We start from the raw sequence: 57671 nt of genomic DNA on the forward strand, positions 1-57671 counted from the left end.
CTAAAACAATTGCCGTTTCCTCCAAAGCAACATCAGAATCCTTACAAAATTCGGCAACAACCGTATGCGCGTACTTTGCTTGTCCAACCTCTGAAGTAAGTGCCACAAATTCAACCTTGGTCTTATTATCATTGATATTTCTGTAGCTCACTGCTGTTTTGGGAGAGGGAAAACGTTTGATGTTTTCCCGCATAAACAAACCCGCCTCATGATACGGATTAAGAAGATAAATTTCATCGTAATCCCAATAAAAATCTGCCTTATCCTTATTTTTTAAAGCTGTAAACAAATCAATTTCGCATCGATTCAAAGCATTAAACCCTATAAAAATAATCCGTTCTGCCTCAATTACTTTTTCTCCTGTTTCCAGTTGATCTACGAGTTTGCGCGAAGCCATCCCTTCGTAAGCCAATGATTCAGACTCCAATTCTTTCTTAAATTCGGTGTAAATAGAAAATAAATTATCCCAAAGTCTAACGAATTCCTTCTGATGATCAGAATATTTCTCCGGACGAAAAGCACTCCAAAAGGATTGAATTGCTTCGATCTGTTCCTCACTCAAATAATCAAACAGATCATCGATTTCCTTTTCCTCTGCCAAATTTCGGAATAGATGCTCGGCATGAACACGATATTTATCCAGATCATCGAAATCGCCAAGCAACATTTCTCCCCAATAGTAAAAATCATCGAAGCTTTCGGCCACCTTCATGTTTCTAATATAAATCTTGTACAAACGAAATAGCAAGCCCAGATTATCTTCGATTTGCAAATCAGACAAAGACCTGAAAAACTCATTAATGGTGAAAATTTTAGGAGACCACATTTCTTTTTCAACGATCTCATTCAAATATTTTGAGAAGAAAAGTCCCGCTCTCCGATTAGGAAATACTAGAATACAATTGGATAAATTGCTTTGATATTTCTGGTAGAGTTCTTTAGTGATTTGACGTAAAAAGGAATTCATATGCGATATACAGCAGTTCTGGTTCGTAATAAAATTAGATTATTCTTTATCGTATCGATAGACAATATCAATATGGGAAGATTGAAACATCCCATTAGGATTTAAACCAGGCATTCCTTCTGGTATCTCCACTCCTAAATTTTGATAGTATTTTTTCCAAAATGGAAGATAATCTCCCGTTTTTGAATCCTTAAATGTCATCGGGTGCAATTGGAATATTTTTGTGGTATCCTTCGTATGATCAAAAATCTCATAGATCAATTCAGAGCAATAATAATTCGAATCTCCCATGACATAAACATTATCGTATGGCTTGTCAAGCAATAATTTTCCGTAATTTAATGCATCATTAATCCGATCCCTATATTTAGGCTTAAGTCTCGCTACCACAACTTTTGACTTACCGGATGCATTGGCACTTCTTTGCAAAAAAACCTTCAATGGAGTCAAAGAAACGCCCTTTGAGATAGCCTCCAGTACCATTGGATTTCCATCTTTATCGTAATCTAAAATTCCGATATGTGAGAAACTAAGTTTTTCCGTTCCTCCCGTTACCGTTTCTATGGCATTGCTAATAGAATCAGCATCCAAATCCTGAAAAAGCAGATCTCCTTTCAGTAGTTGGGGTGCTTGTTTCTTTTGTAAATTGACACAAGAAAAGAATACAAAAAGACTAATTAAAATAATTACACTCCGATAAGAATACATACTTGTTTCGTTTATTTGAAAATCTAAATTAGTTGGATTTGTATTCAGATAAAAAGAATACACTTTCTTTTTTTTTAAAATGTTAAGCAAGATAGATATAGAAAAAGTCTATGAGCATATTTGTAAAAAAAATGATCTTTTTATCTTTTATTCATCTCTGGGTATTCTCATCCGTTTCAAAATTAATACATTTGTTTTAGTAAGAACAAAATCAGACTAAGCACAACAAGCAACTCTATGGATAAATTTAGCTTTCTAGGAAACAGCGAAATTGAATACATCGATGAACTATATCAATCCTACAAAAATGATCCGGAATCTGTTGAAGAGAGCTGGAGAAAGTTTTTTCAGGGATTCGACTTCGCATCAACAAAATTTCCGATAAAACAAACCATCAATAAAGATCAAATTCCTGCCTCTGAATCTATGGGTAAGGAATTTAATGTCATGAATTTAATTCAGGCATTCCGACAACGCGGACATTTATTTACAAAAACAAATCCTGTTCGCTCCCGAAGAAAATACTTTCCCACTTTAGATATTGAAAATTTCGACCTTTCAGAATCCGATTTGGAAACTACTTTTCATGCAGGAACAGAATTAGGACTCGGGAATGCCAAATTAAAAGATATTGTAGCTCACTTACAAGAAACTTATTGCAAGTCGATAGGAGCAGAATATGTTTTCGTGCGTCATCCACAGATGCTAAGATGGCTTCAGAAAAAAATGGAGGGAAGCAGAAACACTCCAAACTTTACAGATGAACAGCGCAAACATATCTACTACCACCTAAAACTTGCTGTCGGGTTTGAGAATTATATACACAAGAAATTTGTTGGTCAGAAGAGATTCTCACTCGAAGGTACAGAAACTTTAATTCCTGCTCTGGATGCAATGATAGAACGCGGAGCAGAATTAGGTGTGGAGGAATTTATTTTCGGAATGGCTCACCGAGGTAGACTCAATGTTCTGGCTAACATTTTAGAAAAACCCTACGAGAACATTTTCGAAGAATTTGTAGGAGAAGAATTTGAAGAGGACATTGCCTTGGGAGATGTGAAATATCATCTTGGTTATGGCAATACCGTTAAAACAGATGAAGGAAATCAAATTAAGCTTCATTTAGCTCCCAATCCTTCTCATCTGGAAACGGTAGGTGCTGTGGTGCAAGGAATTTCCCGTTCTAAAATAGACAATGATTATCAAGGGAATCAGGACAAACTGGTACCTGTTGTTATCCATGGTGATGCTGCAATTGCAGGTCAGGGGATTGTGTACGAAACCATTCAGATGTCACAACTGAAGGGATACAAAACAGGAGGAACGATTCATTTGGTGATCAACAACCAGATTGGTTTTACAACCAATTATTTGGATGCACGCTCCAGCACCTATTGTACCGATGTAGCAAAAGTAACCCGTTGTCCGGTCTTTCATGTAAATGGTGATGATGTGGAAGCACTGATATTCACTATTCGAATGGCAATGGAATACCGTCAGGAATTCAATACCGATGTTTTCATTGATATTCTTTCCTATCGGAAATATGGACACAACGAAGGCGATGAACCTCGTTTCACCCAGCCAATTTTATACAAAAACATAGCAGCTCACAAAAACCCAAGAGATCTTTACGCCGACATCCTATTGGAAAAAGGGATTTATTCCAAAGAGAAAGTAAAAACGTTGAATGCCGATTTTAACAAGCTTTTGGACGAAAAATTTGAGTTATCTAAAACATTCGAGAAGGTTATCATACAGCCGTTTTTAGAAAATTATTATAAAAACATTAGATTTTCGGAGCCTGTAGACTTTATATCTTCTCCCGAAACAGGAGTAAATCAGAAAGTATTAACCGAATTAGCCGATAAGATTACAAATCTTCCGGGCGATTTACACTTCTTTAAGAAGATTGGCAAATTAATGTCCGATCGAAAAAAGATGATTGAGAATAATCAATTCGATTGGGCAATGGGAGAACTGCTAGCCTATTCCAGTCTGTTGACAGAAGGTAATTCAGTTCGGTTAAGCGGTCAGGATTCTGAGAGAGGAACCTTCTCTCACCGACATGCTGCCTTAGTAATTGAGGATACCAATAAAAAATATTTCCCACTCAAAAATATAAGTGAAGATCAGGCTCCTTTTCATGTTTACAATTCGTCTTTAAGTGAATACGGAGTACTAGCTTATGAGTACGGATATGCCCTTGCACATCCTCGGGGACTAACTATTTGGGAGGCTCAGTTTGGAGATTTTCATAATGTAGCACAAGCGGTAATCGATCAGTATATCAGTGCGGCGGAAGATAAATGGGGAATTAAAAATGGTTTGGTAATGTACCTACCACATGGTTACGAAGGTCAGGGGGCAGAGCATTCCAGTGCCAGAATGGAGAGATTCCTTACCCTTTGCGCCAACAACAATATGCAGATAACCAATCCAAGCACACCCGCGAACTTGTTTCACATGCTCCGCAGACAAGTAAAACGTGATATTCGAGTGCCTTTGATTTCCTTTACCCCCAAAAGTCTGTTGCGTCATCCAGCATGCGTATCCAGCATCGAAGAAATGGCAAAAGGAAGATTTCAGGAGGTGATTGATGATAAAAATGTGATTTCGGAAGAAGTCCGTCGTGTTGTATTTTGTTCCGGTAAAATCTATTACGATTTGCTGGCGCAGAAAGAAAAGCTAAATGCTCAGGATATTGCCTTGGTGCGAATAGAACAATTATATCCTTTCCCTCATCAGCAGGTGGACGGAGTTTTAAATCGATATCCGAATGCACTACTTCATTTGTGGGTACAGGAAGAACCGGAAAATATGGGCGCATGGCAATTCATCAATTATAACTTTAAGGATAAAGATATAAAAATAATTCCTGTTGCCCGTTTGGCAAGTGGTAGTCCCGCAACCGGACTCTCAAAAATACATGCCATAGGACAAAATGAAATTATCCGCAAAGTATTTCGAAAATGTACCTGTGAGCGGAAGCTTAAATATTGCGGATTACAATGTGTTGAGGGTAGTTCACATGATGAAATCCTGCGTCAGCACGAATATTTTGAGGAAAAAAAGAGCAAGCTATTGATGTAAGCGTATCAATAAACTTTGAATCAGAAATAACAAGAAACACAATCAAGAAAACAAATTCGAAATGATTGAAATAAAAATACCTAGTCCCGGAGAATCCATATCAGAAGTAGAAATAGCCAGCTGGTTTGTTGCTGATGGCGATATAGTGGAGAGAGATCAGGAGATAGCAGAATTAGAATCCGACAAAGCAACCCTTACGCTGGTTGCCGAAGAGGGTGGAAAAATACAAATTCAAGCTCAGGAAGGCGATACCGTAGCCGTTGGCTCAATTGCCTGTACAATCGACACCAGTTTTGCCGGATCGGCTCCCAAAACAGCAGCTGCACCCGCAAGCAAAGCGGAAGAAAAAACCACCACAAAACCTACTGAAGCCAAAGCGCCGGTTGAAGCATCGGAAAATTACCAGGATGTAAAAATTTCGCCCATTGGCAAAAAGCTGATGGAAGAAAATAACCTATCCGTAGATGATGTAATGGCCGGATTACAACGATTAACTAAAAAAGATATTCAGGCGGTGGTAGATGTAAAAGATCAACCAGCCCCTATCACGGCAAAAACAAGCACCATATCGCGGGAAGCGAAACGAACCAAAATGACCAACTTGCGCAAGAAATTGAGCGCACGTTTGGTATCGGTGAAAAATGAAACAGCCATGCTAACCACCTTTAACGAGGTTGACATGAGTGCGGTGATGGAATTAAGGAAGAAGTATCAGAAAAAATTCGTAGAAACCCATGATATCAAACTAGGTTTCATGTCCTTTTTCACCAAAGCCGCCACCGAAGCGTTAAAGGCTCACCCGATGGTGAACTCAATGATGGATGGAGAAGAAATTGTTACACCCGATTATGCCGACATTGCTATTGCCGTGCAAACGCCAAAAGGATTGATGGTTCCGGTAATTCGAAATACCGAAAGCCTGGGTCTTGCTGATATTGAAAAGAAATTAATGGAACTGGCCAACAAGGCCCGTACAGGTAAAATCAGTCTGGATGAGATGACTGGCGGAACCTTTACTATTACCAATGGTGGAGTATTTGGATCGCTGCTTAGCACACCAATAATCAATCCTCCGCAATCGGGAATCTTGGGAATGCATAATATTGTGGAACGACCGGTTGCTGTAAATGGTAAGGTGGAAATTCGCCCGATGATGTACATTGCCCTATCCTACGATCATCGTGTGATTGATGGAAAAGATTCGGTTGGATTCCTGGTGAAAATTAAGGAAATGATTGAAAATCCACACCACATGCTATTCGATGGAAAAGATCCGGACAGCATGTTGCTAGGAATATAGGATAGATTAGACAATATTATAAGGACACGTCATGGCATGTCCTTTTTCTTTTGTGAGCAATACCGTAGGAATGTATCAGCCCTTCAGGCTGATGACTTACGGCTTGGATATACTAGGGGCGATGCCCCTAGTTTTAATATCTGAGCCTTTCAGGCTCTGGAATTGCTACATCAAGTTATATTAGCCTGAAGGGCTAGTACTCCAAAGCTAGGGGCATCGCCCCTAGGATATAAACCATGAATTTACACCATGGTAATATACCATGATGATATACCATGATAATATTCCATGATTATGCCCCACCAGTATTATACACCACGAATAATTCCAGCCGGAAGGCCTGACATATCCTCAAACTCGGAAATCCAAGCATCGTGTAACCCTATAGCCTGAAGGGCTAATACGCCATAGCTAGGGGCGATGCCCCTAGAATATAAACCATGAATTTACACCATGGGTAATTCAGGCTGAAGGCCTGAGACTAATCATGACCAAAAATAAGTAGTATCGTATTCAATCACATCATACTTACTCATGAAACTTTCCAGTTCATTTTTATAATCAACCGTATTATGATGTTCTTTTTGTCTCTCAATATATTTCGCCACATTTTGCAGCACAGAACTACTCACCGAAAATGCACCATAACCAATTTGCCAGGTAAACTCCAGAATTCCCTTATCCTTCATCCACTTAGAACTTGACTTTTTCACCTCTTCAACTACTTTAGCCAAGGCATAATTTTTTGATAGGCGAAATAGTATATGGATATGATCGGGAACCGAATTGATTTTTATGGATGGACTTTCCATATTTTTTAATATTCCCGCAATATATCCATGCATTTCTTTTTCTAACTCACTTGTTATATGCGGCTCTCTCCCTTTTGTCCCAAAGATTAGATGCACATAAAGTTGTGATAGTGATTGTCCCATTTCATTTAGGTATTAAATGTCTTATTTATTTGTATCAGCCCTTCAGGCTGATGACTTACTGCTTCGGTATACTAGGGGCGATGCCCCTAGTTTTAATATCTGAGCCTTTCAGTCTCTAAAAATCCCTGCATCGTGTAACAACCCTAGCCTGAAGGGCTAGTACGCCATAGCTAGGCATCGCCCCTGGAATATAAACCATGAATTTACACCATGGTAATATTCCATGATTATGCCCCACCAGTATTATACACCACGAATAATTCCAGCCGGAAGGACTGGAATTAAATATCACAAAAAAAACCACCTCTCGCGAGGTGGTTTCCCTTTTAGATATTTATTCTTCAGTGGTACTCACTTGCTCCGCATCTCTAGTGGTGCGGGCATCAACCACGAAGTTGTACTTTTCAATAAGGCTGTTAGATCGCTTAATAATATCGGAATAAGTTGGCACTTCGCTGATAATAGAAAATGCATAAATACGACTGGAGAGGTTTCGATACACTTGAGTAATTTTCTTGCGAAGATCTACAATTTTAATTTCCGGCGATGCTGCATCCTCCTTGATACGCTCCAAATAATGAGCATCAAATTGCATATTCGAAGTCTCCAGTTCATTCACCCAGTCGGTCAATAATAATTTACTAAGCGCATCTACCAAAACAATCTCCCGCTTCCACTCCTGAATAATTGCAGTAATGGTTGCTGTTTCTCCCTGATAGTTCTGCTTGGTAATTTGGGAGCCATACTTTTTCAACGAATTAAGTAAGATGTCAGCAGCCTCCTTTTTACCTGCATCATAATGATAAGCGTATGCATTAATCATGGACTGAATTCCAACAAACGCTTTATCGCGACGATTATCATCCTCTTGTAGTGTTTTTGTAAACTGACTACTTTGTTTAGGCATATACAATGCCACCATTGTTGCAAACAAAGCCTGAAGCTCATCATACTCAGGCTTTAATTTAAGTGTTTCGAGTTCATTTTCATTTAAAACGCTTAAAAAATTCTTTACAAACTGAATAAACTCGTTGTTTCGCAAATGCGATAAATAAATTGGTTCAAACATTAGGTTAGTTTTACATTTAACAAATTTCACATGAAGATATAAAATATTCCAAGAACATAAAAATAAATTATTCATTTTTATGTCATCTACTTTAAACCGAGCTGATCCAAAGCAACCTATGTGCAGAATAAAATATATTGTAAGTAGGAAAGCTCCGCGCTTACGCGGAAATCTGCCACTGATGGCAGCACGTATTCGCAAGCTTGCGGAAGTCTCCCGCCCGGCGCGGCAAGCTTTCGCGGCTCTGCGGAACGTTGCTGCCTTGGGCTGCTAACTTTCGCGGCTCCGCGGAAGGCTCCCGCTGACGGCAGGAAGCTTTCGCGCAGCTTTATTCCACTCCCGACCAAAAGCCAGATATAACTAAAGATGGCACAGCTTCCCTACCGGCTGAAGGCCTGAAATTCCAAACCCGGGATATTGGCTCACATGAATCCAGGATAATTTCAATGGCAGAAAAAGTCCATTATACTCCTACTATTAATTCAGATCAAGGGTTGAATAGGTAGCTTAGAACGAATGTATTCGGATTATCCCCCTGCGGGGAATCTTGATTTGCTTCATCAACTCCGTGGGTTGGCACCCACGGTTATTCAAATAAAACCACTTCGCGGCTGTAAAACTTCCCCGAAAAAATGACAAGACTTGATTTGCATCACCATTTATTTGCAGGCTGAAGGCCTGCGATTCCATAGCTTGGGGCATCGCCAGAAGACACCTACGCTTAATCAATTTAAACTACTTCGTGACTTCAAAACTTCCCCGAAAAGATAACAAGACTTGATTTGCATCACCATTTATTTGCAGACTGAAGGCCTGCGATTCCATAACTTGGGGCATCGCCCCAAGAAACACAACCAAATGATGGCACCCATGGGTTAAGGATTGCAGTGGAAACCCCACAGGATTGCCTGAGGTACGAAGGTAAGCCGAGGAGTTGCAGCGGAAAGCCTGACCCGATAGGGGAACCCCCTAATGAGAATTCGAGTTTTAGACGATAGTCAATAAAAAAACCTGACCAGATCAATCGTATTTTTATGGAATGACCCGGCAGGTTTGAGAAATGTCTTTAATGAAAAAGACCTGACAAGTTTTGGAAACCTGTCAGGTCTAGGTATGATGCTTATAATATTAGATTTTAGCGTTTACCATAGCCACAATCTCGTTTTCGAGAGCGATGGCTTTATCGGCAATCGCTTGTCCTTTGGCGATGATGTCGGCAGACCAAGCTTTGTCCTCCAAATCGGCGGCGTTGATTTTCACATTCATGAAAGCCCCCAAAACGCCCGAACGAGCGGCTAATGCGCCAACTCCGGCATCGGTAATAGAATTTGGATTTCCTATTTCGGCCATTGCTTTAGCAACATCCATACAGCCCAAACACAATTCCATGGTTTGGAAAGGCACCATAGTAGCAAATTTGGTAGCCTCCTCCATTGCGGCCTTGCGGGCAGCCTTTTCGGCATCCGATTTTTTAGGCATGCGAATGGCATCCATAATTTTATTGAAGGCATTGGTATCCTCATCCACCAATTTCACCAATTGGGTATGATAATGCTTGCCTTTCTCTGCCCAATCCGAGAACTCTTCCCAACGATCGTCCCATCCTGGTTTGTGTGCCGAAAGGTTGGCAACCATGGAACCAAGGGCAGCACCCATAGCACCCATATATGCCGAGATAGAACCTCCACCCGGAGCCATAGATTCCGAAGCTGTTTCCTCTACAAAAGCGGTAAGATCCATGTCCACCAATTTCTTTTGCGACTTATCTTCGAGGATATACTCGATGATTTTCTTATCGGCATCGAATGGATACAGCTCGTCGAGACCTAGAGATTTAACGGCTATTTTAATAATTTCGCGATCGGCAATACCGGTAGAACGACCTTGCTTGCGCAGATAATGTTTTCCTGCATCAATCATGGCTTTCAGCGGCACCACACCTACCAGTTCCGAACCGGTTACCCGGATACCACGAGCCTGGGCTTTGGCACAAACCTCATCAAAAGCCTGATGAATAGAGGTCACCGATATGTCGGTCATGTTCATAGAAATCTGCGCCACGCCAAACTCTTCGATAAACCATCCGATTGCCTTGGTAGCCTTCAATGTACCTGGAATCATCACTGGTTTGCCATTCTCATCTTTCACGATTTTACCCGTTGATGGGTTTCCTTCGCGCTTGGTACGACCACGTTCGCGAACATCAAAAGCGATAGCATTGGCACGACGGGTAGAAGTAGTATTAAGATTGAAGTTATAGGCCACTAAAAAGTTACGAGCACCCACGGCAGTAACACCACTCTTGGCCACAGCAGCAGTAAATTCTGCTGGTCCGAAATCTGGTTTCCACTGCTCGGTTCCTATTCTCTCCTTTACTGCTTCGTATTCACCGGCACGACAAACAGCAAGGTTTTTACGCTCGGCAGTACGAGCAGCAAACTCGTAACAATAAACAGGAACGCCAGCCTCCTGGCCAATACGCTGTGCCAATTTATGCGCATAAGTTATCGTTTCTTCCATGGTGATATTGGCAACCGGTACCAAAGGACAAACATCGGTAGCACCGAAACGAGGGTGTGCCCCTTTGTGCTTGCTCATATCGATTAATTCGGCTGCTTTTTTCACAGCACGGAAAGCTGCTTCGCAAACCTCATCGGGTGTACCTACCATGGTTACCACGGTACGGTTGGTGGCTTTTCCAGGATCAACATCAATCAGGCGAACACCTTCTACCGATTCAATCTCGTCGGTAATCTGTTTAATGATATTCATGTCGTTCCCTTCACTGAAGTTCGGAACGCATTCGATTAGCTTTTTCATTTTAGTGTATGTTATTTATTTTATTCTTATTTGAATTGTTTGTTTCTAAGTGCTTACTACACTCCTCTGTCCTGTCAGACATCTCCCCTGAAAAGGGAGAGAGTGCAACAATCATGTGAATTATCAACCTGTTATCCCCCAGACCTGACAGGTTTTAAAAACCTGTCAGGTCTAAATCCTCTTCTACAATCGCTGTCCGCGCAATATCACCACATCAATCAGATTGCTTCCGTAGGCATAAGGCATATATTCAATGGATGGAATCTCTTTCGTTATAAATACATTGGCAATTTTTCCTTTGGCGATACTTCCCAATTCCTCCTGTAAACCCATGGCATAAGCCGAGTTGATGGTTGTTGCATTAATGGCTTCCTGTGGCAACATCTTATAGTTGATACAAGCCAGCGACAAAATAAATTTCATATTTCCCGATGGCGACGATCCCGGATTAAAATCGGATGCCAAAGCCACTGGCAATCCCGCATCCATCATCTTGCGTACCGGTGAACAAACCATATTCAGAAAGAAGGCTGCTCCAGGCAATACTGTAGGCATGGTTTCCGATCCTTTCAGGGCGGCAATCTCTGCATCCCCAACATATTCGAGATGATCTACCGATAAGGCATTGTATTTCACGCCCACCTGAATTCCGCCAGAGTAATCTAACTCGTTGGCATGAATCTTAGCACGCAAGCCATACTTCATTCCGGCATTCAGAATCCTGTCGGTTTCCTCCACGGTAAAAAATCCTTTATCGCAGAACACATCGATATAATCGGCCAACTCTTCGGCAGCTACCTGCGGAATCATTTCATTGATCACCAAATCGACATACTCTCCTTGTCTTCCTTTATAATCGGAAGGAACGGCGTGCGCTCCCAAAAAATTTGCTTTAATCGTTAAGGGAGTATTCTCTTTCAGTCGCTTAATCACGCGCAGCATTTTCAATTCATCTTCCACGCTCAATCCATAACCGCTCTTAATCTCCACAGCTCCGGTTCCCATGCTTATAATCTCATGCAAACGCTCCATTGCAGCCTCGTACAATTCCTCCTCGCTGGCATCGTGCATCCGCTTGGCCGAGTTTAAAATTCCACCGCCCCTTTTCGCGATTTCCTCATACGACAAGCCTTTAATCTTATCGGTATATTCAATTTCGCGACTTCCGGCGTATACCAAATGGGTATGCGAATCGCAAAAACTAGGGAAAACCATTCGCCCGGTAGCATCAATTTCCTCTACCAAATCAAACCCTTCCATTTCGTCGTAATTCGGCATATCTTCCATCTTGCCAAAATCGGCGATCTTATCATCTTCAATCAGCAAGTAGGCATTATCCAGACAATTCAGCTTTGCCATATCGGCTCCGGCAACCCACATTCGCGGTGTTTCTTCCACCTGCACCAGGCTTTTTATATTGCTTATCAACAATTTCATTCCAAATAATATTAGATATTATACAAGTATTCTTTCTTTTCTAAAAACTTTGGGCGTTTCCCCTTTCGGTTCTTCAATGGAACCGAAAGCGGTCAGGCTTTCCGCTATTACTCCTCGCCCCTCCCCGCAAAAGCCATTACTACTGCGGGGTAACCACTTCAATCCTTAACGCATGCAAACCTTAAAGTATCTACATCGAAGGATCATTTACACCTAACTTTTCCTTACAAAAAGCAGGAAAATAATATTGCAAATATTAGGGAAAAAAGAGCAAATTGCAAACCTTTTCGGTATGCCTTTAAATATAAGTCGAAAGCTTATATTTTCTTCTTCTTTTAAACGATTGTTTCTATTTTTAGGCTGCATTAAAAATGTAAGCCTAGGAGACTCCACATGGAGGAGAATCATAGGCAAACATCCAATGCATCAGACAATAGATATTCTACCTAAATCAGAACTCATGTTTAAAAAAGTACCACATACCTATGTCATTGTATTTGCCATTGTCGTTTTATCTGCCATCCTAACCTGGGTAATTCCCGGAGGAGAATACCAGCGCACAACGGTAAATGTGAATGGCACCAATCGCGAAGTTATCGTTCAGGATTCCTACCATCAAATCGAAAGTCAGGGACAAAGCTGGGAGGTATTCTCCTCTTTCTTCAATGGCTTCGTGGATAAGGCCGACATCATCATGTTTATCCTGGTAATTGGCGGTGCTTTCTGGATCATGAATGCCAGCAAATCTATCGATGTGGGCATCTACTCCTTTCTAAAATTCACTCAGAAACTGGAGAAGAATAAATTCATTCGAAAGATAGGCGTCAATAATATCATTCTAAGTTTAATCATGCTGGTGTTTAGCATCTTTGGTGCCACCTTTGGGATGAGTGAGGAAACCATTGCTTTCACCATTATATTTGTGCCGATGGCTATCAAGATGGGCTACGATTCTATTGTCGGTGTAAGCATCTGCTTTGTAGCCGCCGGACTTGGTTTTGCCGGTGCTTTACTGAATCCTTTCACCATTGGTATTGCACAGGGTTTATCCAATCTTCCGCTGTTCTCGGGTATCGAATATCGCTTATTTTGTTGGGTGGTAATCAATATTGTCGGCTTTACATTTATCCTTAGGTACGCAGCTAAAGTTCGTAAGAATCCGGAAAAATCATTGGTCTATACCGATGATGATTACTGGAGAAAGCATCACAATACCGATATGGAGACGATTAAATACTATACTCCTGTCTCGGCATGGGTATGTTATATTATCTTATTGCTTAGCATGATTGCATTCTCCTTTTACTATCCCGAAAGCACACTTAAAATTGGTAATGCAAAAGACACCTTTCCGGTTATTCCTATCGTTACTGCTTTATTTGCCGTTATGGGAGCCTTATCACTACGCAAATCGGTTCATTTCTTTATTCTGAATCTACTATTTTTCACCATCATTTACCTGATTGTTGGCGTAATGGGCTACGACTGGTACATTATGGAGATTGCAACCCTTTTCTTTGCAATGGGTATATTTTCGGGAATTGCTTTCAACAAGACTGCCAATGAAATTACGCTTTTATTCTTAGATGGAGCCCGGGATATTATGTCGGCGGCTATGATTGTTGGTCTTGCGGGTGGAATCTTAATCGTTCTAAAAGATGGTCATATTATTGATTCCATTCTCTATTACATTTCTCAATCGATGAACGATTTTGGCAAAATGGCATCCATCAGTATCATGTACCTCATCCAAAACATCATTAATATCATCATCCCATCTGGCTCGGCTAAGGCTGCACTAACCATGCCTATGATGTCACAGTTTTCTGATTTAATAGGTGTATCGCGACAAGCTACAGTTATGGCATTTCAATTCGGCGATGGATTCACCAATATGATTACCCCAACATCCGGTGTGCTGATTGGTGTTCTGGGAGTTGCGAAAATACCTTACGACAAATGGGTGAAATGGATCGGTGGCTTTATGGTTGTTCTTATCTTATTAGGACTCCTTCTATTGATTCCAACCGTTACTATGGAGTTGAATGGGTTTTAGGAGAAAAGATATCACTATTCTAAGATTAAAGAAACCGTCTCAAAATGAATTGAGACGGTTCAGTAAAATTAATATCAAATATTTTTAAATCTATTTTGACTAATTTCTTGTAAAAAGAAAATTATAGGTTCCAAAGGATCCTTCGTCAACAGTAATTTTAAATTGCATCTCAAAAGAACCATCACAAGATTTATATAATCCTCCTCCCGGGCCATAATAATAATTGGTATAAGACCCCCAAGGCGCACTTGATCCGAGAACGGATTTAACTACGTTTACCTTAAAGGAATTTGGATCAATATTTAATTCCAATAAATTGTTATTAGGTGCCCCACCTTCCATTTCAAAGATACCTGCCACAAAAATCTTAAATGGATCTGAAGGATCAGCAGTAAATGTAACATCACCAGCCACTTCCCAGTCATCAGATACAACATGATAACTACCTACCGACAAAGCAGGATCAAACTCACAAGTCACAAAAACATTCAATGCCGCAGTGGATCTTGAAGAAATTCCATTGGCAGTTGTAACCACATGAAATAAAAATGAATCATTTACTTTGACATCATTTTCAGAAATTCCTAATGCCTGTATCACATCCAAAGCTTGTAAGGTAATAGTTACCGGGAAAGAAGAAATTTCCTGTACAACAGCATTCTTTCCCTTATAAGTTACTTGTACTTCTGCAGCATCTACACTTTCCCCTTCAGGTAAATCAACGACAAATTCAACATATGAATTTGCCAGATCAGAGGTGTAAAAGGCAGGATTTACATCAGTTACAACAGGAATAATAGCTAAACCTCTCGATCCAACCAAATTCTCATTTGTATCATCGCAAGCACCAAAAAAAAGTCCAAGAATGATGATAACACTTAATATTTTATATTTTTTCATAGTATTCATTTTTCATTATAAATATAAGACTATCGTGAACCACCTGCCCACCATACATTCTCAGTATATACATAACTTCCATCACCATAAGCTTCGCGAACATTAACGTTAGTAGTTACATCTTCGGAACCATAAGAAAAGCGCAATGGAAATTTAGAGGTATTTAACGGATTATCCAATTGTATAAAATCCTCGCCCATTGCTTTAAGTCTTCTAATATCATCAAAAGTTTCAATCGATTCTTCCTCAAAAAAAGCAATATACTTTTGTACCATAATCTCTTTTAAGGTTGCATTTTGATCTGTCAAGCCTGGCGCAATTTCAGTATTATAATAGGTTTCAGCATCAGTGGCAGAAATTCCAATATTCACTTTACCACAAGCTGCTACAATTGCATTCTCTAAAGCTATTTTAGCATTTACCAGATCATTTTTTCTTGCATAAGCTTCCGCTTTTAAAAACTCGATCTCATGATAACTCATTAAATAGGTTGGTGCGGTTATAGAACTAATTGCAGAAATTCCATATAAACCTTGTGTTTGGTTTGGAGCACCATTAGGAGCAAAAGTTAGGTCGCCACCATCTGTATATGGTTTGAAAAATACTGCATCTCGTGGGTCATTCCTGGAAACTAATTTATTATGAAAACTTGTACTTGCTCCGAAATAATCCCTATCCAAAAAGAACTGCTCAAACGGGCTCTTTGATGATGTTCCATTATATTCAAACTGACATTGTTCATCAGCACTAGTAAAGGAATTATTTGCAAACGTAATTACATCATCATAATTTGGAGATCTCAAAGATAATCTCATTGTGTATCTCGCTTTTAAACCATAAGCAAATTTTATCCATTTAGCAATACTGGCTTCATCTCCTCCATATATAAAGTCCTGAGTTCCCAAAGCTGGGAAATTGGATTCCTTCGACAAATTAGCTATTGCATCATCTAAAAATTGAAAAATAACAGTATAAATAGATTCTTGCGTATCTAATTTAGGAGTAAATATAACCCCTGGCTGCAAAGCTTCAGTCCACGGTACATCCCCCATCATATCAGTTAAAATCGCCAAATTATAAGCTGATAATATTTGAGCAATTCCAAGTGTATGATAATTACCATCCTCATCACCTCCTTCACTAGTTTTAGTTATAATGTCATTAAGATTCAAGAGATTTTGGTACAATGAATTCCAAGAATTATTATACGTAGTACTACTAGTTGGTTCGTTAGATCTAATTTCAGCATTATACATTTGATTAAACACACCCACGTTATGCTCTACATAACATGATGAATAAAACGCTAAATCACTACCAGTAACACTAAATGCAGAACTAGTCATCACATCTGTGATAATTAAGTTAGATGCCATATTTGCAGGGTCATTCACATCCTCATTGATATTATCCATCAAATCTTCAGAACACGAGCTAACTAAAATAGCAAAAAGGGCAATCGTAATACTATAAATATATTTTTTCATATTATTCATCCTTTTAAAATTAGAATTTAACATCTATACTAAATCCATAACTTGTTGCCTGTGGTAATGAAAATCTCTCAAACCCACCAGCCATGTTATTATTTCCTTGTGATGATTCAGGATCAAAATTATCAAGTTCTGTCCATAATAAAATATTTCTAGCAAAGGTCGAGATTGATAAATCAACTTTAGGAATCATACCTTTAGGAAAATTATATTTCAGTGTTATCTCTCGAAGTTTAATAAATGAATTTCCATGTATATAGTATTCATCAATATTAGTTAGCACATCTGAATAAAGTGTTTGATAAGCACCTGAATCATCAGCACCTCCACGAGCGATATCATTTCTAGATCCATCTGACTTATATCCATCAAAAATGAAAGTAGACTCACGATCTTCAGTTCTCTTTGACATACCATACAAGTCTAACAAACCATTCGATCCAGAATACATTTGTCCACCACTCTTCCATTCGAAAGTAGCACCTAATGACCAATTCTTATAAATGAAATTACTAGAACCTCCAATAATGAAGTCTGGAGAAACAGAACCAATTACTCCTGGCTCACCTGCCATTGGCATACCGTAATCAGAAGCATTAGGATCCTCATTAACTAAAATATGTCCACTTTCATCTTTTTTATATTGCGAACCATATATAACAGGATATGTATCCCCAATACCAGCCCTAACCTGTGGTGTCGTAAATCCTCCTAAGAAAATACTTTCAACACCTGGAGATAACTTATCTACAACATTCTCAATTTTGGAATAGTTCACACTCACATCCCAGGTAAAATCCTTAGTTTTAATAGGAGTAACGTACAATACAACCTCATGTCCATTTGTGTGAACTTCACCACCATTCATTACTAAACTACTTGCTCCTGTTGATCCAGCCAAAGGAACTGAGAAAATTTGATCCACTACATTTTGTCTGGAATACGTATAATCAACACCAATGCGGTTATGTGCAAATTTCAAATTAACCCCAACCTCATACGATTTTGTATTCTGAGGTTTTAATGCAGGATCATATAATACATTATTTGGGATATAGGAATTTACTCCTTCAAGAGGATAGGTAATCGGCTCATCTGTCCAGAAACCACCACCATAATTCGGTTTTGTATAAAAATTCTCCAAAAATGTTCCAGCTTGTCCAACTTCCGCATAAGATCCTCTAATTTTTGCAAATGTTATCCAATTAACATTTTTTACAAAATCCAACTCTGAAGCTACAAACCCTAATGACACAGAAGGATAAAAGAAAGAACGATTATTTCTAGGCATAGATGATGCAACATCGTTACGACCGGTCATGTTTAGATATAACATACTTTTCCATGATAATGAAAGGCTAGCAAAAACCCCAACCGTACGATCCTTAAACTGTGCTTCGGTAGCAGTTACTGTGTTTGCATTATCAATATGATTCCATCCTCCAAAATTAAATTCCTGTCCGAATTCATCATATGTTTTAGTTCTGGTATGATTCAATTCATTACCAAGAATAAGATTTAAATGAAGATCATCGTTAATATTCCAATCAAAGTTGGCCGTCAATAATGAATTATAAGTCATATCAGTGACTCCATAATTATCAATAGATCCTTTTTTTCCTTTACTACCAAATCCGAAAATATCCTGATAATGGGTAGTATAAGTATCAATACCCAATTGATATTTAACGGTTAAATCCATATTTGCAGTTAAAGGGGTTGCAAACTCAACATAACCATTACCAAAAAAACGATTTGTTTCCTCGTTAAACACATTATTATCTTGAATCCAATAAGGATTATCAAAAGTTAATGACCTGTAATATATTTGAGTATATGGATCACCTGGAATATAATTCGGATATCCTTTTAAATTATAGCTACTAGGTGCTGACAATACTCCCGCCAAAGAAGCATCATTTGCTCCAGATAGCTTATCAATTACTGTTTTGGCGTAATTCGTAGAAAATCCAACTTTAAAATGTTCATTTAATTTACGTTCTGCAGCGGCTTTCGCATTCCACCGTTTCATTCCCGTATTTAATGCTATCCCATCCTGATCAGTATAACCAATTCCAACTGAAAAATTGCCATGTTCAGTACCTTGGCTTAAATTGATACCTGTTGTAGATGTATATCCTGTTTGATAATAATCATCCCAGTTATTATACACCTGAGGCTTCACCCATGGATCTAATCCCGCATCTTCAAGTTGTGGAACATTGTACATTCCTTCATGTCCATTTGCATTACCACCATATGTAGGATCATCAGGTAAATCAGAAATTTTTGCACCCCATGATAAAGATGTCCTGGGATTATATACACCTGAATTTCCCTGCGACCAAATTGTTTGATAATCCGGAGTTCTGGAAACAACATCAAAACTTGTAGTTTGATTAATAGATACAATTGGTTTTCCATTAACCCCTCCTTTTCCACTTTTAGTCGTTATAATTACAACTCCATTGGAGGCCCGCAATCCATATAGAGCTGCTGCTGCTTGACCTTTTAATACATTAATACTTTCAATATCATTTGGATTTAAGTCTAATGCTCTATTAGAAATATCAGCACCTGTAACACTATTACCTGTACTAAAGGCAGCAGTACTCGCAATTGGCATACCATCTACAACATACAAAGGCGTATTATTTCCAGTAAAAGACCTCGACCCTCTAATTATAATTTGCGAAGAAGCCCCAGGCATACCACTTGACATTTTAATATCAACACCAGCAACTTTCCCCTGAAGAGCTTTAGCCAAATCTGGAGTACCTGTTTTCTTTAAATCTTCAGATTTCACCTCTTGCACAGAATAACCTAAAGCTTTTTTCTCCCTCTTTATTCCCAGTGCAGTTACAACAACCTCATCCATCCCAATGGATTCCGTTTTCAGAACAACATTGATTTGATTATTATTTCCAACCACAATTTCTTGTGTTACCATCCCAACAAAACTATACACTAGAATGTCTTTTGGATTGGCATTAATAACATATTTACCATTTAAATCAGAACTTGTTCCAGAAGTTGTCCCCTTAACAACAATGGAAACTCCAGGAATGCCTAAGCCATCATCAGCACTAGTAACTGTTCCTGTAATTTCTCTTGTTTGTGCAGTAACCATTTGAAAAGTCAACATTAAAACACAAACAATAAATGTCAGTTTTTTCATAGATAAAATTTTTAGTTAGTAAAAATTACTGTGGTTAATGTTAAGCAAATTAACAATTTTTAACTTTTTACAAAAATTTTTTATTCTATTCAATAAATTAAACACTACACACTTACTTGCATTTTAACGATTCGCTAGCCACCTATAATAATTTTCACAAAAAAAACATTACTATTTCACTCTCAAAACTATACTACAACTTATTGTACAATTACCAGTAATTCTGGTATGTTCACTACTAATCCACATTAATTTAGCATTAGAGATAGAAATGTTTGTTTAATAAAATTCAAACAGAATTAATTTCGAGTTTTTATACTCCTAAAATTTTTAAATTTATTGATGGTTACTATTTTTGATCAGTTTTAGAGTACAAAAAAGAGGATGTTCTTCAAAAAACATCCTCTTATAAAAGTTAAATGATACCTATTCCTCCTCAGAAATTGCCTCAACCGGACAAACTTCTGCACAAGCACCACAATCAATACAAGTATCTGCATCAATTACATATATATCCCCTTCGGATATTGCATCCACTGGACATTCATTCATGCAAGAACCACATGCAGTACAATTATCAGAAATAACATGAGCCATGATTTTCAATTTTAATTAATACTAGAATAAAATATTTTAATAGCTTGATATTAAAAATACAACACAGTAATTTTGAATACAAGATACAAATATCGTAAAATGTTATTTAGAATTATTCCAAATTAATGTTTATATTTATCAAATAATTAAAAGAGTGTTTATAATCACAAAAAATAACTACACCTAACTATATGGAATTTGAGACTAATACGATATTAATAGCATTTGGAATGACTTTATTTGCTGGACTTGCTACTGGTATTGGAAGTGCCATCGCATTCTTTGCCAAGCGTACTAACACTAAATTTTTAGCATTATCACTTGGTTTCTCGGCAGGAGTTATGATATACGTCTCTTTAGTTGAGATTTTTCAGAAAGCCAAAGAAGCCTTAATAACGGATCATGGAAATATAGCAGGTACCTGGTACACTGTCCTCTCTTTTTTTGGTGGAATCCTACTTATCGCGATTATTGACAAGTTGATCCCTTCCTTTGAAAACCCACACGAAATAAGAAAAATTGAAGACTTAAAAGAATCCAAGCCCGTAGATAAAAAATTAATGCGAATGGGAATTTTTTCGGCACTGGCAATCGCAATTCACAATTTCCCGGAAGGTTTAGCTACTTTTGCCGCAGCCCTTGCCGATCCAACAATAGCCATCCCAATTGCTGTTGCAATAGCTATTCACAATATCCCCGAAGGCATTGCCGTATCAGTTCCTATTTATTATGCCACGGGAAACAAAAAGAAAGCCTTTTTCCTCTCTTTTTTATCTGGTTTAGCAGAACCAGTTGGAGCTTTAATCGGTTTTATTCTAATTTATACGGTATTGGGATTAAACAATACTGTTTTTGGCGTATTGTTTGGTGGTGTAGCAGGAATTATGGTTTTTATCTCGCTTGACGAACTTTTACCAACTGCTGAAGAATACGGTGAACATCATATCGCTATTTACGGCTTAATCGGAGGAATGGCTGTAATGGCTGTAAGTCTACTTCTCTTTTTATAAAAGTTAAAGAGCCTCAGATCGAGGCTTCCTCTCCCTTCTTTGCTTTGCGAGAAAAGTATTTACATAATTCCTTTAATCCACAATCAGCACATTTAGGTTTTCTTGCAATACAAACATACCTTCCATGCAAAATCAACCAATGATGCGCTGTGGCAATTAATTCACGAGGTATATATTTCACCAATTGCTTTTCAGTTTCAAGCGGAGTTTTTGAATTCGTGGTAAGTCCTAAACGATCCGAAACTCTAAAAACATGCGTATCTACTGCCATTGCCGGCTTATTATAAACCACAGATGCAATTACATTTGCTGTTTTTCTACCCACTCCTGGTAATTTTTGCAATTCTTTTACATCGTCAGGAACAATTTCTTTAAATTCATTAACAAGCATAATAGCCATACCCAATAAATGCTTGGCCTTATTATTTGGATAGGAACAGGAACTAATCAATTCAAATATCTCCTCCTGTGTTGCATGAGAAAGTTCAAAAGCCGACGGATATTTTTCAAATAGATAAGGCGTTATTTGATTTACTCTTTTATCGGTACATTGAGCGGATAATATAACCGCCACAAGTAATTCATATGGATTGTCATATTTTAACTCCGTTTCCGCAATGGGCATATTCTCCTGAAACCATGCTACTACTTTTTCAAATCTTTCCTTCTTTCGCATCATAATGAACTAATCAGTTTTTGATTACTTTTTCACACGAAAATAGATATTCTTCTTAAAGAACACAATTTGTCATTTTAATGTTTTGAATCAATTTAAATCCATACAGTTAACAAATGAATTTCAGGATGAATTAATAATGGATGTCTCATCTATAAAAAAACACTTCAATCCATAAAAATAATTCTATTTGAAATCCCCCATTCCTATTGCCTTTCAATGTAACAACTACATAATAGTCATTTTTTTTAAATAAAATATTTGATATTTCTGATAAAATTAAATTATATTTACAACTGACTAGAAATTGAAAACAGATTATTTCAACACTTAGTAGTTGCATTTTCAGTTTTAAAAACTACAACACCCATTCTTATTTTACTTGAAAAATTTACTTATGAAAAAAAATCTATTTAAATTCTCATTGCTAACCCTATTAGCAACAAGTTTAACAATTAGTTTTCCATCTTGTGATAATAGTGAAGATTCTATTACTAAACAAGAACAAATTCAGGATGATAACATTACTATAAATTCTGGTTATCTACCACTCCCTACAGAACAGTACGAAAAAATCCCCCTAGCCAAAAAGATAAGTCTCACTAAATCTTATCCATCGACTACAATTTTATCTTGCCCTCCAATTCTTAATCAAGGAGGTGAAGGATCATGTGTATCCTGGGGAGTTGGTTATGCTGCCAGAAGTATCAGTTGGCATAATTTGTACGGTGGTAGTTATAACTACAGTTCAAATATTTTCAGTCCTGAATACATTTATAATCAAATTAAAGTTAGTGATTGCCAAAGTGGATCCTACGTAACAGATGGCCTAGACCTTATTACAAATCAAGGAGTTTGTACTTGGAACGACATGCCATACACGGACGTATCTTGTGATCTATATCCAAATGATTATCAAGCACAACAAGCTGTAAATTATAAAACTAACAACTATACCAGACTCTCTATTAATCTTGATGCATTTAAAGATCAATTAGCTGCAGGAAAACCTATTGTTGTGGCAGGTTCTGTTTACCGAGACTTTTATAATCTATCTTATGGAGATATTCAAACCAGAGCCCGCGGTAAATCTTATGGTGGTCACTGTTATTGTTGTGTTGGTTACGACGACAGCAAACAAGCTTTTCTCATAATGAATTCATGGGGAACCAATTGGGGAACCGACGGTTTTGGTTGGATTTCATATGACATCATGGGACGAGTTTGGCAAGAGGCATATGTTTTAAATGAATATTAAAATTTAGTTAATGTAGATTTTGAAACTGATCAAATTTCTGTTTTATCCTGCCATTAAAAAATGGCAGGATTTTTTATTATAGTAATTATTTTTTCTATTTCAAAAACATCCATCCAACCTTCTTTTGTTGGCAATCAGAACCATTTCCTGCAAATACAATTCAAGATGCCTTAGTATCGCTATATATTCTTAAATTTGCGAACTAATTCTTAAGAATCGATTGGATGATATCATACCTACAAGTTGAAGGCCTAAGTAAAAGTTATGGAGATCTTACTCTTTTTGAAGAGATAAGTTTTGGAGTTGGACAAGGGCAAAAAATTGCATTAATCGCTAAAAATGGAACAGGAAAAACATCCTTACTAAATATTATCGCTGGAATCGATTCTCAGGATAAGGGAAATATTGTTTTCCGAAATGATCTCAAAGTAGCTTATTTAGAACAAAACCCAGAGCTAGTGAATAGCAATACTGTTCTAAATGAAGTTTTCAACTCGAACGATCCAGTTCTTTCTGTTATTAGGGATTACGAGAAGGCTATCAGTAAAAATGACCAGAAATTAATGAATGAAATCATTGATAAAATGGATCAATTCAAAGCCTGGGACTACGAAAACAAAGTGAAGCAAGTATTATCAAAATTAAAGATCACTAATTTTGATCAGCTGATTGGTGAACTATCTGGTGGACAGAAAAAACGAATTGGCTTAGCTAAAGTTCTTATTACTGATCCTGATTTTTTAATACTAGACGAGCCTACTAACCATCTTGATTTGGAAATGATAGAATGGTTGGAAGAATATTTGAACAAATCGAAAGGCACACTCTTAATGGTTACTCATGATCGCTATTTTTTGGATCGTGTTTGTAATGAAATTATTGAAATGGATGCGAATTCCATTTACACTTATAAAGGCAACTATTCCTATTATTTAGAAAAAAGGGCTGAGAGAATCGCAAATGTAACAGCAGAAGTTGGTAAAGCACAAAAATTACTAAAAACAGAACAGGAGTGGATGCGAAGAATGCCACAAGCAAGAGGCACAAAAGCAAAATATCGAGTTGATGCTTTCCATGATTTAAAAAAGAAAGCAGAGTCGGGACTTAAGGCTGATAGTATGGAATTAGATATTAAATCCGCCCGACTTGGCAAAAAAATATTAGATATCTACAAACTATCTAAAAGTTATGGCAATTTAAAAATATTGGAAGATTTCAGCTACAAATTTCAACGTGGAGAGAAAATAGGTATTGTAGGGAAAAATGGTACTGGGAAATCTACTTTTCTAAATCTAATTACCCAAAATACTGATGTCGACTCAGGCTCTATTGAAATCGGAGAAACAGTTGTTTATGGTTATTACAAGCAAGATGGCATCACTATCAATGAAAATGAAAAAATTATTGATGTGATAAAAGAAATTGCTGATTCCATAGACTTAGGTAATGGAAAAGTAATGTCAGCATCCCAGTTTTTAGAATATTTTCTTTTCCCACCTAAAACGCAATACAATCACGTTTCGAAGTTAAGTGGTGGAGAAAAGCGCCGTTTATATTTAATGACTGTACTAATGAAAAATCCAAATTTCCTGATTCTCGATGAGCCAACCAATGATTTGGATATAATGACCTTAAATGTTTTAGAAGATTATCTTCTTAATTTCAAAGGTTGTTTGATTATTGTTTCACACGATAGATATTTCATGGATAAGGTTGTTGACCAGCTATTTATTTTTGAAGGAAAGGGAAAAATGAGAAACTTTCCAGGAAGCTACACCACTTATCGATTTACGAAAGAAGAGGAGGAAAAGGAACTCAAAAAAATAGACAAGCAAATAAAACCGAAAAAGGAAAAAGTAAAACCAAAACAAATCGCTCAAAAACTATCGTTTAACGAAAAACGAGAATTTGAACAGCTGGAAAACGAATTGGAAAGTTTAAATGCTGAAAAGAAAGAAATTGAAAAAAATATGAGTTCCGGAACACTATCTAATGATGATTTGTTGGAGCAGGCGAATCGATTTGAAAAAATAGTAGAGATAATTGACGAAAAGGAACTAAGATGGCTTGAATTAAGTGAAAGAGCATAAGCTGGAAGATAATTAAGAAAAATGAGTTCTTATTAATAGTATTGAATGAAAGATTTTACAACTGGAAATGAAACCAAATTAATATTACAATTTACATTACCGATGTTATTAGGTAATGTATTTCAACAACTTTATAATGTGGTTGACAGTATTATTGTAGGAAAGGTTTTGGGGAAAGAGGCACTTGCATCAGTTGGAGCTTCCTTTCCTATTATTTTCACTTTAATTGCATTACTAATTGGAATTGGATCAGGTTTCTCTATTGTGATATCGCAGTTCTATGGAGCTAAGGACATGGGACGTGTTAAGCGTGCCATTGATACAATGTATTTATTTTTATTTGCAGCAGGAATTTTAGTTTCTCTTTTGGGTATGTATTTTAGCGAAGATCTCTTTCGTTTACTTCAACTTCCAAAAGAATTAATTCCACAGGCCACAACCTATCTAGATGTTTACATGGCAGGTATGGTTCTCTTTTTTGGATTTAATGGAACAATTTCTATCCTACGTGGACTTGGGGATTCAAAAACTCCATTATATTTTCTTATTCTCTCCTCTGTCTTCAATATTATTTTCGACCTCCTTTTTGTGATGGTATTTAAATGGGGTATTGCAGGAGCTGCCTGGGCTACAGTACTGGCACAAGGAGGCGCATTTATAAGCGGAATTCTCTATCTAAACAAAAACCATAAGATCATGAAGTTTTCTTTATGGAAACTTGGGTTTGACAAAGAATTATTCCTGAAAAGTTTAAAGATAGGTTTGCCTTCAGGATTACAGCACACTTTTGTTGCACTTGGTATGATGGCTCTTTTGGGTATTGTAAATACATTTGGAACTGATGTTATTGCAGCCTATACAGCTGCCGGTCGCATCGATTCACTAGCAATGATGCCAGCAATGAACTTTTCTCAAGCCGTAGCTGCATTTGTTGGTCAAAACTTAGGTGCGAATAAAATAGATCGAGTGCGAAAAGGATTCAAGGTCACCTTCCTAATGTCCAATGTATTTTGTTTGATAATGACCGCGATAATCATCCTCTTTGGTAGTCAATTCATGAAGCTATTTACCTCTGATGCTAATGTAATAGCGATAGGGGAAAAATATTTGATTATTGTAAGTTCCTTTTATTTACTTTTTGCAACGATGTTTACAACAAATGGAGTTTTACGAGGTGCAGGAGACACAATTGTACCAATGTTTATTACATTATTCTCTCTCTGGATAATTCGTATTCCCGGAGCCTATTTTTTATCCTCAAAAATGGGAGAAACAGGTATTTGGTGGTCTATTCCATTGGGGTGGTCTATGGGTATGATTTTTTCTTATTTATATTATAGAACCGGAAAATGGAAAAGCAAATCCGTGGTAGGTTAAATTTATTAGCAAATAAAAATCCTTCCCTGCACAACATACAAGGAATCAATCCCATAAATTTATCTAGCAATCAATATTCTTCCGACAATAATTAAATCTGTTATTTTGTACGGAAACTCCCACAATATCTTATTTGTAAATCAACTGTAAACTCTTAACTTTACGGAAATAAATATCTCGAATATGTTAATATCGATGACTGGCTTTGGTAAAGCCACTTTAGAATTAGAAAATAAAAAGGTTTCAATCGAAATCAAATCCCTTAATAGCAAACAGCTAGATATCAATACCAGAATACCCAACCTTTACAAAGAAAAAGATTTAGTTCTCCGCAATGAGATTAAGAATAAATTGGAAAGAGGAAAAGTCGAACTTTCCATTTTTATTGAAAGTATTGGTTCGGATAAAGAAGCAAAAATTAACAAACCAATTGTTGAAGGATATTATCAGCAGTTGCTTGAATTATCAACGGAATTAGGCATTCCAATGGATAGGGAGCCAATTTTACAAACCATTGTAAAATTACCCGATGCTCTAAAAGTTGAATATCAGGAATTAGATGAAGAAGAATGGAATAAAATTTTTAAAGGATCCCAAGCTGCAGTAAATGATCTAATTTCCTTTCGGAAGCAAGAAGGAGCTGCCTTACAGACTGATATTTTCAGTAGGATTTCAAATATTGAAAACCTCCAAGCCGAAGTTACTCAATATGAAAGCAAAAGAATCGAAACTGTTAAAACTCGCATAAACGATAATCTTAATGATTTTATAGAAAAGCAAAATGTCGATAAAAATCGATTTGAGCAGGAAATCATTTATTATCTTGAAAAACTAGATATTACTGAGGAAAAAGTTCGCTTAGCTAATCATTGTAAGTATTTTATTGAAACAGCAAATAGCAATAATGCCATTGGTAAAAAACTTGGTTTTATAGCACAAGAGATTGGTCGTGAAATCAACACTTTGGGTTCTAAAGCAAATGATTCTGATATACAGAAAATTGTGATTCAAATGAAAGACGAATTAGAAAAAATCAAAGAACAAATACTAAACGTCTTATAATAAAATACTTTTTCAATAGAAGCGCAGGGTGTATAACTCTGCGCTTTTTTATAAATTTAAAACTACAAATCTTTAAATATGTCTGGTAAACTTATCATATTTTCAGCACCTAGTGGATCTGGCAAGACAACAATTGTTCGACATTTACTGCAACAAAACTTCAATTTAGAGTTCTCTGTATCTGCAACTAGCAGACCCAAAAGAGGAAATGAAATTGATGGGAAAGACTATTATTTTTTAAGCGCAGAAACTTTCCGGGGGAAAATTAATAGCAATGAATTTTTGGAATGGGAAGAAGTTTATCCTGACTGTTTTTATGGTACACTAAAAGAAGAAGTTGAAAGAATCAGAAATAAAGGAACCAATGTTATATTTGATGTAGATGTAGTAGGAGGAATCAACATTAAAAAATTCTATAAGGACGAAGCCATTGCGATATTTATTCAACCACCTTCTACTCAGGAATTGGAAAACAGATTAAGAAACAGGAATACTGATAGTGAAGCTGTCATTGCCAAAAGAATCGAAAAATTCAGATTCGAATTGGCATATGCGAATCAGTTTGATACTATCATAGTAAATGATAAACTGAAAGATGCATTTAAAGATGCAGAATCCACTTTGAACAAATTTCTTGCTCACAATTAATTTGTCATTTCAAATTAGTGGACAATGTAGCTGTTATCTGAAAATATACTTACACACTTTTGTCTATGAAAATAGGATTATATTTTGGATCATTCAATCCGGTTCACATCGGACACTTGGCAATAGCCAATTATATGGCTGAATTCTCTGATTTGGATCAAATTTGGTTTGTTATTAGCCCTCAAAATCCTTTTAAAAAGAAAGAAAGTCTTCTCCCCGATTACCATAGATTAGAATTGGTAAACAGGTCAATTGAAAATTACCCTAAAATTAAAGCTTCCAATATTGAATTTGGATTACCTAAGCCTTCCTACACAATTGATACATTGACCTATTTGAAAGAAAAATTTCCAATTTACGAATTTTCCTTAATACTTGGTTCAGATAATTTAAAGAACTTTCACAAGTGGAAGAATAATGATCTTATTCTTTTAAATCACGAATTATACGTATATCCTCGCCCCGGATACAATGATCAAGAAATAAAATTAAATGGAAGAGTTCATTTGATAAATGCACCGCTAATGGAAATCTCCTCCAGTTTTATAAGAGAAGCAATTAAAAATCATAAAGAAATTCCGTTTTTCCTTCCGGAACTAGCATATCAATATCTTAAAGAGATGCATTTCTACGAAAAGTAGGAAAAACAAAAAGGCTGGTCCCCACCAGCCTTTTCCTAACCCAAAATGATTTCCAATACGAAATTTTAACCCTAAAACCTTATACAGTTCATATTGAAATTTCGATTCGATCAACATGCCTAACCACTACACTCCTGAATCGAAGTGCAAAGTTAAAACATATTATAAAATTGCAAAACAATTTTAGATCTAATTTATCTTTTTTTAGTCATCCATTAATTCACACTAAAATAAAGAGATAGTACCTTACTATCTCTTCATCCTAAATTTAAATCAAATTTTTAGTTAAAAACAGAATCCTCAACGCCCTTATTTACTTTTAATTCTGTGATGGTTAAAGGCATTTCCTGTGGTCCCATTGATGTAACAGTTGTAAAGGGAAATTTAATTCCTTCTACTTCCTCATAATCCTTATATCGAATGATTACACTCTTTCCACTTTGTTGAGCAATTGTTTTCACTTTCAATCCAGACTTTGAACTATAAAAATCAAATTGTGTAACTCCTGAAGGGTCAATTACTTCAAGTTTATAAGCCTTTTCACCATCTATCAGCTCCGATCCTACTATTTTAGCAGTGAATCCAAGTGCATCAAAATTTAATTCAGAACACATCTGTGCTTCCAACTTAAAATTCTTTAATTGTTCTTCTGTAGCTTGTGTTTCTTTCCCCATTGCCATGATTTTTGCTTTATCTCCGTCAAAAAGTACAGATTGCATCACTTGACCATTCATCATCACTTTCATACAATATTTCGTATTCCCTTTAAAAATAGTTTCAATATTCATAATCATTGGACCCATTTTCATGTCTCCCTTCAAGCTCAAATCTTTCATAGCTTCAACTTTCTCTCTTCCACCAATCGCATTAATGTAATTTTCCAAAATAGCTTTGGAGGTTAGGCCTACAGGAATTGCATTGGGATCTTCAACGACCTTTTCCCCTTCATTATCGAACTCTTCCACCTCATGAGTAGCACTAATGTTTTTTAAAGAATTTTTAAGTTTGCGATCACCAACAACCAAATAAACTGCATTTTCAGGATCAACATATTTTTGAGCCATTGCCAGAACATCATCTAAGCTAACTTTTGCCAACTTCTCTAAATAAGTAGCATAATAGTCCTTAGAGAGATTGTATTTCTCAATAGACATAGCAAAATTTGCTATTGTAGAAGGTTTCTCTAATGATCTAGCAAAATCTCCCGCCAATGTGGCCTTTGTCATATCCAAATGATCCTGAGTCAGCTTCTCATTTCTTATCCGGTTCATTTCATATTCTATCTGAATCAATGCACTATCCGTAACATTTGATCTTACATTAGAACTTGCACTAAACTCTCCCACCAATTGATCAGATGAAAGACGAGAATAAGCTCCGTAAGTATATGCCTTATCTTCCCTTAGATTTTTCATAAGAAGACCTGAAAAACCTCTTCCCAGCATAGCATTCATAACACTAGCAGAAATAACATCAGAAGCTCCTTTTTTCAGATTAATTAGATTAATTACCTGAACTAATGATTGAGGAGATGCATCTTTATTGGAGAAGATCACCCTTTTCCCTTTTGGCATAGCAGGAATAGCATATTTATGTGCTGGTACTTCTGATGGCTGCCAATTCTGAAAATATTCTTTCACCAATTTTTTTGCTTCCTTAGTAGTAATGTCACCAACTATTGCAAGAATTGCTACATTAGGCTTAAAATAGGTATTGTAATAATTCTCGCAATCGGCAAGTTCTATATTCGCAATCGTAGATTCTGTAGTCACATCACCATACGGATGTAATTTTCCGTAAAGAACTCTATCCTTGACATTAGAAGCAATATACCTAGCTGATGTTTTATTAGCTTGTAATCCTGTCAAATTTTGCTTCACTAACTTGTCAAATTCCGATTTTGGAAATGATGGATGTAAACAGACATCTGCCATTAATTGTAATATCTGATCTTTAAATTTAGAAAGGCCTGCAGCATACACCCCTTTTGAATAAGAATTTAGATCTGCGCCTATAAAATCAACTTCTTCTGCAATTTGTTGAGCAGTCTTGGTCATAGTTCCCATTTCAAGCAAACTACCTGCAATGGAAATATATCCAGATTTATCACCTTCTACAATAGGATCTATATTTAAAGAAAGTGAAAAAGATACTTTTGGTATTTTATGGTTCTCTACAACTAATACTTTTAATCCATTCTTTAAGGAAAAAGTATCGTAATTCCCAAGTTGAATTTTGGGAGCCGGTCCTGCAACAGGTGCTTTCGTACGATCAACTTGTGCTTGCAAAGATAACGCAAAACAAAGCGTTAAGGACAATATAACTAATCTATATAATCGTTTCATATTTTTAAATTTTTCAGTACAAATGACTTCGTATTTAAATCTTAAATTCGAGTTTAATTTTTCGCTTTAGGAAGATAATAGAGTACTACTCTGTTTTTAGGAACAAAATATTTTTTTGCAACATTTTGAATATCTTCTCTGGTTACTGATAAATATTTATCCAACTCCTGATTTATCTTTTTAGTATCCTTAAAATAGGTGTAAGCTGTGGCTAAATTCTCTGCTCTGCGTTCAATTGTAGCATTAGAACTAACAAGGTCATTTTCCATTTTATTACGGAGTTTCTGAAATTCTCTCTCTGTAATTAAACTATCTCTAACCATTGCTATTTGCTCTTCCATAGCCTTCTCAAGTTTTGGTAATTCAACTCCAACATTAGGAATACCAAAAGTTAATGTAAGACCAGGATCTTCATATGGCATTGGGAATGCCATCATTTGTAAAGCTAATTGCTTCTCATCCACCATCGATTTGTACATTCTAGAGCTTTTCCCATCTGTCAATAATGTTGCAAGCATATCGACAGCATAAAAATCATGAGTACCCATTGCTGGAATATGATACGCTTCAATTATAGCAGGAAGTTGTATATTATCGAAAACGGTATCTCTGACTTCGGCTGTTTTTTCAGGTTCAATAATATGAGGACGATAAATCTTCATTGTACCTTTAGGTATTTCAGCAAAATAATCCTTTACCAACTTTCTTGCTTCTTCGGTTTTAAAATCACCACAAATTGTTAGTACAGCATTATTAGGAACGTAAAATTCCTTATAAAAATTCACGAAGTCTTCATCTTTTGCATTTCTGATATGCTCCTCATTACCAATTGTAATCCATCGATATGGATGTTTTGTAAAAGCATGCTTCATTGATTCAGGTAAAATCTGACCATATGGACGATTATCATAGCTTTGTTTTTTCTCCTGAATAACTACATCCTTTTGAGTTTTTATCCCAATAGAATCCACTCTTGCATGAAGCATACGCTCAGATTCTAACCATAGTCCCAAGGCTAGTTGATTGGAAGGAAGTAACTCGAAGTAATAAGTTCTGTCTACCGAAGTATTAGCATTTAATTCTCCTCCAGCTCGAGAAACATATTTGTCATATTCGTGCCGAGGGATGTTAGCAGTTCCTTCGAACATAAGATGTTCAAAAAAATGAGCAAACCCAGTCATTTCAGGATTTTCATTTTTAGAACCCACGTGATACATTACTGATATTACGATATTAGGAGTGGTTTGATCCTGCTGTAGAATAACATGCAGACCATTGTCTAAATCGAATTCATCAAACTTTATTTCCCCATTCTGGGAAAAACAGGTAGCTAGCCCGGTAATTACTAGCAAGAAAAGTAATAGAAGCCTTTTAATCATCATCAATATAGTTTTATATTATACAATATGTCGGATTACTTCCGAATTCTGTAAAACAATATTACATGATAATTAGCATAAAGTCAATTTTTTTGGATAAACACAAATTACACACGATGAATTAGCAAAAAAACCTGTCGAACTGATTTATCTGAACAAAAAACTTAACTCGGTGTTAAATAAATTCCTATTTTAAAGACTTTATCTAATATTCCTTCATAAAATCTTTAAAAGCATTATATGTTCCGTTATTTTGTCGGGTTTCAACCTGCTTTTGCATTCCTACTAACTGTTTCCCATGTAGGCTTTCCGGTTTGACTTGTTCTGAAATGATCATGAATATATTGAGGTCCATCTAAAGATATATCTACCAACCAATTGTAGGCTTTCAAAAAATCAGCCCATTCCTCATTAAGAAGCATACCATTGGTTTGCAAACCATTTCCTATAGTCTTACCAGTACCATACTTCTGCTGTAACTCTACTGCTTTTTTAAAAAAAGGTAGTCCCATTAAAGTAGGTTCTCCTCCTTGCCAAGTAAAAGAAAACAGATTCTGATTGTCCCAATACCTGTTTTATAAGCACATCAAGCGTCTCCTCCCTCATTCTGTGATTAACTTTCTGCTTGTACAAATCAGCCTTTTCTAAATAAAAACAATAATTACAATGCAAATTTCAATCTGCTCCAGCTGGCTTAATTAATACGGAATTCAATTTTTTACGCTTCATGTTTTAACATTAAATCTCACGGCTCACATCACAGATGAATACATCCTTGTAATCAAGGAAAAACAAAAAAAGGAGGAACTCTATACGAATTCCTCCTAAATTATTTAAAATTATTGTATATCTAAATGGAGTTCACTGATTCTACATTAACCATTCCTTTCTGAATTGCTTCAATATTCAAAGGAATTAGTTTATGGTGGCGCTCAGGTAAAGATTTCTCCAGACCTTTTTTTACATTCTCAATGGCAACAATTGGTTTAACTTTCAAAAATGCACCTAAAACAATCATATTGAAAGTTTTTGGATTACCCATTTCTGCAGCAAGAGCAGCTCCCGGAATTTTAAAGATATTAATATCTTTTCTTTCAGGATGACTAGTAATACCGTTTGGATCATAAAGTAATGTTCCACCAGGTTTCACATCAGATTCAAATTTATCCATTGACTGTTGATTGAGAATGATAGCAGTATCAAACTTTTTCAACACTGGAGAACTAATTCTATTATCACTTATTATTACAGTAACATTTGCTGTTCCTCCACGCATTTCAGGACCATAAGATGGCATCCATGATACTTCCTGGTCTTGCATGATTCCAGAATATGCAAGAATTTTACCCATTGAAAGTACGCCTTGTCCACCAAATCCTGCAATTATTATTTCTTCTGTCATTTTTTTACAGTATTAATTGATTAAAATGGAGTTCTATTCATCTTTTAATGTACCCAACTGGTAAAATGGAAACATATTTTCTTTCATCCATTCATTCGATTGAGTTGGAGTCAATTTCCATCCAGAACTACAAGTACCAACAATTTCGATAAAAGAAAGTCCTTTTTTCTCTGTGGTATTCTCAAATGCCTTACGCACAGCCTTCTTAAGTTTCCTAACAGCAGCAGGAGTTTCAGCAGATTGACGAGTTACATAACGAGTACCTGGAAGCAAAGCTATCATTTCTGTAATCTTCATGGTATGACCATTTAGAGCCGTATTTCTTCCATATGGAGTTGTGGCTGTAACTTGTCCTTCTAAGGTAGTAGGAGCCATTTGTCCTCCTGTCATGCCATAAATGGCATTATTCACAAAGAACACCACAATATTTTCACCTCGATTACAAGCATGAATAATTTCCGCACAACCAATTGATGCCAAATCACCATCGCCTTGATATGTAAACACATATTTCTCTGGCATTAAGCGTGACGTAGCAGTAGCTAATGCAGGAGCACGGCCATGAGCAGCTTCTTGCCAATCAATATCAATATAGTTGTAAGCCAATACAGAACAACCTACAGGAGAAACTCCAATCGTTTCATTCTGAATATCCATCTCATCGATAACTTCAGCAATTACTTTATGGATTACCCCATGAGTACATCCAGGACAGTAGTGCATTTCATTATCCAGAAGAAGATTGGTTTTTTTGTAAACCAAATTATCTTCATTAATTATTTTGTTGATTTCAGTCGTTGCTGTCATAACTTATTTTCCTATAATTTTTTGTTCTAATGCTTCCAAAACCTCTTCAGGAGTTGGGATAATTCCTCCATATCGTCCAAAATGTTCAACAGGAACTTTACCATTAACAGCGAGTCGAACATCTTCAACCATCTGACCAGCACTCATCTCAACAGAGAGAATCCCTTTCACTTGGCCTAACATTTCTTGAATTGCCTTAGTAGGATATGGGAATAAAGTAATTGGACGTATCAAACCTATTTTAATTCCTTTTTCACGTCCAAGTTCCACTGCTTTTTGAGATATACGTGCACTTGAACCATATGCAATAAATAAGTATTCCGCATCATCGCAGTTAATTTTCTCAAAACGAACTTCATTTTCTTCCATTGCACGATATTTCGCTTGCAATTTATGGTTGAATTGTTCTTGTCTTGCAGAATCTAGATCAAGTGAGGTAGAAATATTTCTTTCTCGATCTGATTTTTTTCCTGTAGTAGCCCAAGAACCAGAAATTTCTTGAATTTCTTCGTCAGTCCATCTAGGTTTATAATCAGAAAGTTCAACTTTTTCCATCATTTGTCCAATAGCACCATCAGACAATATCAAGGCTGGATTTCTATATTTAAATGCAAGTTCAAAACCTAAACCCACAAAATCATTCATTTCCTGCACAGATGCAGGAGCCAGTACGATTAATTTATAGTCGCCATGACCACCACCTTTTACAGATTGAAAATAGTCTGATTGAGCAGGTTGAATAGTACCTAAACCCGGACCGGCTCTAACAACGTTAACAACTAAAGCAGGTAATTCCGCTCCAGCCAAATATGTAATTCCTTCTTGCTTCAAGCTTATTCCAGGGCTTGAAGAGGAAGTCATAATTTTTTTACCACATGAGGCACCACCATATACCATATTTATAGCAGCAACTTCACTTTCTGCCTGGAGAACTACCATACCGGTTTGTTCCCAAGGTTGACGAGCCATAAGGGTCTCCATAACTTCAGACTGAGGTGTAATTGGATATCCAAAGTATCCATCGCATCCACAACGAATAGCTGCTTCTGCAATTACCTCATTACCTTTCATTAAACGAACATCTCCCATTACAAATATTTTAATAAATTTTTCAGATTTAGTACTTACTACCAGATATTCTAGCTTGCCTTAGTTCTATACACTGTAATTACAGTATCTGGACACACTAATCCACAGCTTGAACACCCAATACATGCATCAGGATTAGCCATGTAGGCATAATGATAGCCTTTTGCATTTACATCTCTTGCAAGTTCAATAACCCCGGTAGGACAAGCTACAACGCAAAGGCTACAGCCTTTACATTTTTCGGTTTCAACTACAATAGCACCTTTAAATTTTGCCATAGCATTTATAATTAAAAATTAATTGTTATTCACACAATAAAGGTAACAATTCAAAAGCAATTTTCCTGTTTTTGCTTTCAATTTATCACACATCTAAAATAACTGAACACCAACTCTTTACAAAGTCAAAATTAAATTTACACTCAATCTAAATAGAACAATCCATTTAGGATTAAGTTCTTAGATAATCTAATCATGATTTTGAAGTAATTGATGATGTTTTGCAAACTGTTTCAACCTGAATTCTAATTCAGGTAATTGATCTCGGGAAATTTGAGAAACACAAGCTCTTAATCCTTCCTTTAAACTACCTGTCTCATTCAAACAGATTGCTGATATTCCATAGTATAGCAATTTCTTATTTAATTCAGAACCAGAAATACCAGGATAAGAAACAGTAAAATAAAATCCATCTGCTAATGGTTTATTTACATCAGTATCATAAACCAAATCAAAGCCATTATCAAGAAACATTTGCTTCATAATCTTAGCTCTTTCACCATATTCCTTCACATCTTTAATAAAATCGAAACTGCCTTCATTTACTGCTTTTAACATTGCATACAATGCATATTGAGCAGAATGCGAAGTTCCTGAAGAAAGTGCGTAAATAATACGATAAATTATGGTGTACCCGAACTCCTCCGAACCAAATCGCTCTTTTAGATTTTCAAATCTCCTTTTGTACAATGCATCTGAAATGCAGAGTAAACCAATACGCTGACCAGCATAACTAAACACTTTAGAACTTGATATCATTAATACATAGTTCTTGGTATAATTTGCAACTGTTGGTTGATAGGGAGCAATTCCGGGTTTGCTCAAATCTGAACGGAAATCCATAGCAAAATAAGCCAAATCCTCAATAACAATTGTATCGTATTGATTAGCTAATTCTCCAATAATCTGTAATTCATCTTCATTCAAACAAATCCATGCTGGGTTATTAGGATTAGAATATATGATTCCAGCAATATTATCCACTGCTAAGAATTCATTCAATTTCTCTCTTAATTTCGATCCTCTGTAATTATAAACGTCAAAAGAAATATATTTTTGTCCCAAAACATCGAGCTGTGTTTTTTGAACGGGGAAACCAGGATCAATAAATAATATAGTATCCTTCTTTTTAGTACAGGCTGCAATTGCCATAAAAGCAGCATATCCACCTTGCATAGAACCGACAGTTGGAACAACACCTTCTGACTTAAGATCTATATTCATGAAATTTTTAATGAACTTAGAAGCTTCATTTTTCAAAGGCTTTATTCCTTCCAACATAGGATAAGCCGAAGCAACACCATTTTCAAGTGCTTCTTTTTCTGCTTCAATTCCAACTCTTGCAGGTTTTAGTCCAGGAACCCCCATTTCCATTCTAATGAATTTCTCACCACTTTCCTCTTCGATAAGATTAACTACTCGTACTACATCTCGAATGGTAGCATTAGCCATATCATCAATTTCACAATAGTTCAATTTCTGATCTACTATTTTAGCATTTATTGGTGTACTTTCCATTATAATTTCATTTGATTACAGCTTTTAACCAGAAAATAAAGATATCAAGTTTTAATTCTAATAGCATCTTTTCCATCTGACTTACTAATTCTATGCAATTTTACGAAATTTGATAACAATTTGAAACAGTTATAGCTTATTTTGTTGCAATCTAAACAAAGTAATCGTTTTAAAGATATCAAATCATTACACAGCAGGCGAAATCACACAAAAAAAAGGCTAACCTAAAACGGTCAGCCTTAAAATATTTCAAAACTCATATCATTTTTCAAACTCTGGAAGTATAATCTCTAACCATTTGCTTACTCTTTTATCAGTAAGATCGGATTCAAAATCCTCATCTAATGGTAATCCAACAAATTCTCCATCATCAAAAGCACGAGATTCATTAAACTCATAACCATCACCGCTTACTTTTCCAATTAAATTACCGCCTGTTTGCTCTATAATCTGAGCTAAATCTCCCATAGAATCAACAAAGAAATCTGCGTAAGCTATATGATCTCCTAATCCAAATATCGCTATTTTTTTCCCTTTAAGATCCAGACCTTTTAGTTTCGGCAAGAAATTATCCCAATCATTACCTGAATTATCTGACGACCAGTTATGCTTACCAAGTGTAGACAATCCCAATATAATGCAGGAATAACTCGATAAAAGCTCAGCATCGGCATCTTTCACTTTATGCAATGTAAAAAGAGAACTATCAATTTTTGAAGCGATAACTTTAGCAACATTTTCCACATTCCCACCTTCAGGTCCATAAAACAATCCAATTTTACTCATAGCAAAGGATATTAATTATTAGTGAATTATTTAAGTTCTATTATTTTCAAAACTATTCAAACATTCGATCCTTTCAGATTAACAAAGGACTCGACACAATGAAATTAGCTTCTACAAAGTTAAAATTATTTAGAACTTTTCAAACTTGCGATAGCAAGTAAAACACCTAAAACAATACCTAATAATGCTGCAAATAGAACTTGAAAATCTGGAGGTAATAAAAACGTAATAGTGTGGGCAGGGATCCAGAAAATCGGAATCGTCTTCTTAAAAACAAAATTCCATTGAACTCCCCAATCCAGTTTCTGAAAAATCTCCGAAAACTTAATAGGTTTTAAAAAACCAGCAAGAGTTCCGCCATTATCAATAATATGAATATCGGTAATTTTATGCAAGGTCATCATTACTGGAGCATAAATTATATTCATACATGCACTGATGGAAAAAGCAACAAGTAGCTTATTTAATGAAAATGGATTTTTCATTACCATGGCAGCATTATGCAATCCCATATAGGACAAAAACATTGGCGTTCCTGTTGCGAAAATTACAAATGCCAGCTTTATGCTTAAACCTAAAAAACCCCATACTATAGCTCTTGGCATAATGCCAAATCCTTTCTGATAATAATTTCCCGTTCTGATTCGCAATCCAATCACCTCCCCAAGGGTAGCTAAAATCGCAAATTTAATAAAGCTGGTTATCATACCATGAGCTTTATTAAAATCAATATAATAATCGAAAACTGATTGAGAAATAAAAAAAGGGAGAAACAATACAATTACTCCCAATAAAAATAATAGATCCTTTTTTTTCATAAAATTACGTTTACATCATTCCAATATAACTGGAAGCAAATGATATTAGACAAATAGCATGAGCTGTTACTCATGCTATTATTTCTATTTTTCTACTTGTTCTGTATAGTTTTGAAAACCTTTAAAAAATCCTTTCTTCACCTCTTTCCATTTTATAGCAATTCCAATTAATAGAATTACCACAAAACTGATCATCAACTTCTCATTTAAACTCAGATCTTTTAATTTTCTCATGACAATTTATTTTTCAATTCGGATTCTAGCATCTACAGCAACCACAGCATCTTTATTTCCAAGTAATGGATTCAAATCCATTTCAAAGATCTCTGGTGCAACTTTCATAAGTGCCGCAACTCTAGTGATAGCATCAGCAAATTTATCTTCATTTACTGGATCTTGCCCACGCACACCCTTAATTATTCCATAAGATTTTAAACTATGAATCATTTCTACAGCTTCTTCGTTAGCAATTGGAGCCAAAGCCGCTTGCACATCTTTCAAAACTTCTATAAAAATCCCTCCCAGACCACACAATACCATATGGCCAAATTTATCTTCTCTTTTAGCACCTATAAACACCTCTGTACCACTATGCTGCGAACACATCAAAACTGCGTATGTATCCTTGATTTTCATTAAACGATCAAATTCTGAAATTACTGTTTCTTCATTCATCACATTTAATACAACTCCACCTACATCCGACTTATGAATTGGACCAACCACTTTCATAACTAACGGATAACCAATTTCTTTTGCAAGAACCTTAGCTGCTCCTAATGTATCAACGATACCTTCTTTTGATCTATCTATTCCTGCCGAATCTAAAAGCATATGAATCTTTTCAGGCGCCAAATAACCATTTTCTGATTCATCGATTACTCTTCGGATGGTTTTCATATCCATTTCAGGCAAATCTATCTTTTCTGATTGAGGTTTAGGAGTATTATACACTTTAGAAAGTGCGTTTCCAAAAACCACTTCATCTGGAAAATTAATTCGCCCTTTTGCCAAAAAATGTTCTATTTCATCTTTCACATTCACCACAGAAGGTAAAATAGGATAGATTGGTTTCCTGCAAACTTTCATTTTTTCGTCAAGCAAATCATAAACATCGTAAACAGGGAATAATCCAGGACTTCCAAAGATTACTGCCATAGCATCTATATCCTCGAAATCGTTCTCACATGCATCAATAATATCACCAAGTTGCTCTGCTGTTCCAGTAGCTAAAAAATCAATTGGATTCGCCACCGATGAGCCATCATATAATTTAGCCAATAAGGAATTTGCCTTTTCCCCATCGATATGAGGAACATCCAGACCATTATTTGAAAGTGCATCAGTAAGCATAACAGCAGGACCACCTGCATGTGTAATCACAGCAATATTTTTCCCTTTAAGTTCGGGATGCATAAACACAGAAGCGACTGTAGCCAACTCATCTCGTCCATAACATCTTACAATGCCAGCCTTTTTAAACAAAGCATCTACAGCAACATCAGAACTTGCCAGTGCACCGGTATGGGAAGATGCAGCGCGACTTCCAGCTTCTGACCCACCAGATTTGACCGCAGCAATTTTACAGCCTTTACGTATTAAAGAAGCGGCATGTTTTAATAACATTTCCGGTTTATCAATATTTTCGATATACAAAAGCTTTACCTTGCTACTGGTTTTCGGATCGAAACTTTCATCTAAATATTTCAATATTTCCTCTACCCCCATTTGAGCAGAGTTGCCAACCGAATATACACTTGAAAATGATAGTCCTTTTGGCACTCCTGATTCCATAATAAAAACAGCAGTAGCCCCTGATCCTGAAATAAAATCACATCCTTTTGGATCCAAACTTGGAATTGGAGTGGTGAATACTCCATTATAATTTGAATTTAAAACACCTATACAATTTGGTCCTATTAAAGAACCTCCAACAGAATTAACAATATTAATAATTTCCTTTTCCAACTTGGCTCCTTCCTCATTTTCTTCGCTGAAACCAGCTGAAAGGATGATAAACGCTCGTGTATTTTTTTCCTCTGCCAATAATTGAATAGTAGAAGGACAATATTTGGCCGCAATAGCTAATATTGCCAAATCTACCTGAGGTAATTCTTTGGGATTCTTAAAAGATGCTATTCCTTGCACCTGATCCATTTTAGGATTAGCTACATATAATTTACCTTTAAAATCTCCATCAATAAGATTTTTTAGAACTTTACCTCCTGGTTTTTGAACGTCGTCGGAACCTCCAACTACAACGATACTCTTTGGATTTAGTAACTGGGTGTTTATCATGTTTGTTGTTTTAATTTTGCTATTTTCCGACAAATATAGTAATAATCTAAACTCACCAATTCCATTTTTAAATCAAACTGTAAGTAAAATTAATTTTATCACCTATAATTGGCAATTTAGATTTTTTCTAAGCAAATTTCATTTCAATCGATTGCAAACAATTAATTTCAGATTTTAAAGTGCAATTATCCAATTTAGATTTACTCAAGACAAAAGCTAAATTTTTATCAGTAATTTTAAGCCGAATTAAAGCGACTATTCAAAATGACTAAAAGTATTGGACAAATACTAAAACAGGAACATTTTACCCAAAAGGACATTGTTCAATTGTTAAAATCATCGAAAGAGGATGAAAAGATTTTATTCACAAAATCATCCGAAATAAAACTAAAATATATTGGCAAATATGTTTATTTCAGAGGCTTAATAGAATTCTCGAACCTCTGTAAGAAGGATTGTTTGTATTGTGGAATTCGTGCTGGAAACCAAAATGTAAACCGTTACGACATAGCTAATGAACAAATTTTAAAAGCTGCAAAATTTGCTTACGACAATAAATATGGTTCTCTTGTTTTGCAATCAGGAGAGAGATCAGACAAAATTTTTGTAGATAGAATTTCGGAATTACTTAAAGAGATAAAATCCCTTAGTAATAATGAATTAGGTATTACTATCTCCCTAGGAGAACAATCAGAAGAGACCTATCAAAAATGGTTTGATTGTGGTGCCCATCGATATTTACTTAGAATTGAGTCAAGTAACAAAGAACTATACCAAAAGATACATCCTAATAACAAGGATCACTCTTTTGAGAAGAGAATGAGTTGTCTGAAGAATCTTCAGAAAATAGGCTACCAAACCGGAACAGGTGTGATGATAGGTCTGCCTTTTCAAACATACGAGGATTTAGCTAATGATCTTTTATTCATGAAGGAATTTGATATTGATATGGTAGGAATGGGTCCATTTATTGAACACAGCGAAACACCTTTATATCAATACAAGGATCAATTAATGAATTTGAATGATCGTTTCCGGCTAACATTACGAATGATTGCTGTGTTAAGAATCATGATGAAAGATATTAATATTGCATCCGCAACAGCATTACAGGCAATCGATCCTTTAGGAAGAGAAAAAGCACTTCGAATTGGCGCAAATATAATAATGCCCAACATAACACCTACTGCAGAAAGAGCAAACTATCTTTTATATCAGAATAAACCCTGTATTGATGAAGGAGCTGATGATTGCACCAATTGTATGGAGGCAAGAATCAATATGGCAGATGGCGAAATAGGTTATAGACAATGGGGAGATTCGCTACACTTTGGTAAACGACAACAAAAGTAACTTTGATGCCCTTTATAAATCCGTCTATTCATAAAACAATGCTAACATAACACAAATTGACAAACTCCATTAACAAAGAGATTTAGCATCTACATTTACCTTTTAAATCCTCTAAAAAAATTGTACCTTAAAAACAATTTGTAAGGTGAATTTAGAAAAAAATGGTTTATGAGTAAATTGGGGTATGTGTGGTTCTGTGTTTCTTTAATTATTCTGTCCAATTTTAGTTCCATTGCTCAACAATATAGTTTCAAAAATTATTCGCTTGAAGAGGGGCTTCCTCAGTCAGAAGTTTTCTCTCTTATTCAGGATAAGAAAGGAAATTTATGGCTTGGCACAAATGGTGGTGGGATTTCCAGATTTAACGGACAGACTTTTGTTAATTATAACAAAAGAAATGGCTTAGCGGATAATAATATCAGGGCGCTACTTCAGGATAGTAAGGAAAATTTATGGATAGGAACCAGTATTGGAATTTCCAGTTTTAATGGGGTTTCATTTCGAAATTACAATCGGAATGATAGTCTGCCTAATGCTATCTATTTCCAAATTGCAGAGGATCAGGAAGGAAGAATTTGGACTTTTGGTGTTAATCAAAAGTCCAGATACCTCATGTATCAAAAAAGAGGGAGATTTGTAAATTTTCTTACAGAACATTCGGAAATAGAGGAAAACAATCAAGTCTTTGGCATTTTTATGACACATGAAGGCGAACTCTTTATTATAACTCAAAATACACTTTACTCCTTCTTCAAAAATAAACTCACCAAATCAAATTATAATAATATACCTGAATTTCAAGGGCAAATAATTGCCCCAGCACTTCAAGATACCACAAATCAATTGTGGTTTAGGAACTTTGTGCCTGGGTTTGGAACTCAAATATTCAAAATGCAAAATGGGAAACCATCCAGAATAAATTTACCAAGCTCTATTTCACCACTTAATCTGGGAAATATCACGCTAGACTCCGATCAGAGATTATGGATCAGTATATTGGGAGCGGGTGTACTGGTAATTAACGGCAAGAAATCCGTGCTTATTGATGAAGGTAAAGGTCTCGTTAACCCTTATGTGAATTCAATAATTGAGGATCGGGAGGGTAATATTTGGTTAACAACCAATGGAAATGGACTCATTAAATATGGCAACAACAAATTTCTTTCACTTGATTTTACAAAAACTATAGGTGGTGATATTGTTCGTGCGATCATCCAGGATTCTAAGGGAAATTATTGGTTTGCCATTGGCGGCAAAGGAGTGATTCGATACAATAAGAAAAAGCAAGATGTCTTTACCGCTCAAAATCACAGAGGATTAATCAATGTAAGAGACTTTTTGGAATTGCCAAACGGTAATATTTTAATGGCAAGCTTTAATGGATTGCTAGAATTTAATGGCATTAACTTTAAAGATGTTTCTCAAAAATATGGCTTACCAACTGGTTCAGGAGTTTTTGACATGGAATTAAAGCATGGTGAGTTATGGATTGCTACGCAGGCAAATGGAGTAATCCATTACGATAAGAAAAATAGGAGAACCGTGATTAATACTCAAAATAATGCACTAAAAGTTAATCGGATTACAAAGATTTTTATTGATTCCAAAAAACGAGCATGGTTTGCAAATTTCCAAGGTGTATCTATGTATGATGGTACAAAAGTTGTTAATTATGATGAAACTAATGGACTCAACAATAAATGGGTAATGCAGGTTAGTGAAGATACCTTAGGTAGAATATGGGTTGCAACTTTTAGTGGCGGTATTAATATATGGGATGGAAGAAAATGGACATATCTAACCTCCGAAAATGGGTTAAGTTCTGATATTGCTTATTCAATACTTACTGATAAAGATGGAGCTATTTGGGTGGGTGCTCAAAATGGTGTAGATCATATTAATTATAGCTCATCGGGGCAAATTACTTCAATTAAAAATTACAATAAATTTGATGGTTTTATTGGTATTGAGAACAACGGAGCATGTAATTATATAGATTCCAAACAAAATTTATGGTTCGGAACCATCAAAGGTGCCATGATGTTTAATCCATCTAAAGATCAAATTAATCCAAATCCACCCATTATTCAATTAACAGATATTAAACTTTTCTTTAAAAAAGTAAATTGGAGAGATGAAAAATATAGTCAGTGTTTGTGTGGCGTAAATCCATGGTTTCCACTTCCACAGGATCTACAGCTAACTCACGACATGCATCATTTAACTTTTAAATTTGAGGCTTTAAGCTACAAAGCTCCGGAAAAAGTTAAATATCAATGGAAATTGGAAGGTTTGGATCAGAATTGGTCTCCTGTTAGCTCTAAGAAAGAAGCAACCTATTCCAGAATTCCTCCGGGAGAATACACTTTTAAGATTAAAGCCTCAAACAGCGATGGTGTATGGACTCCCAATGCATACGAATATCACTTTCTGATACTTCCGCCTTGGTATAATACTTGGTGGGCTATAAGTTTGGGTATTGTATTTGTATTCTTATCTGTCTATTTGATGGTACAAATTCGCATACGAAACATTCAGCAGAAAAAAATAGAATTAGAAGATTTGGTTGAATTGAAGACCCATAAAATCAGTTCGCAGAAATCTGAAATTGAATCACAAAACGGCGAATTGGAGAGACAGAAAGGTGAAATAGTTCGACAATCAAAACGCCTGCAAAAATCATATATGAACCTTATTCATTTAAATGATATTGGAAAAATGATAACTGCAAATTTATCTGTTGAAAAAATAATCGATGCGGTTTATGAATCGGTTAATGAATTAATGGATGCTTCTATTTTCGGAATTGGAATTTATCAGAAAGAAAAAAAATCTCTATTATTCCCACGCATAAAAGAAGAAGGAGCAAATCTAGATTCCGTTGAATTTAAATTAGAAGACGAATCACGACTTGCAGTGTATTGCTATAATAGCAAAAAAGAGGTTTTCATTACTGATTTGGAAAACGAATACCACAAGTATATCACCAAACTCATCCCTGTGGAGAAGACAAGAACTCCTAAATCTGTAATTTACCTGCCTCTACGTGTAAAAAATAAAATTATTGGTGTAATTACAGTTCAAAGCTTTGTAAAACATGCATATCAGGAATATCATTTATCCTTACTGCAAAATATAGGTGTATATGCCAGCATCGCTATTGAAAATGCTCAGTCTTTCCAGAAAATTGAGTTTCAAAGCAAACGGCTGCAAAAAGCAAATAAAAATATAAGAACTCAAAAAGAAGAAATTGAACAAAAAAACACAGAACTGACGGATCTCAATCAGGAAAAAAATCATTTAATTGGCATCATTGCTCATGATTTAAAAAATCCGCTTACATCTACAATTTCCATCACAGAGTATTTAAAAGATAAGTTGAAGCATAATAATCATTCGGAGGATTTTGAGAATGTGAGCTTCATGCTTAACTCTCTTCATCGAATGAATAACATGATCAGTAATATTTTGGATATAGGAATGATTGAATCAAATGCGATTCATTTACAATTAGAGAAAACAAATCTAAAGAAATTAATGGAAGTAGTAAACTTAAATTTTAAGGATCACTTAAAGAAAAAACAACTAAGCCTAAAAATTGATGCACATGATACTTATGCCTTAGTTGATCCAAATTACATGACTCAAGTGTACGAAAACTTAATTTCAAATGCTATAAAATACTCCCCTAGCAATAAAAAAATACAGGTGAAAATATGGGAAGAAGGTGAAATAATCAGATCAGTTGTCAGTGATCAAGGGCCAGGTATCTCTAAAGAAGAACAGAAAAAACTTTTCGGAAAATTCCAGGTTTTGAGTACAAAACCAACGGGAGGAGAAAAATCAACAGGTTTGGGTTTATCCATTGTTAAAAAATATGTAGATGCTATGAATGGTAAAGTTTGGTGTGAAAGCGAACCTGGAAATGGTGCGAACTTCTTTATAGATATTAAGAAAGCAGTATAAACTATCACTAAAAATTTCAAAAGAAAAGCCCGATTTTAAATCGGGCTTTTTTTTCAGCTATGATTGAAAAAACATATGTTGAATTTCAACACCTTCAATCATGTAAATTTCTTTCTCAAACCGGTTCATATCCTCTTCATTTCCTACCACCTGAATAAATATCAATCCATAAGGATAATTTTGCCGGTCTTCCACATCGTAAATTCCTAGTCTAGTCTTGATGGAATTCACATAACGAGCAAGGATTTTCTGAATACATCCATCTTCTTTTTCCTTGTCCCTAATCAGAATACCAAAGATTCGAATTGTTGAGGAAATCATAGTAAAGAATTTTGAGTAACATTACAGATTTGCAATAAGTTACAAAAAATGTGTATCCTTAGTCAATATACAACATCAATAATTTAAAAATAAAGATCCCTCTCTCCTGCTTTCACTAATTTTAAGCGATCCAATAAATCATCAATCTTCTGAATATCCTTTAATTCTTTTATTTTCACATCAATTAACTGATATCCTTTTTCCTTAACCTCACTTGTAGCATAATCTTCAAGATACTCTGCCAAGGTTAATATTGCATTTTGAGCACAATATCGTTTGATAAAACCAGGTACCGAAAATTCCATAAAATGTTCACCGGTTCTTCCTTTACGATAGCATGCAGTACAAAATGATGGTAGATATTGCTTTTCAATTAACTCGTCGATAACTTCTGCTAAACTTCGGGTATCCCCAATTTCAAATTGTTCCATCTCCAAATCCTGCTTCTTTGCAGAATCCTCAGAATAACCACCTAGCTGAATATTTGTGCCTGCATCAATCTGAGAAACTCCTAATCGGATAACTTCCTCCCGAAGTTCCTGTGGTTCTCTTGCCGTAAGAATCAAACCTGTATATGGTACTGCAAGTCTTAAAATAGCAACCAAACGGACAAAATCCTCATCACTTACTTCATACTTTTCATCAATATTAGAATCGGAAGCGGCCTTTACTCTCGGAAATGATATTGTATGCGGGCCAACATTATAGCATGCCTCGAAATGATTCACATGACGTAAAAGACCAAGAACTTCGTACTTCCAATCATACAAACCAAAAAGTGCGCCAATACCCACATCATCTATTAAAGCTTCCTGTGCCCTATCCAAACCTGTCAAACGCCAATTAAAATCTTTCTTTTTACCACTTATATGATATTTCGCATATGCTTCCCGATGATAAGTCTCCTGAAATATCTGGTAAGTACCAATTCCAGCTTCTTTTACTTTTTTATAACCTTCGACATCAAGTGGAGCTGCATTAATATTTACTCTTCTAATCTCCCCATTAGCTGATTTCACCTTATATACAGAACGAACAGAGTCTGCAATAAAATCGGCATCATACATAGGGTGCTCACCATAAACCAAAATGAGTCTTTTTTGCCCGGTATCCTCCAATGCCTTCACCTCCATCTTAATTTGCTCATCAGACAAGGTAATACGATGCTGTTTTTTATTGGAAGCCCTAAACCCACAATAAGTGCAATTATTTACACATTTATTACCAATGTAGAGCGGAGCAAAAATAACGATTCTATCTCCATAAACTTTTTCCTTTAAAGTTCTGGCTCCCGCTTTAATCTCCTCGATTAATTCAGGATCTTCGGCTTTTAATAAAACTGCAGTTTCTTGAAGACTTAATCGATTTTTCGCCAATGACTTTTTAATAATTGCACGAACATTATCGGCACTTACCTGGGTATTATTTAAAATCTCCCAAATTTCCGATTCATCTATGAAAGGTTTCATTCTTTCATCCTTAATCCGATACTCCTGAGGTTTGTAAATCATTTTCATCCTATACGCTGTATATGTCTCGGGAAAAACCAATTGCCTCAATTTCACCCGTGTAGTTTGTTAATTTTCACTTCAAAATTAATCAATATTCTTTTCAATCCTCAAAAAAATAGAGTTTAAGATCTAATATTTTCCATTTAAGAATGAATCAAAAAAAAGTCCAAAACAAATATTGCTTTGGACTCTTAATATCATTAGAAATTATCAGATCTTTTATTGATATTTTCGTTTTACAAACCATCTTTCGAACAAGCTTAACTCCAGAGTAAACTTTCCGTAATCTTCGCGAATATTGTCATTTGAAGTTGTTCCCATCTGTCCAAATTCAAAAGCAATATTTATCATTCCTTTTTGTTTTGCCATTGGAATACCTAGTCCAAAACTTAAACCTCTGGTTTTAATTCTATCATTCTGTACTGATATATAACCTGTATCATAAAAAGCACCTAATCGATAGGTGAGTTTTTTCAAGAACTTGGTAGCGTAGCCATCATTAGCAATATAATTCATTCCAAAACTATATCTATTTCTATCTACGAAATTATTTGAATTGGTAAAAATTTTGGTATCACTCCATTGCTCATGAGAATAATCTGCTCCTAACCACAATTGTTTATTTTTAGTCATTCCAACACCAAAACCATACGACAACGGCACATCGAATGTACCACGATCCAACGTGTTTTTATAAACCGTATCACCTAGATTAGATTGATAATTGGTAACGTATAATTTACGTTTGGAACTAATGCCTTGTTTAGGTTGAAAATTAGCACCCACAGTTAATTCCCAATCCTTCAATAACTGATGCCCATACTGTAATCCAAAACTAGCATAAACACCTCGAGAAATCAATTGCTGCTGGCTGGAATACACATAAGAGCTTCTCTCCAAAGTCAAATTCTCATTAGAAGTATTATTCCCGAATAAAAAAATCCCATTAACACCCAAAGACAAATTTTTAAAAAGGGACACTCCAGTACTCCAGACAAACTTATTTAAACCACCAGTTCCTGACAAAGAACGTTGGTAGAACTCATTTGTGCCACCAGCAACCTGTTCCTTAGTGGCAATATCATATCCAACATTAGTATATGGAACCAAAGCTATTGCGGTTGCTACAGAAGGAGAAATTCTAAAACCAAATGATAGTTCTGAAAAGTTATTATCGTGAAATGTATCAGATTTTCCTTTCTGATTCATGATAGACGTTTTGGATGTCAATCCTACATTAAAGACAAATTTCATGCTATCAAGACTTGTCAATGATGCCGGGTTATTAATATTTAAATTACTTCCTCCTCGATATGCCAAATTTGTACCTCCTAGTGCAGCTGCTTTACCATTTACAGGTTGACTAATTTCACCCAAGCCATAGTAGGAATAAGGAGAGGATGTATTATTCTGTGCAAAGGCTGAGCTACTACCCAGCAAAACAAGCACAAAAATAAAAGCAGAAATGAAATTCTTGTTATTTCTGTACCACATATGTCGCTCTTAATTTAAATTCGAAATCTGATTTATGATCATTTGTCAATACAATTCTATCTGTAGAAGAACTCAAAGATTCCGTAGGTAATGAAATCAATAAACCTTCATCTTCATCCAATCCAGCAGACAATCTGCTATTGACATAGTTGGTAACATCAAAACTATAATAAGACCCTTCCTGATATTCATTATCCAAACGAAATTGCGAAGTTAATGGTACATTATTAGTTGGATTAGATAGCAATAGTAATAAATGATTTTCTTCGTCTGTTACATATAGATTAAAACTAGCCGGCAAGGGATATAGTTCATCGCTGTAAGTTCCCGGCTCAGGATAAAATACAAGTTCTGCACTTAAAAGTGAGCCTGACTTTCCAATCTTAGATAATTCATTCAAATGAGGAATTCTTATTTTTGTCATCAAACCTATCCCTCCTTGCATGAAAGTGAGATTATTTGTCTGTTCTGATGGTAAATCAAATTCACGGTCAACTAAATCCTCCAATAAAGTTCCGGTTCTATCCGACTTATAGTTTGAAAAAATGAACGGACTAGCACCTGCTGGGAAATCATGATGTAAATCTTTCCCGGAATTTTCTCCGCTAATTTCGTGATAATACAATCGAATATTAAACAGAGTATCTGAAGTTTTAAAATTTAGAATAGCTGCATCATCATTATCCCCTGGCCGCAATGATATACCTTCTAAGAAGTTTTCCCACTCATTAACACTTTTCATGATATCATCATGATCTTCTGCCATCTCAATCAATTTCTTGCCGAAATCATCAGATAATTTAATTCGCAAATTATACTTTTTCCCATTCTTCGTTCTTAATGGGCGAGCTTCAAAGGTCTTTTCTCCCAATGGTTCAGAATCAATAGCAAAATCATCGACATTATAAAGTTTGCCATTATCATTCAGCTTTATTTCCTCTGTTACACGATGGACTGAAATCGTCTGAGTCTTGAGGGTGTCACCATAAAACTTCTTATCAAAATAAGTAATCAAAACAATCGAATCAAAAACAGGGTCATTACTTTTTTCTAATGTTAGTCCCCCTCCTAGTCCAATTTTTGTAAAACCAGTTGCTTTCACAACACCAAAATACGGATCGACATATTGACCAACCGTAATAACACTTGTACCAGATGTAGCTAAAGAATCCACGATCACCGTGGATGCATTAATAGTAAATGTATCAATAAGCCGAACATCTGTAGAATTATCAATCAAATTGTTACCTAACTCGTGTTCGACAAAGCCATCAGTATTGCAACTTGCAAGAAAGACTGAAAGGAATAATAAATAGAAACTAATTTTGTACATATTCAAATATTGAAATAAAAAAGTCCAACAAATAAAGGCAAAACCAAGGTAGGATTGAACTTTTCTAGATATACTAATTCAGATTATCGGACAAATGTAATTAAAATATCGACAAACGCGATATTGCATTCTAAATTGTTAAATTTTCTAAATTAATACACGTATTTTTTCAATTCTAAAACCAATAATTTAGTTTTTTATTTATATTTGTCGATCAGATAAATCAGCCAGTTATTTAACGAAGTAATTACATCTTGTTTTATACGGCAAAAGTCCGGCATATTTGGAACTACCAAACAACTTATATTACAACCGGATCTGAAACAAATTTAACTTTGAAAAATCATAAAAATGAGACAAAGATTTTTATTAGGAATTATTGCAATTTTCTCTATCCTAACCAGCTGTAGTAGTGGCAGTAGTTTGGATGGCAACTGGATAAAACGCTCTAGTTATGCTGGTCGTGTTCGAAGCAACGCTGTTTGCTTTGTTATTGGCGATTACGCATATGTTGGAACAGGATATGATGGAGATGATCGTTTAGTCGATTTTAGAAAATACAATGCAGAATTAGATCGTTGGTCTGATTCTAATGGGGCGGATGCAGTTCCAGCTTTCCCAGGTTTAGCACGTCAATCTGCTGTTGGTTTTGCAGCAGGAGGAAAAGGATTCGTAGGAACCGGATTTGATGGTGATATAACCAGATTATCTGATTTTTGGGAATTCGATCCAGATAGCAAAACATGGACTCAGATTGCAGACCTACCAGGTGGTGCCAGACAAGAAGCTGTTGCTTTCGGAATTGGAAATTTTGGATATGTAGGAACAGGTTACGGATTCCTTGATGGTGATGACAAAAATGAATTGAAAGACTTCTGGAAATTAGATGCTACAACCGGAGTTTGGAGCAGCATAGGATTTAGTGGTGAGAAAGTTCGTGGAGCTTCAGCTTTTGTAATCGACAATAAAGCCTATGTTTGTTTAGGTAGAAGTAATGGTATTGCTGTTAATGATAATTGGGAATTCAATCCGGATTCAGATACCTGGACAAAGAAAACTGATCTTGATGATGATAATATTGATAAGGATGGCAATATTCTTCGTTACAACGCTGCTACTTTCGTAATTGGTGGAAAAGGCTATGTAGCTTCAGGTAGCAATGGTTTCCTTAAAAGAGATGTTTGGGAATACGACCCATCAAAAGACGATTGGGTAGAAAGAACTTCATTGGAAGCAGAAGTTGCCTCTAGAGAATATGCTGTTGGTTTTAGTTTAAACAACAGAGGATTTATTGCAACAGGTAGTTCTTCTGGTTTAAGATTAGATGATGTTTGGGAATTCAACCCTACAATGGAAGAAGTAGATACTGACAATTAAAATCTAATAATATCAAAAAAGGCTTGTAAAAATTAATTACAAGCCTTTTTTATTTGGTGGCTATCGCTTCAAAAAAATGAAGCAAATAAATCTAAATATAGCCTGCTTTATTAATTTTGAGAAAGGAATTCATCTATGATCTAATAAGTGTTGTGTTTTACACAGAGAGATGATTACATAGTATATTCCAACGGATCAACAAAAAATCAAATTATACCCAAATGAAAAAATATAAAGTATTACTAATCGCAAGTGTGCTAATTATTGCAATTACAGCCTTCTACTTTTATACTACAAAAAATGAAAGTAAATCAGTTGCAGAAAAAACGTGGACACTTAAAACGATTAAAATTGATGAAGGTTGGGGATATGCCATATATCAAAATGATATGCTAACGATCAAGCAAAATAGAATTCCTGCAATACCTGCGAACACTCCCTTTGTGTCGAAAGAATCTGCCCAAAAAGTAGGAGAAATCGTACTTCAAAAAATAAAAGGACATAAAATTCCCTCTATCTCAAAACAGGAACTTCAGAATCTGGGAATTATTGATTCTCTTTTTCAACCCATTCCTCAAAATTAGATAATCTCGAAGATTAACATTCCTTAACCAATAGGTTAAAGTGTGTTAATCAATTAAAGTTATCATAAAATGGCAGTATATTAGTAGCCATGATATTCAAAGCCATTATCCTCGATCGCGATTTATCCCATATTGAAAAGATTCAAAAATATGGGGAGTTGCTCCCCTTTCTGGAATTTAAGGCATGTTTTAGTAAATCTGAAACAGCAATGGCTTTCCTGAATAAGAATCCAGTTGATATTATTTTTGCTGATCTTGAATTTATTCAAAATGACACCTTTTCATGGCAAGCCACTAAATTATGCAATCCCAAAATAATCATAAGTTTAGACAATCCGGCATATGAATTTAAAAACCATTGTCTTAGTGCTTTTGAGTACATCAAAAAACCGCTTACTTTTGAGACATTCGTAAAGCCCCTTAATAGAATATACATACAAAAGCAATTAAATCCAGCTACTCAAACATCAGTTAAAGAGGCGAGAAAAAATGACTTTTTCTTTGTGAAAAACAATGCTATTATTGAAAGAATTAAATTTAAAGATATACTCTTTTTTAAAGGCTTAAAGGATTACATATGGATCCAAACCATACACAAAAAGGTAATTACACTACAAACAATGAAAAATTTAACGGAACATTTACCTTCTGAGCAATTTATCCGTATCCATAAATCCTTTATTGTTTCGCTGGAACACATTGATTGTATAGATCGAAATAAGGTGGTGATTGGATCAGAAAGATTACCCATTGGAGACACTTTTCGCCCCGGTTTTTTTAAACAATTGAAAGAACGAGAACTTATTTGGGACTAATACGCACTTTTACTTGCATAGCACTTTCCATCATAGATTACAATCTTTGCTCCTTCGAAATTTTTTCCTTCCATAAAAACTCTCGCAAGTTGCGAGAGTCTCATTGGCAGCTAAAAATGGCTATTACAACCTGCGAGAATCAAAAATTTATTAAAAAACCTCTCTCGCAAGCTGCGAACGCCTCATTGGCAACTAAAAATGACTATTACGACTAGCAAGAATCAAAAATTTAAAAAAATACCTTTCTCGCAAGTTGCGAACGCATTATTGGCAGCTAAAATTGACTATTACGACCTGCGAGAATCAAAAATTTATTAAAAAACCTCTCTCGCAAGCTGCGAACGCCTCATTGGCAACTAAAAATGACTATTACGACTAGCAAGAATCAAAAATTTAAAAAAATACCTCTCTCGCAAGCTGCGAACACCTTATTGGCAGCTAAAAGTGACTATTACGACCTGCGAGAAGCAAAAAATTATAATAAATGATCTCTCGCAAGCTCAGAATAAAAAAACCTCCGACAAAATTGCCGGAGGTTTCCAATATCAAATCAATTTTTATTGTTGGTATTCTTTAATTATATCAGCAACATCACCAACCGAAACGCGGCCATACACACGTTCCCCAACTGTTACTACTGGTGCAAGCCCACAAGCTCCCACACATCGCAGACAACTAATAGAAAATTTTCCATCATCAGTAGTTTCTCCGACAGGAACATTCAATTGACGTTTGAATTCCTCCAATACCTTTTCTCCACCACGCACATAACAAGCAGTTCCCATACAAATAGAAATAGGGAATTCGCCTTTAGGTACCATAGAAAAGAACGAGTAGAATGTAACTACGCCATAAACATGTGCAACAGAAACATTCAATTCGCGAGCAATGATTTCCTGCACTTCAGCAGGCAAGTAGCCAAAAGTCTGCTGTGCCTTATGAAGCACATTAATCAATTCGCTTCCTTCATTATCAAATGATTTGCAAATCTCCACAAGCTTGTCCACTTTGGATTTTGCTAATTTAATTTTTGCCATAATATAAACTCCTTATATTAATTGGATTGTATAAATCCTAATGGTTCAAAACAATTTATTCGATCTCAATATCCGTACTCTTATCGAAATAATGAGTATGTAATAATTTATGAGATAATTCACTACATGGTTTTCCTAAAAATTCTTCATACAATTTAATGATATAAGGATTTTCATGCGATTTCCGAATTGCTTTACCTTCATCTTCACGATAAAGAGCAGCAGCACGTTTTTTCAGAATAGAAGAGTCACCATGATGTAATGGCTGACCACCTCCACCGATACATCCACCAGGGCAAGCCATGATTTCAATAGCATGATACTGAGATTTACCATCTCGAATGTCTTCCAATAGTTTACGCGCATTACCCAATCCGTGAGCAATACCAATATTGATTGGAAGCCCATCAAAATCAACCGTTGCACTACGAATACCCTCCATACCACGCAAAGCCTTAAAGTCAACAGTTTTCAATGTTTTTCCAGTATACACTTCATATGCAGTTCGCGCAGCAGCTTCGATAACACCACCGGTAGTTCCAAAAATTACACCTGCCCCAGTAGATTCTCCCATTGGATTATCGAATTCGTCTTCAGGTAAACCAAGGAAATCCATATTAGCTTGTTTGATTAAATTAGCCAATTCTCTTGTAGAGATAGAATAATTTACATCCGGATCACCATCTACTTTAAATTCATCGCGCTGGCATTCGTATTTCTTAGCCAAACAAGGCATGATAGATACAACGATCATATCTTCGCGATTTATTCCCATCTGTTTAGCCAAATAGTTTTTTGCAATTGGTCCAAACATTTGCTGAGGAGAACGCGCTGTTGAAGGAATATCTTTCATATCAGGAAAATGATGTTCGAAGAAATTCACCCAGGCAGGGCAACAAGAAGTCAAAATAGGTAATTTCACATCTTTATCTCCTTCCAGATGTTTCTTTAAACGATCGAGCAATTCTGTTCCTTCTTCCATAATGGTTAGGTCGGCAGCAAAATCAGTATCAAATACGCTATTAAAACCCAATTGACGTAAGGCAGAAACCATTTTTCCAGTAACCAGAGTTCCTGGCTCCATACCAAATTCTTCACCAAGAGCAGCACGTACAGCTGGTGCAGTTTGAACAACCACCGTTTTCTTCGGATCCGCAAGATCTCTGATTAATTGGTTGGTATGGTCTTTTTCGGTAAGTGCTCCTGTTGGACAAACCGCTACGCACTGACCGCAATAGGTGCAAGTAGATTTTTCCAAATCCATTTCAAATGCAGGTGCAACAACCGATTCAAAACCTCGGTTAACCGCAGAAAGCGCACCAACAGTTTGAATATCGTTACACATGGTTTCGCATCTACGACACATGATACATTTGTCCATATCCCGAATGATGGATGGTGAATAATCCACTTTATAAGTAGATTGCTCTCCTTTATAATGAAGTTCACGCACTCCTAATTTAATAGCGATAGACTGCAAATCACAGTTTCCTGATTTTGCACACACCAAACAATCGAATGGATGATCGGAAAGCATCAATTCCATAACTGTTTTACGAGCATTAAGAACTCTCATGTTGTGTGTGTTCACAACCATTCCTTCTGCACATTTAGAGTTACAGGAAGGTGCTAAATTTCTTCTTCCTTCCACTTCAACAACACAAATTCGGCATCCTCCGGGCTTGTGTTCAATACCCATATCACCTAGATGCATATAGCAAAGTGTTGGGATCTCCACCCCAATTTGTTTAGCAGCATCTAATATAGTAGTCCCTTCCGGTACTTCTACTAATTTATTATCGATGGTTAATTTGATCATTTTTTCCATATTAAGATCCTCCTTAC

The 57671-nt window shown here is 35.8% G+C and carries 45 protein-coding genes (2 of these 45 cut by a window edge); 15 read left to right on the plus strand and 30 right to left on the minus strand.

Going from position 1 to position 57671, the window contains the following annotated elements; all coding sequences use genetic code 11:
- A protein-coding gene (locus DLK05_RS07115) for a PD-(D/E)XK nuclease family protein (RefSeq protein WP_127343321.1) crosses the window boundary here: on the minus strand, window positions 1–967 show its 5' end (the start). The gene continues 1904 nt to the left of window position 1, outside the view; only the first 967 of its 2871 coding nucleotides appear in the window; the start codon lies at window positions 965–967; its stop codon lies beyond the left edge, outside the window.
- Window positions 968–1006: 39 nt separating this feature from the next.
- Window positions 1007–1675, minus strand: coding sequence for a YiiX/YebB-like N1pC/P60 family cysteine hydrolase (locus tag DLK05_RS07120; RefSeq protein WP_148114102.1), 669 nt, complete (start codon window positions 1673–1675; stop codon window positions 1007–1009).
- A 237-nt stretch (window positions 1676–1912) separates the two neighbouring features.
- On the opposite strand from DLK05_RS07120, the gene DLK05_RS07125 reads away from it, so the two are divergent.
- Window positions 1913–4768 carry a 2-oxoglutarate dehydrogenase E1 component gene (locus DLK05_RS07125; RefSeq protein WP_127343323.1) on the plus strand — a complete coding sequence of 952 codons (2856 nt, stop codon included), beginning with the start codon at window positions 1913–1915 and terminating at the stop codon, window positions 4766–4768.
- A gap of 61 nt (window positions 4769–4829) precedes the next feature.
- The gene (gene odhB, locus DLK05_RS07130) at window positions 4830–6068 is read left to right on the plus strand and encodes a 2-oxoglutarate dehydrogenase complex dihydrolipoyllysine-residue succinyltransferase (RefSeq protein WP_127343324.1); all 1239 of its coding nucleotides are present in this window, start codon (window positions 4830–4832) and stop codon (window positions 6066–6068) included.
- A 485-nt stretch (window positions 6069–6553) separates the two neighbouring features.
- On the opposite strand, the gene tnpA is transcribed toward odhB, so the two are convergent.
- From tnpA to hutI, 4 genes are all read right to left on the minus strand, one after another.
- Entirely contained in the window at window positions 6554–7003 is a 450-nt protein-coding gene (tnpA, locus tag DLK05_RS07135; protein ID WP_127343325.1) for an IS200/IS605 family transposase, read from the minus strand.
- A 334-nt stretch (window positions 7004–7337) separates the two neighbouring features.
- Window positions 7338–8072, minus strand: a complete 735-nt coding sequence (locus tag DLK05_RS07140; RefSeq protein ID WP_127343326.1) for a DUF6261 family protein — start codon at window positions 8070–8072, stop codon at window positions 7338–7340.
- A 1128-nt stretch (window positions 8073–9200) separates the two neighbouring features.
- Window positions 9201–10892, minus strand: coding sequence for a glutamate formimidoyltransferase (ftcD, locus tag DLK05_RS07145; protein WP_127343327.1), 1692 nt, complete (start codon window positions 10890–10892; stop codon window positions 9201–9203).
- 183 nt (window positions 10893–11075) lie between these two features.
- Window positions 11076–12329 carry an imidazolonepropionase gene (gene hutI / locus DLK05_RS07150; protein WP_127343328.1) on the minus strand — a complete coding sequence of 418 codons (1254 nt, stop codon included), beginning with the start codon at window positions 12327–12329 and terminating at the stop codon, window positions 11076–11078.
- A gap of 460 nt (window positions 12330–12789) precedes the next feature.
- Between hutI and DLK05_RS07155 the strand changes: the two genes are divergently transcribed.
- On the plus strand, window positions 12790–14385 hold the full coding sequence (locus DLK05_RS07155; protein ID WP_127343329.1) for a YfcC family protein: 1596 nt from the start codon (window positions 12790–12792) through the stop codon (window positions 14383–14385).
- A gap of 99 nt (window positions 14386–14484) precedes the next feature.
- Here the strand turns inward: DLK05_RS07155 and DLK05_RS07160 are convergent, their stop codons facing one another.
- The 4 genes from DLK05_RS07160 to fdxA form a co-directional block, all read right to left on the minus strand.
- Complete coding sequence (locus tag DLK05_RS07160) at window positions 14485–15285, minus strand: hypothetical protein (protein WP_127343330.1); 801 nt, start codon at window positions 15283–15285, stop codon at window positions 14485–14487.
- 29 nt (window positions 15286–15314) lie between these two features.
- Window positions 15315–16772, minus strand: coding sequence for a SusD/RagB family nutrient-binding outer membrane lipoprotein (locus tag DLK05_RS07165; protein ID WP_127343331.1), 1458 nt, complete (start codon window positions 16770–16772; stop codon window positions 15315–15317).
- A gap of 19 nt (window positions 16773–16791) precedes the next feature.
- Window positions 16792–19956 (minus strand): SusC/RagA family TonB-linked outer membrane protein, encoded by a 3165-nt coding sequence (locus tag DLK05_RS07170; protein WP_127343332.1) that lies wholly within the window; start codon window positions 19954–19956, stop codon window positions 16792–16794.
- 426 nt (window positions 19957–20382) lie between these two features.
- Window positions 20383–20553 carry a 4Fe-4S ferredoxin gene (gene fdxA, locus DLK05_RS07175; protein WP_127343333.1) on the minus strand — a complete coding sequence of 57 codons (171 nt, stop codon included), beginning with the start codon at window positions 20551–20553 and terminating at the stop codon, window positions 20383–20385.
- Window positions 20554–20744: 191 nt separating this feature from the next.
- Here fdxA and zupT point away from each other — a divergent pair, with 191 nt between their 5' ends.
- Window positions 20745–21563 carry a zinc transporter ZupT gene (gene zupT / locus DLK05_RS07180; RefSeq protein WP_127343334.1) on the plus strand — a complete coding sequence of 273 codons (819 nt, stop codon included), beginning with the start codon at window positions 20745–20747 and terminating at the stop codon, window positions 21561–21563.
- Window positions 21564–21576: 13 nt separating this feature from the next.
- On the opposite strand, the gene nth is transcribed toward zupT, so the two are convergent.
- Window positions 21577–22242 (minus strand): endonuclease III, encoded by a 666-nt coding sequence (nth, locus tag DLK05_RS07185; protein WP_235831970.1) that lies wholly within the window; start codon window positions 22240–22242, stop codon window positions 21577–21579.
- 394 nt (window positions 22243–22636) lie between these two features.
- Between nth and DLK05_RS07190 the strand changes: the two genes are divergently transcribed.
- The 6 genes from DLK05_RS07190 (at window position 22637) to nadD (ending at window position 29315) form a co-directional block, all read left to right on the plus strand.
- Window positions 22637–23497, plus strand: coding sequence for a C1 family peptidase (locus DLK05_RS07190; protein ID WP_127343335.1), 861 nt, complete (start codon window positions 22637–22639; stop codon window positions 23495–23497).
- A 224-nt stretch (window positions 23498–23721) separates the two neighbouring features.
- On the plus strand, window positions 23722–25587 hold the full coding sequence (locus DLK05_RS07195; protein WP_127343336.1) for an ABC-F family ATP-binding cassette domain-containing protein: 1866 nt from the start codon (window positions 23722–23724) through the stop codon (window positions 25585–25587).
- Between the two features lie 45 nt (window positions 25588–25632).
- On the plus strand, window positions 25633–26964 hold the full coding sequence (locus DLK05_RS07200; RefSeq protein WP_127343337.1) for an MATE family efflux transporter: 1332 nt from the start codon (window positions 25633–25635) through the stop codon (window positions 26962–26964).
- Window positions 26965–27147: 183 nt separating this feature from the next.
- A complete protein-coding gene (locus DLK05_RS07205; protein WP_209319770.1) occupies window positions 27148–28026 on the plus strand; it encodes a YicC/YloC family endoribonuclease in 879 nt (292 codons plus the stop codon).
- A gap of 78 nt (window positions 28027–28104) precedes the next feature.
- A complete protein-coding gene (gmk, locus tag DLK05_RS07210) occupies window positions 28105–28674 on the plus strand; it encodes a guanylate kinase (protein WP_127343338.1) in 570 nt (189 codons plus the stop codon).
- Window positions 28675–28739: 65 nt separating this feature from the next.
- Window positions 28740–29315 (plus strand): nicotinate (nicotinamide) nucleotide adenylyltransferase, encoded by a 576-nt coding sequence (gene nadD / locus DLK05_RS07215; RefSeq protein ID WP_127343339.1) that lies wholly within the window; start codon window positions 28740–28742, stop codon window positions 29313–29315.
- 281 nt (window positions 29316–29596) lie between these two features.
- Here the strand turns inward: nadD and DLK05_RS07220 are convergent, their stop codons facing one another.
- From DLK05_RS07220 to DLK05_RS07270, 12 genes are all read right to left on the minus strand, one after another.
- Window positions 29597–31660, minus strand: coding sequence for a M16 family metallopeptidase (locus DLK05_RS07220; protein ID WP_127343340.1), 2064 nt, complete (start codon window positions 31658–31660; stop codon window positions 29597–29599).
- Between the two features lie 53 nt (window positions 31661–31713).
- Window positions 31714–33039, minus strand: a complete 1326-nt coding sequence (locus DLK05_RS07225) for a M16 family metallopeptidase (protein WP_127343398.1) — start codon at window positions 33037–33039, stop codon at window positions 31714–31716.
- 263 nt (window positions 33040–33302) lie between these two features.
- Window positions 33303–33551, minus strand: a complete 249-nt coding sequence (locus DLK05_RS07230; protein ID WP_127343341.1) for a radical SAM protein — start codon at window positions 33549–33551, stop codon at window positions 33303–33305.
- A 338-nt stretch (window positions 33552–33889) separates the two neighbouring features.
- The gene (locus DLK05_RS07235) at window positions 33890–34441 is read right to left on the minus strand and encodes a 2-oxoacid:ferredoxin oxidoreductase subunit gamma family protein (protein ID WP_127343342.1); all 552 of its coding nucleotides are present in this window, start codon (window positions 34439–34441) and stop codon (window positions 33890–33892) included.
- A 33-nt stretch (window positions 34442–34474) separates the two neighbouring features.
- Window positions 34475–35248, minus strand: coding sequence for a thiamine pyrophosphate-dependent enzyme (locus tag DLK05_RS07240; RefSeq protein WP_127343343.1), 774 nt, complete (start codon window positions 35246–35248; stop codon window positions 34475–34477).
- 3 nt (window positions 35249–35251) lie between these two features.
- The gene (locus DLK05_RS07245; RefSeq protein ID WP_127343344.1) at window positions 35252–36337 is read right to left on the minus strand and encodes a 3-methyl-2-oxobutanoate dehydrogenase subunit VorB; all 1086 of its coding nucleotides are present in this window, start codon (window positions 36335–36337) and stop codon (window positions 35252–35254) included.
- Window positions 36338–36387: 50 nt separating this feature from the next.
- A complete protein-coding gene (locus DLK05_RS07250) occupies window positions 36388–36615 on the minus strand; it encodes a 4Fe-4S binding protein (protein WP_127343345.1) in 228 nt (75 codons plus the stop codon).
- A gap of 189 nt (window positions 36616–36804) precedes the next feature.
- The gene (locus DLK05_RS07255; protein ID WP_127343346.1) at window positions 36805–38133 is read right to left on the minus strand and encodes an aminotransferase class I/II-fold pyridoxal phosphate-dependent enzyme; all 1329 of its coding nucleotides are present in this window, start codon (window positions 38131–38133) and stop codon (window positions 36805–36807) included.
- A gap of 261 nt (window positions 38134–38394) precedes the next feature.
- Entirely contained in the window at window positions 38395–38919 is a 525-nt protein-coding gene (locus DLK05_RS07260; RefSeq protein ID WP_127343347.1) for a flavodoxin, read from the minus strand.
- A 125-nt stretch (window positions 38920–39044) separates the two neighbouring features.
- The gene (locus DLK05_RS07265; protein ID WP_127343348.1) at window positions 39045–39737 is read right to left on the minus strand and encodes a hypothetical protein; all 693 of its coding nucleotides are present in this window, start codon (window positions 39735–39737) and stop codon (window positions 39045–39047) included.
- Between the two features lie 84 nt (window positions 39738–39821).
- Window positions 39822–39971 carry a hypothetical protein gene (locus DLK05_RS17490; protein ID WP_209319772.1) on the minus strand — a complete coding sequence of 50 codons (150 nt, stop codon included), beginning with the start codon at window positions 39969–39971 and terminating at the stop codon, window positions 39822–39824.
- Window positions 39972–39977: 6 nt separating this feature from the next.
- Window positions 39978–42035, minus strand: a complete 2058-nt coding sequence (locus DLK05_RS07270; protein WP_127343349.1) for an acetate--CoA ligase family protein — start codon at window positions 42033–42035, stop codon at window positions 39978–39980.
- A gap of 264 nt (window positions 42036–42299) precedes the next feature.
- Between DLK05_RS07270 and hydE the strand changes: the two genes are divergently transcribed.
- Together hydE and DLK05_RS07280 are read left to right on the plus strand one after the other, a co-directional pair.
- A complete protein-coding gene (gene hydE / locus DLK05_RS07275) occupies window positions 42300–43388 on the plus strand; it encodes a [FeFe] hydrogenase H-cluster radical SAM maturase HydE (protein ID WP_127343350.1) in 1089 nt (362 codons plus the stop codon).
- Between the two features lie 168 nt (window positions 43389–43556).
- Window positions 43557–47354 carry a sensor histidine kinase gene (locus DLK05_RS07280; protein WP_127343351.1) on the plus strand — a complete coding sequence of 1266 codons (3798 nt, stop codon included), beginning with the start codon at window positions 43557–43559 and terminating at the stop codon, window positions 47352–47354.
- A gap of 57 nt (window positions 47355–47411) precedes the next feature.
- On the opposite strand, the gene DLK05_RS07285 is transcribed toward DLK05_RS07280, so the two are convergent.
- The 4 genes from DLK05_RS07285 to DLK05_RS07300 all read right to left on the minus strand — a co-directional run bounded on the left by DLK05_RS07285 (window position 47412) and on the right by DLK05_RS07300 (window position 52013).
- On the minus strand, window positions 47412–47675 hold the full coding sequence (locus DLK05_RS07285) for a hypothetical protein (RefSeq protein WP_127343352.1): 264 nt from the start codon (window positions 47673–47675) through the stop codon (window positions 47412–47414).
- Between the two features lie 83 nt (window positions 47676–47758).
- Window positions 47759–49192 (minus strand): [FeFe] hydrogenase H-cluster radical SAM maturase HydG, encoded by a 1434-nt coding sequence (hydG, locus tag DLK05_RS07290; protein WP_127343353.1) that lies wholly within the window; start codon window positions 49190–49192, stop codon window positions 47759–47761.
- 213 nt (window positions 49193–49405) lie between these two features.
- On the minus strand, window positions 49406–50680 hold the full coding sequence (gene bamG, locus DLK05_RS07295; protein WP_127343354.1) for a BamG family beta-barrel-assembly machinery protein: 1275 nt from the start codon (window positions 50678–50680) through the stop codon (window positions 49406–49408).
- Window positions 50664–52013 (minus strand): DUF4270 family protein, encoded by a 1350-nt coding sequence (locus tag DLK05_RS07300; protein ID WP_127343355.1) that lies wholly within the window; start codon window positions 52011–52013, stop codon window positions 50664–50666. Before DLK05_RS07300 ends, bamG begins: the two co-directional genes overlap by 17 nt.
- A gap of 351 nt (window positions 52014–52364) precedes the next feature.
- On the opposite strand from DLK05_RS07300, the gene DLK05_RS07305 reads away from it, so the two are divergent.
- From DLK05_RS07305 to DLK05_RS07315, 3 genes are all read left to right on the plus strand, one after another.
- Window positions 52365–53390, plus strand: a complete 1026-nt coding sequence (locus DLK05_RS07305; protein WP_127343356.1) for a Kelch repeat-containing protein — start codon at window positions 52365–52367, stop codon at window positions 53388–53390.
- Window positions 53391–53611: 221 nt separating this feature from the next.
- The gene (locus DLK05_RS07310) at window positions 53612–53974 is read left to right on the plus strand and encodes a DUF4907 domain-containing protein (protein ID WP_127343357.1); all 363 of its coding nucleotides are present in this window, start codon (window positions 53612–53614) and stop codon (window positions 53972–53974) included.
- Between the two features lie 89 nt (window positions 53975–54063).
- On the plus strand, window positions 54064–54789 hold the full coding sequence (locus DLK05_RS07315) for a LytR/AlgR family response regulator transcription factor (protein WP_127343358.1): 726 nt from the start codon (window positions 54064–54066) through the stop codon (window positions 54787–54789).
- Window positions 54790–55346: 557 nt separating this feature from the next.
- Here DLK05_RS07315 and DLK05_RS07320 read toward each other — a convergent pair.
- The 3 genes in view from DLK05_RS07320 to DLK05_RS07330 are tightly spaced (at most 55 nt apart) and all read right to left on the minus strand, a layout consistent with a single transcriptional unit that may run on beyond the window.
- The gene (locus DLK05_RS07320) at window positions 55347–55826 is read right to left on the minus strand and encodes an NADH-quinone oxidoreductase subunit NuoE family protein (RefSeq protein ID WP_127343359.1); all 480 of its coding nucleotides are present in this window, start codon (window positions 55824–55826) and stop codon (window positions 55347–55349) included.
- A gap of 55 nt (window positions 55827–55881) precedes the next feature.
- Complete coding sequence (locus DLK05_RS07325; RefSeq protein ID WP_127343360.1) at window positions 55882–57645, minus strand: NADH-dependent [FeFe] hydrogenase, group A6; 1764 nt, start codon at window positions 57643–57645, stop codon at window positions 55882–55884.
- Between the two features lie 22 nt (window positions 57646–57667).
- Window positions 57668–57671 carry the end of an NADH-quinone oxidoreductase subunit NuoF gene (locus DLK05_RS07330; protein WP_127343361.1) on the minus strand. Its footprint extends 1790 nt past the window's final position, so 4 of the gene's 1794 nt are visible here — the last part of the coding sequence; its start codon lies off the right edge, out of view — the gene reads right to left on this strand; it ends in the stop codon at window positions 57668–57670.

Origin of the sequence: Ancylomarina longa (genome assembly GCF_003996985.1) — a bacterium.
Classification (GTDB): domain Bacteria; phylum Bacteroidota; class Bacteroidia; order Bacteroidales; family Marinifilaceae; genus Ancylomarina_A; species Ancylomarina_A longa.

Excerpts from the sequence above, each read along its gene's own strand:
- DLK05_RS07320 (WP_127343359.1), bottom strand. The coding sequence starts at position 55,826 with ATGGCAAAAATTAAATTAGCAAAATCCAAAGTGGACAAGCTTGTGGAG.
- DLK05_RS07155 (WP_127343329.1), top strand. The coding sequence starts at position 12,790 with ATGTTTAAAAAAGTACCACATACCTATGTCATTGTATTTGCCATTGTC.
- DLK05_RS07255 (WP_127343346.1), bottom strand. The coding sequence starts at position 38,133 with ATGGAAAGTACACCAATAAATGCTAAAATAGTAGATCAGAAATTGAAC.
- DLK05_RS07240 (WP_127343343.1), bottom strand. The coding sequence starts at position 35,248 with ATGACAGCAACGACTGAAATCAACAAAATAATTAATGAAGATAATTTG.
- DLK05_RS07230 (WP_127343341.1), bottom strand. The coding sequence starts at position 33,551 with ATGGGACTACCTTTTTTTAAAAAAGCAGTAGAGTTACAGCAGAAGTAT.
- DLK05_RS07270 (WP_127343349.1), bottom strand. The coding sequence starts at position 42,035 with ATGATAAACACCCAGTTACTAAATCCAAAGAGTATCGTTGTAGTTGGA.
- tnpA (WP_127343325.1), bottom strand. The coding sequence starts at position 7,003 with ATGGGACAATCACTATCACAACTTTATGTGCATCTAATCTTTGGGACA.
- DLK05_RS07225 (WP_127343398.1), bottom strand. The coding sequence starts at position 33,039 with ATGATTAAAAGGCTTCTATTACTTTTCTTGCTAGTAATTACCGGGCTA.
- DLK05_RS07310 (WP_127343357.1), top strand. The coding sequence starts at position 53,612 with ATGAAAAAATATAAAGTATTACTAATCGCAAGTGTGCTAATTATTGCA.
- hydE (WP_127343350.1), top strand. The coding sequence starts at position 42,300 with ATGACTAAAAGTATTGGACAAATACTAAAACAGGAACATTTTACCCAA.
- odhB (WP_127343324.1), top strand. The coding sequence starts at position 4,830 with ATGATTGAAATAAAAATACCTAGTCCCGGAGAATCCATATCAGAAGTA.
- DLK05_RS07235 (WP_127343342.1), bottom strand. The coding sequence starts at position 34,441 with ATGACAGAAGAAATAATAATTGCAGGATTTGGTGGACAAGGCGTACTT.
- DLK05_RS07300 (WP_127343355.1), bottom strand. The coding sequence starts at position 52,013 with ATGTACAAAATTAGTTTCTATTTATTATTCCTTTCAGTCTTTCTTGCA.
- ftcD (WP_127343327.1), bottom strand. The coding sequence starts at position 10,892 with ATGAAAAAGCTAATCGAATGCGTTCCGAACTTCAGTGAAGGGAACGAC.
- DLK05_RS07205 (WP_209319770.1), top strand. The coding sequence starts at position 27,148 with ATGTTAATATCGATGACTGGCTTTGGTAAAGCCACTTTAGAATTAGAA.
- DLK05_RS07220 (WP_127343340.1), bottom strand. The coding sequence starts at position 31,660 with ATGAAACGATTATATAGATTAGTTATATTGTCCTTAACGCTTTGTTTT.
- DLK05_RS07190 (WP_127343335.1), top strand. The coding sequence starts at position 22,637 with ATGAAAAAAAATCTATTTAAATTCTCATTGCTAACCCTATTAGCAACA.
- DLK05_RS07285 (WP_127343352.1), bottom strand. The coding sequence starts at position 47,675 with ATGATTTCCTCAACAATTCGAATCTTTGGTATTCTGATTAGGGACAAG.
- DLK05_RS07265 (WP_127343348.1), bottom strand. The coding sequence starts at position 39,737 with ATGAAAAAAAAGGATCTATTATTTTTATTGGGAGTAATTGTATTGTTT.
- DLK05_RS07305 (WP_127343356.1), top strand. The coding sequence starts at position 52,365 with ATGAGACAAAGATTTTTATTAGGAATTATTGCAATTTTCTCTATCCTA.
- DLK05_RS07165 (WP_127343331.1), bottom strand. The coding sequence starts at position 16,772 with ATGAAAAAATATATTTATAGTATTACGATTGCCCTTTTTGCTATTTTA.
- DLK05_RS17490 (WP_209319772.1), bottom strand. The coding sequence starts at position 39,971 with ATGAGAAAATTAAAAGATCTGAGTTTAAATGAGAAGTTGATGATCAGT.
- bamG (WP_127343354.1), bottom strand. The coding sequence starts at position 50,680 with ATGTGGTACAGAAATAACAAGAATTTCATTTCTGCTTTTATTTTTGTG.
- DLK05_RS07315 (WP_127343358.1), top strand. The coding sequence starts at position 54,064 with ATGATATTCAAAGCCATTATCCTCGATCGCGATTTATCCCATATTGAA.
- DLK05_RS07250 (WP_127343345.1), bottom strand. The coding sequence starts at position 36,615 with ATGGCAAAATTTAAAGGTGCTATTGTAGTTGAAACCGAAAAATGTAAA.
- DLK05_RS07260 (WP_127343347.1), bottom strand. The coding sequence starts at position 38,919 with ATGAGTAAAATTGGATTGTTTTATGGACCTGAAGGTGGGAATGTGGAA.
- nth (WP_235831970.1), bottom strand. The coding sequence starts at position 22,242 with ATGATGCGAAAGAAGGAAAGATTTGAAAAAGTAGTAGCATGGTTTCAG.
- DLK05_RS07120 (WP_148114102.1), bottom strand. The coding sequence starts at position 1,675 with ATGTATTCTTATCGGAGTGTAATTATTTTAATTAGTCTTTTTGTATTC.
- gmk (WP_127343338.1), top strand. The coding sequence starts at position 28,105 with ATGTCTGGTAAACTTATCATATTTTCAGCACCTAGTGGATCTGGCAAG.
- fdxA (WP_127343333.1), bottom strand. The coding sequence starts at position 20,553 with ATGGCTCATGTTATTTCTGATAATTGTACTGCATGTGGTTCTTGCATG.
- zupT (WP_127343334.1), top strand. The coding sequence starts at position 20,745 with ATGGAATTTGAGACTAATACGATATTAATAGCATTTGGAATGACTTTA.
- DLK05_RS07140 (WP_127343326.1), bottom strand. The coding sequence starts at position 8,072 with ATGTTTGAACCAATTTATTTATCGCATTTGCGAAACAACGAGTTTATT.
- nadD (WP_127343339.1), top strand. The coding sequence starts at position 28,740 with ATGAAAATAGGATTATATTTTGGATCATTCAATCCGGTTCACATCGGA.
- DLK05_RS07170 (WP_127343332.1), bottom strand. The coding sequence starts at position 19,956 with ATGAAAAAACTGACATTTATTGTTTGTGTTTTAATGTTGACTTTTCAA.
- DLK05_RS07280 (WP_127343351.1), top strand. The coding sequence starts at position 43,557 with ATGAGTAAATTGGGGTATGTGTGGTTCTGTGTTTCTTTAATTATTCTG.
- DLK05_RS07325 (WP_127343360.1), bottom strand. The coding sequence starts at position 57,645 with ATGATCAAATTAACCATCGATAATAAATTAGTAGAAGTACCGGAAGGG.
- hydG (WP_127343353.1), bottom strand. The coding sequence starts at position 49,192 with ATGAAAATGATTTACAAACCTCAGGAGTATCGGATTAAGGATGAAAGA.
- DLK05_RS07200 (WP_127343337.1), top strand. The coding sequence starts at position 25,633 with ATGAAAGATTTTACAACTGGAAATGAAACCAAATTAATATTACAATTT.
- DLK05_RS07160 (WP_127343330.1), bottom strand. The coding sequence starts at position 15,285 with ATGAAAAAATATAAAATATTAAGTGTTATCATCATTCTTGGACTTTTT.
- DLK05_RS07195 (WP_127343336.1), top strand. The coding sequence starts at position 23,722 with ATGATATCATACCTACAAGTTGAAGGCCTAAGTAAAAGTTATGGAGAT.
- DLK05_RS07245 (WP_127343344.1), bottom strand. The coding sequence starts at position 36,337 with ATGGGAGATGTTCGTTTAATGAAAGGTAATGAGGTAATTGCAGAAGCA.
- DLK05_RS07125 (WP_127343323.1), top strand. The coding sequence starts at position 1,913 with ATGGATAAATTTAGCTTTCTAGGAAACAGCGAAATTGAATACATCGAT.
- hutI (WP_127343328.1), bottom strand. The coding sequence starts at position 12,329 with ATGAAATTGTTGATAAGCAATATAAAAAGCCTGGTGCAGGTGGAAGAA.